This is a genomic window from Rothia mucilaginosa (assembly GCF_901875305.1).
Taxonomy (GTDB): Bacteria; Actinomycetota; Actinomycetes; order Actinomycetales; family Micrococcaceae; genus Rothia.
In genome coordinates this window covers 461,372-504,882 of sequence record NZ_CABFLY010000002.1, presented here as the reverse complement: position 1 = coordinate 504,882, position 43,511 = coordinate 461,372, and the positions used below count along the sequence as shown (strand labels likewise).

At 62.8% G+C, this 43,511-nt stretch carries 35 protein-coding genes and 1 pseudogene (1 of these 36 cut by a window edge); 34 read left to right on the top strand and 2 right to left on the bottom strand.

The genetic code is table 11. The features are described 5' to 3' along the window. A pseudogene (locus JX292_RS04165) lies at window positions 1-474 on the top strand (peptide ABC transporter ATPase); the annotation flags it as partial. 166 nt (window positions 475-640) lie between these two features. On the opposite strand, the gene JX292_RS04160 reads toward JX292_RS04165, so the two are convergent. Continuing rightward, window positions 641-1,909: a DUF349 domain-containing protein gene (locus JX292_RS04160; RefSeq protein WP_204861747.1), complete on the bottom strand. Its 1,269-nt coding sequence runs from the start codon at window positions 1,907-1,909 to the stop codon at window positions 641-643. A 497-nt stretch (window positions 1,910-2,406) separates the two neighbouring features. Between JX292_RS04160 and hisS the strand changes: the two genes are divergently transcribed. Then, the gene (gene hisS / locus JX292_RS04155; protein WP_204861745.1) at window positions 2,407-3,768 is read left to right on the top strand and encodes a histidine--tRNA ligase; all 1,362 of its coding nucleotides are present in this window, start codon (window positions 2,407-2,409) and stop codon (window positions 3,766-3,768) included. A 172-nt stretch (window positions 3,769-3,940) separates the two neighbouring features. Here hisS and JX292_RS09000 read toward each other — a convergent pair whose 3' ends face one another. Beyond that, window positions 3,941-4,402: an endonuclease domain-containing protein gene (locus JX292_RS09000; protein ID WP_239653628.1), complete on the bottom strand. Its 462-nt coding sequence runs from the start codon at window positions 4,400-4,402 to the stop codon at window positions 3,941-3,943. Window positions 4,403-5,293: 891 nt separating this feature from the next. On the opposite strand from JX292_RS09000, the gene aspS reads away from it, so the two are divergent. From aspS to JX292_RS03990, 32 genes are all read left to right on the top strand, one after another. Further along, a complete protein-coding gene (gene aspS, locus JX292_RS04145; protein ID WP_204861743.1) occupies window positions 5,294-7,066 on the top strand; it encodes an aspartate--tRNA ligase in 1,773 nt (590 codons plus the stop codon). Between the two features lie 220 nt (window positions 7,067-7,286). Beyond that, window positions 7,287-7,814 (top strand): adenylate kinase, encoded by a 528-nt coding sequence (locus JX292_RS04140; protein ID WP_204861742.1) that lies wholly within the window; start codon window positions 7,287-7,289, stop codon window positions 7,812-7,814. 104 nt (window positions 7,815-7,918) lie between these two features. After that, window positions 7,919-8,353, top strand: coding sequence for a D-aminoacyl-tRNA deacylase (gene dtd, locus JX292_RS04135; protein ID WP_204861741.1), 435 nt, complete (start codon window positions 7,919-7,921; stop codon window positions 8,351-8,353). A gap of 184 nt (window positions 8,354-8,537) precedes the next feature. Further along, window positions 8,538-10,121, top strand: a complete 1,584-nt coding sequence (locus JX292_RS04130; RefSeq protein ID WP_204861740.1) for a replication-associated recombination protein A — start codon at window positions 8,538-8,540, stop codon at window positions 10,119-10,121. Window positions 10,122-10,807: 686 nt separating this feature from the next. Beyond that, entirely contained in the window at window positions 10,808-11,440 is a 633-nt protein-coding gene (rpsD, locus tag JX292_RS04125) for a 30S ribosomal protein S4 (protein WP_204861738.1), read from the top strand. 298 nt (window positions 11,441-11,738) lie between these two features. Beyond that, entirely contained in the window at window positions 11,739-12,134 is a 396-nt protein-coding gene (locus tag JX292_RS04120) for a DUF948 domain-containing protein (protein WP_204861735.1), read from the top strand. Then, complete coding sequence (locus JX292_RS04115; protein ID WP_204861733.1) at window positions 12,134-12,616, top strand: peptide chain release factor 4; 483 nt, start codon at window positions 12,134-12,136, stop codon at window positions 12,614-12,616. Before JX292_RS04120 ends, JX292_RS04115 begins: the two co-directional genes overlap by 1 nt. A 164-nt stretch (window positions 12,617-12,780) precedes the next feature. Continuing rightward, complete coding sequence (gene alaS, locus JX292_RS04110; RefSeq protein ID WP_204861731.1) at window positions 12,781-15,468, top strand: alanine--tRNA ligase; 2,688 nt, start codon at window positions 12,781-12,783, stop codon at window positions 15,466-15,468. A gap of 2 nt (window positions 15,469-15,470) precedes the next feature. Continuing rightward, window positions 15,471-16,034 carry a Holliday junction resolvase RuvX gene (gene ruvX, locus JX292_RS04105; protein ID WP_204861730.1) on the top strand — a complete coding sequence of 188 codons (564 nt, stop codon included), beginning with the start codon at window positions 15,471-15,473 and terminating at the stop codon, window positions 16,032-16,034. Then, the gene (gene mltG / locus JX292_RS04100) at window positions 16,031-17,236 is read left to right on the top strand and encodes an endolytic transglycosylase MltG (RefSeq protein WP_204861729.1); all 1,206 of its coding nucleotides are present in this window, start codon (window positions 16,031-16,033) and stop codon (window positions 17,234-17,236) included. Before ruvX ends, mltG begins: the two co-directional genes overlap by 4 nt. 135 nt (window positions 17,237-17,371) lie before the next feature. Then, entirely contained in the window at window positions 17,372-18,325 is a 954-nt protein-coding gene (locus JX292_RS04095) for a shikimate dehydrogenase (protein ID WP_204861728.1), read from the top strand. A gap of 89 nt (window positions 18,326-18,414) precedes the next feature. Then, entirely contained in the window at window positions 18,415-19,632 is a 1,218-nt protein-coding gene (aroC, locus tag JX292_RS04090) for a chorismate synthase (protein ID WP_204861727.1), read from the top strand. Beyond that, window positions 19,632-21,053, top strand: coding sequence for a shikimate kinase (locus tag JX292_RS04085; RefSeq protein ID WP_204861723.1), 1,422 nt, complete (start codon window positions 19,632-19,634; stop codon window positions 21,051-21,053). The genes aroC and JX292_RS04085 overlap by 1 nt, the downstream gene beginning before the upstream one ends. A 36-nt stretch (window positions 21,054-21,089) precedes the next feature. Beyond that, entirely contained in the window at window positions 21,090-22,211 is a 1,122-nt protein-coding gene (gene aroB, locus JX292_RS04080; protein ID WP_204861722.1) for a 3-dehydroquinate synthase, read from the top strand. Between the two features lie 224 nt (window positions 22,212-22,435). Further along, window positions 22,436-22,999, top strand: coding sequence for an elongation factor P (efp, locus tag JX292_RS04075; protein ID WP_204861720.1), 564 nt, complete (start codon window positions 22,436-22,438; stop codon window positions 22,997-22,999). After that, window positions 22,999-23,409: a transcription antitermination factor NusB gene (gene nusB / locus JX292_RS04070; RefSeq protein WP_005505934.1), complete on the top strand. Its 411-nt coding sequence runs from the start codon at window positions 22,999-23,001 to the stop codon at window positions 23,407-23,409. Before efp ends, nusB begins: the two co-directional genes overlap by 1 nt. 455 nt (window positions 23,410-23,864) lie before the next feature. Beyond that, window positions 23,865-24,527 carry a bifunctional pyr operon transcriptional regulator/uracil phosphoribosyltransferase PyrR gene (gene pyrR / locus JX292_RS04065; protein WP_239653627.1) on the top strand — a complete coding sequence of 221 codons (663 nt, stop codon included), beginning with the start codon at window positions 23,865-23,867 and terminating at the stop codon, window positions 24,525-24,527. Beyond that, window positions 24,524-25,525 (top strand): aspartate carbamoyltransferase catalytic subunit, encoded by a 1,002-nt coding sequence (locus tag JX292_RS04060; RefSeq protein WP_204861718.1) that lies wholly within the window; start codon window positions 24,524-24,526, stop codon window positions 25,523-25,525. The genes pyrR and JX292_RS04060 overlap by 4 nt, the downstream gene beginning before the upstream one ends. 30 nt (window positions 25,526-25,555) lie before the next feature. Next, window positions 25,556-26,857 (top strand): dihydroorotase, encoded by a 1,302-nt coding sequence (locus tag JX292_RS04055; RefSeq protein WP_204861716.1) that lies wholly within the window; start codon window positions 25,556-25,558, stop codon window positions 26,855-26,857. Window positions 26,858-26,989: 132 nt separating this feature from the next. Then, window positions 26,990-27,529 carry a hypothetical protein gene (locus tag JX292_RS04050; RefSeq protein WP_204861714.1) on the top strand — a complete coding sequence of 180 codons (540 nt, stop codon included), beginning with the start codon at window positions 26,990-26,992 and terminating at the stop codon, window positions 27,527-27,529. A 194-nt stretch (window positions 27,530-27,723) separates the two neighbouring features. Then, window positions 27,724-28,911 (top strand): glutamine-hydrolyzing carbamoyl-phosphate synthase small subunit, encoded by a 1,188-nt coding sequence (gene carA / locus JX292_RS04045; protein ID WP_204861711.1) that lies wholly within the window; start codon window positions 27,724-27,726, stop codon window positions 28,909-28,911. Next, the gene (gene carB, locus JX292_RS04040; RefSeq protein ID WP_204861702.1) at window positions 28,912-32,238 is read left to right on the top strand and encodes a carbamoyl-phosphate synthase large subunit; all 3,327 of its coding nucleotides are present in this window, start codon (window positions 28,912-28,914) and stop codon (window positions 32,236-32,238) included. Continuing rightward, on the top strand, window positions 32,238-33,095 hold the full coding sequence (gene pyrF, locus JX292_RS04035) for an orotidine-5'-phosphate decarboxylase (RefSeq protein ID WP_204861695.1): 858 nt from the start codon (window positions 32,238-32,240) through the stop codon (window positions 33,093-33,095). The genes carB and pyrF overlap by 1 nt, the downstream gene beginning before the upstream one ends. A gap of 458 nt (window positions 33,096-33,553) precedes the next feature. Beyond that, window positions 33,554-33,934, top strand: a complete 381-nt coding sequence (gene mihF / locus JX292_RS04030; RefSeq protein WP_049334257.1) for an integration host factor, actinobacterial type — start codon at window positions 33,554-33,556, stop codon at window positions 33,932-33,934. 45 nt (window positions 33,935-33,979) lie between these two features. Further along, window positions 33,980-34,537 (top strand): guanylate kinase, encoded by a 558-nt coding sequence (gmk, locus tag JX292_RS04025; protein ID WP_049334256.1) that lies wholly within the window; start codon window positions 33,980-33,982, stop codon window positions 34,535-34,537. Window positions 34,538-34,749: 212 nt separating this feature from the next. After that, window positions 34,750-35,208, top strand: coding sequence for a DNA-directed RNA polymerase subunit omega (gene rpoZ, locus JX292_RS04020; protein ID WP_204861693.1), 459 nt, complete (start codon window positions 34,750-34,752; stop codon window positions 35,206-35,208). Between the two features lie 38 nt (window positions 35,209-35,246). Further along, the gene (locus JX292_RS04015; RefSeq protein ID WP_204861691.1) at window positions 35,247-36,683 is read left to right on the top strand and encodes a bifunctional phosphopantothenoylcysteine decarboxylase/phosphopantothenate synthase; all 1,437 of its coding nucleotides are present in this window, start codon (window positions 35,247-35,249) and stop codon (window positions 36,681-36,683) included. Between the two features lie 262 nt (window positions 36,684-36,945). After that, window positions 36,946-37,857, top strand: a complete 912-nt coding sequence (gene rapZ / locus JX292_RS04010; RefSeq protein ID WP_204861689.1) for an RNase adapter RapZ — start codon at window positions 36,946-36,948, stop codon at window positions 37,855-37,857. Between the two features lie 102 nt (window positions 37,858-37,959). Further along, window positions 37,960-39,012 (top strand): gluconeogenesis factor YvcK family protein, encoded by a 1,053-nt coding sequence (locus tag JX292_RS04005; RefSeq protein ID WP_204861687.1) that lies wholly within the window; start codon window positions 37,960-37,962, stop codon window positions 39,010-39,012. A gap of 116 nt (window positions 39,013-39,128) precedes the next feature. Beyond that, window positions 39,129-40,094, top strand: coding sequence for a DNA-binding protein WhiA (whiA, locus tag JX292_RS04000; RefSeq protein WP_204861684.1), 966 nt, complete (start codon window positions 39,129-39,131; stop codon window positions 40,092-40,094). Window positions 40,095-40,375: 281 nt separating this feature from the next. Next, a complete protein-coding gene (locus JX292_RS03995; RefSeq protein ID WP_204861682.1) occupies window positions 40,376-41,554 on the top strand; it encodes a ComEA family DNA-binding protein in 1,179 nt (392 codons plus the stop codon). Between the two features lie 203 nt (window positions 41,555-41,757). After that, a protein-coding gene (locus tag JX292_RS03990) for a ComEC/Rec2 family competence protein (protein ID WP_239653626.1) crosses the window boundary here: on the top strand, window positions 41,758-43,511 show its 5' portion. 100 nt of this gene lie beyond the right edge of the window; the window shows 1,754 of its 1,854 coding nt (coding positions 1-1,754); its start codon is at window positions 41,758-41,760; its stop codon lies beyond the right edge, outside the window.

The window sequence follows — 43,511 nt, the reverse complement described above, 5'->3', positions numbered from 1 at the left end:
ATCGAATCCTACCCCACCCAAATGACCATCCAATACGGCAACGGCGACGAGGATACTTTCTACACCATGGGTAAGCCGGTTAGCAGGGCACGCGGCGAAGAGTCACGCAAGACCGCCACCAGTTATGTGTATAAGCGTTCGGGTAACTTCCATGCCTACGCAACGGTGTCATACTCTGGTCGTTTCCGCGTGAACGGCGGCGATTGGCAGGCGTTGGATGTTGTGTTGACGAAGGAAACTGTCGACCCGCTACTGGTGCGTGTGTGGTGGGTTGATGTGGGCCGTGTGGCAGGTGACTGCAGCTACGACGACACCAGGTGGGGTTGCAAGAATGATCCCACTATGGGCAAGCCGGATAACCCGAACCCCAGGTTGCGCAAGGCCGATATTCGTACCGGTCAGCGTTGGCACCTGAACGATAGCGGTGACGGGGATACGGAGTATTCGTTGCACCGCGACTGGCCCGACATGTAAACCAGCTCCCTGTTGCGGGTCTTACGCTGAGAAGCCACATGTCTTTCGAGAAGCCACCATCGTTGTGGCTTTTCGAAACACATGTGGCTTCTCGGCGTTAATGAGGCCGGTGACCCGGGGCGTCAGCATCCAACAGCCAGCACCCCGGGCACCCGTCGGCTAAACCCTAGTTGCCGAAGCCCTGCAGGGTTGCTGCCCAGGCGCGGCGCGCCTCCAGAGCTTCCTTAGCCTTGGCAATCTTCTTGGAGTCGCCGCTCTTCTCGGCTGCGGCCAGCTCTGCTTCCAGCTCTGCGAGGGAGTCCTCAATCTGTGCGAGCAGGGAGTTTGCGCGGGCTGCCTTGGCGGGGTCGTTGCGCTTCCACTTAGCCTCTTCGGCGCCGTTGATTTCATCCTGAATGCGGCGTAGCTCGCCGTCAATGCGGCGCAGGTCGTTGCGCGGCACGCGGCCGGCCGCATCCCAGCGATCCAGAATCTTCTCGAAGGCGGCCTTCGCTGCCTCAATATCCTCGACGGGCAGGAGCGCACGTGCCTCTTCGAGCAGGCCCTCCTTGACCTTCAGGTTCTCGGCGTAGACGGCATCCTGCGCGGCCTCAGCCTCGTGGCGGGCGTTGAAGAACACGTCCTGAGCGGCACGGAAACGAGCCCACAGCTTGTCATCCTCACGGCGGTGGCCACGCGGAACCTGCTTCCAGGCGTGCATCAGGTCGCCGTAGGCGCGGGAAGTCTCAGACCAGTCAGTCGAGGTGGACAGCTCCTCGGCGCGAGCAATCAGCTCTTCCTTCGCACGCTTGATGCGTGCGTTACGGTCGTCCAGCTGCGAGAAGTGCGCGCGGCGGTTACGGTCGAAGGTGGTGCGGGCGGCACGGAAACGCTTCCACAGTTCGTCCTCCACGCTCTTGGCCAGGTGAATCTCGCGCTGAGCCTTCTTCCACGCTTCGAACAGCTCGTTCATACGGGTGTGCGAGTTCTTCCAGTGAATCTGCTCGGGGTCCTGGCCAGCAATCTGCTCGGCCTCGGCCACAATCTCTTCACGCACGGCCAAGGCACGTTCGCGGTTCTCGGTGCGGGCCTGCTGCTGCTTTTCGCTTAGTTCAGCAATCTGCTCAGCGAGGGTGATGAGGCGCTTCTGCAAGCCGGAGTAGTCGCCAACCATGTTGCGCACGCCAATCTGCGAACCGATGGAGGCGATACCCTTCTGCAGGTCCGCGGCAGGGGCGTTATTGGCCAGGCGCGACTCGAGCAGGGCGACCTGCGCCTCAACGTTTTCAAACTTACGGGCGAAGTAGCTGAGCGCTTCATCTTCGGAGGCGCCGGGCAGCTGACCTACGGCGTACTCTTCGCCATCGACAATGACGAAGACGTGGCCGTCCTCGGAGACGCGACCGAACTGGCGGGCCTTCTCGAGGTTTACAGTGTCGTCGGATTTGGTAGTCACCGCTATAACTCTTTCACTCGGGGGTGCCGGATGCGGGGAGCGCCTTCGCGCCGCCTCGCCGAGGCGTGGGCCGCGGCCATCCGCGGGGCACCCGTTGGGTTGTGCGTGTGCACCTCCTAAGCATAGCCGGTACGGGCCGCGCGTGAGTAGTGTCCGGTCGTGTTGTGTTCGTGGCGAACTGCCGCCGCGCATGCGAGCCGCGACTGTTTCGTTGAGCCGCTACCGTTATTGCTCCCGCCGCCGCGCACGCGAGTCGCCGGCATTGTTCACGCCGCATCACTCAGGTAGTACCATCTCGGCAACATCGCTTCGACCCCCATCCGCCGTCGTCACGTTCAGGCGTGCCGGGCGCGGGCGTTCCCGTCAACCCACGCCCCGCATCCGGCGAATACGGGAGCCCCCGCCGTGCGTGCGGGTGTTGGTATGATGATAGATATGCCCGGCACCGTAGAGCGCCGGGGTTTTGTTGTCGAGTTCTTTATCAAGGAGTAGAGCGCATGGCTCGCAAGGCGTCGCTGTCTGGTTTCCCCGAGTATCTTCCGGCTGAACGACTGGTTGAGAACCACGTTCTCGACACCCTGCGTGAGACTTTTGAGCTGCACGGTTTTTCCCCGATTGAGACTCGTTCGGTAGAGACCATTGAGCAGCTGCTGCGCAAGGGCGAAATCGACAAGGAAGTGTACGCCATCTCGCGCCTGCAGGAGGACGACTCCGCGAAGGCCAAGGAGAAGCTGGCCCTGCACTTTGACCTGACCGTGCCCTTCGCCCGCTACGTGGTGGAGAACGCCGGCTACCTGAACTTCCCGTTCTCGCGTTACCAGATTCAGAAGGTTTGGCGTGGCGAGCGCCCGCAGGAGGGCCGCGCCCGCGAGTTCACCCAGGCGGATATTGACGTGGTTGGCGACGGCGAGCTGCCGTTCCGTTACGACGTGACCCTCGCGCTGGTCGTTGTCGACGCGCTGTCGAAGCTGCCGATTCCCGATTTCAAGCTGCGCGTGAATAACCGCAAGCTGGCCGAGGGCTTCTACCTAGGCCTGGGCCTGACCGACACCGCGGCCGTGCTGCGTTCCATCGATAAGCTGGAGAAGATTGGTCCGGAGCGCGTGGCCGAGGAGCTTCAGTCCGAGGCTGGTGCGAGCGCGGATGCTGCCGCTGCCGCCCTGGAGCTGGCGCAGATCCGCACCGAGGACGCATCCTTCGTGGAGCAGGTGCGTGCGCTTGCCGCTAAGTATTCGGTGGAGCACGAGCTGCTGGATCAGGGTCTTGCTGAGCTGGCTGAGGTCATTGAGGAGGCGTCCCGCCGTGCGCCGGGTAAGGTGCTGGCTGACCTGTCGATTGCTCGCGGTCTGGACTACTACACCGGCACCGTGTACGAGACCGTGCTGGTCGGCCACGAGTCGCTGGGTTCGATTTGCTCGGGTGGTCGCTACGAGTCGCTGGCCTCGAACGGTAAGAAGACCTACCCTGGCGTTGGCCTGTCCATCGGCGTGACCCGAGTGGTGGCTCGCATCCTGTCGCAGGGCTTTGCGCAGGCAAGCCGTAAGGTGCCTTCGGCCGTGTTCGTGGCCCTGACGAATGATGAGGGCTGGTCCGCCGCGAACGATGTTGCGGATGCACTGCGTGCCCGCGGCATCGCCTGCGAGGTCTCAGCGAACGCCGCGAAGTTCGGCAAGCAGATTAAGTACGCCGAGAAGCGCGGTATTCCGTTCGTGTGGTTCATCTCTTCGGATGAGTCTGGTGCCCCGGTTCACGAGGTGAAGGATATCCGTTCGGGTGAGCAGGTGCCCGCCGATCCGAATTCGTGGATGCCGCCGGCTGAGGACCTGCACGTTCAGATTGTGCGTGCTGAGGGTCTGTAAATACCTGTAATACCCGTATTATCTGGCCGCTGTAATTTTAAGCCCGTATATCGGTGGGTGGTTTAGTAACCCGGTGGATGGGCTAGTCGCGTTTGGGATGGTTAAGACCCACCCCAAACGCGGCTAAACCACCCACAAACCGAAACCGCGACCCATTGAGAGGCGACCGGGTTCACCGCAGAAGCAACCTCCGCAGGTGCGCCACGACTTCCCGTTCTTTCTGGAAGATATCGGCCCAGGTTAGATGTACAACCGTCCAGCCGGCGCGGGTGAGCGCCCGGTCGCGGGCCGCCTCCTGCCGGTCTCGACCCGGGTAATCGACGTACTTCTGTTCGCCGTCAAACTCGAGAATGACCCGCAGCTCGGGCCAGGCGAAGTCCGTTCGGTAGCGTCGACCCTCGCACACAATCGGGTACTGGGTCACGGGGGAGGGCAGCTCGTGCTCCATCAGCAGGCACCGGGTGAGGCTTTCGCCGGCCGACTCGCTGGACGCATCCATTGCGCGAACAACGAGTGACCCATTCGAGCGGCCGCACCCCGTAAGGTGCGTGAGGGTGCCGGTAACTGCCTCGGGCGTCAGGAGCCCCTGTCGCATCACGGAGTCGGCCAGCACCACGGCGTTCCGAAAAGGCATGGTCCGCGCGCAGTCCTGCAGCGTGCGAGTCACGATTGTGACGGGAATGGGAGTACCCGGAATTGTGGTCACCTCACCGGAGTCAAGAGCGGATCTGTGCCGGCGGATTCGCCCCCGGTCCGAGGAACTTTTAGCGTTGCTGTACACGTTCAGCATTGTCGGAACGGCCATCAGGTCGAGCCCCCAGAGCACCGCGGCTGATTCGTGCGAGAAGGCCCCTCGGAGGCCGGCCTTGTGGGCGGCGATGCATCGCACACGAAGCCGATCGTCGTCTCGAAGGCCGGTAACGTCAGAGGCATAGATGTAGGCCCCTCGCTGGATGCGTTGCAGGGCCCCGGAGGCTATCAGTCTGTTGACTTCCCTCGCCCCAATTCCCCGCAGTTTAAGGATGCGCGTGGTCAGTACGAGGGAGTACAGTTCGGCGGTTCGTGGGGTGCGGGTGGTCGAGGTGTTCATACCCATCAGACTGTCACAGCGTGGCCGTTGCGCGTAGTGAAAATCAAAATCTGTGGATAATCCGGCTGACTGTGCGGGAAGACTGTTCATCCACAGGGGAGAGGTTCGTCTCGCCGGGTGGGGTCTGGGTGGTCTAGGGGGGGAGTCTAGTAACTCGGTGGGTGGTTTACTCACTTGACGGATAGGTTAGTCACCAGGCAGGTGGGTTAGTCGCATCTGCGGTGGGTCTTAACCACCCCAAATGCGAATAAACCACCCGTAAACCTAAACCGCCCCCACCACCCGCCTTAACCTCCTTCCACAAGAGAACCCACACCCCGACCTGCCCCAGACGGGATACAATGGATAAGGCGCACGCAGTGTGCGCATATCATCAACCGCGAGTACCCGGCTACTGTCTATAGTCGTGAGGTGCCCGCTATGAAAGGAATGTCTGTGCTTCGCACTCACACCAACGGCGAGCTGACCGCCGCAAACATTGGAGAGACTGTTACCCTGACCGGTTGGGTGGCTCGCCGCCGCGACCACGGTGGCGTCGCCTTCGTTGACCTGCGTGACCGCGAGGGCGTCACCCAGTGTGTTTTCCACGATGAGGCTGACTTTGAGCACCTGCGCAACGAGTACGTTCTGCGCGTGACCGGTAAGGTTTCTAAGCGCCCGGAGGGCAACGAGAACCCGAACCTGGCGACCGGCGAGATTGAGGTTGAGGTGTCCACCGTTGAGGTGCTGAACACCGCGGCCCCGCTGCCTTTCCAGATTGACGAGCACGTTGAGGTGGGTGAGGAGGCGCGCCTGCGCTACCGCTACCTGGATCTTCGCCGCCCGGAGCCGGCTCGCATCATGCGCCTGCGTTCGGACGCGAACCGTGCGGCACGCAACCTGCTGGCCGAAGACGGTTACATTGAGGTTGAGACCCCGACCCTGACCCGTTCCACCCCCGAGGGTGCACGTGACTTCCTGGTGCCGGCTCGTCTGGCTCCCGGTTCGTGGTACGCTCTGCCGCAGTCCCCGCAGCTGTTCAAGCAGCTGTTGCAGGTGGGCGGTATTGAGAAGTACTACCAGATTGCTCGCTGCTACCGTGACGAGGACTTCCGCGCGGACCGTCAGCCCGAGTTCACCCAGCTGGACATCGAGGCTTCGTTCGTTGATCAGGAAGACATCATTGACCTGGGTGAGCGCATCGTTGAGGCCGTGTGGAACCTGATTGATGTGAAGGTTCCCCGCCCGATTCAGCGCATGACCTACAAGGACGCGATGGAGAAGTACGGTTCGGACAAGCCCGACCTGCGTTTTGGTCTGGAGCTGACCGAGCTGACCGAGTACTTCAAGGACACCACTTTCCGCGTGTTCAAGGCCCCCTACGTGGGTGCCGTTGTGATGCCCGGCGGCGCTTCTCAGCCTCGCCGCACCCTGGATGCTTGGCAGGAATGGGCTAAGCAGCGCGGTGCTAAGGGTCTGGCTTACGTCCTCATTCAGGAGGATGGCGAGCTGACCGGTCCGGTGGCTAAGAACATTACTGACGCTGAGCGTGCTGGCCTGGCTGAGGCTACCGGCGCGAAGCCGGGCGACTGCATCTTCTTCGCTGCGGGTGAGGCTAAGGCTTCCCGTGCGCTACTGGGTGCTGCTCGTGTTGAGATTGGTCACCGTACCGGCCTGATTAAGGATGGCGAGTGGTCCTTCGTGTGGGTTGTTGATGCCCCCATGTTCGAGTCTGCTGCTGAGGCTACTGAGTCCGGTGACGTGGCTCTGGGCCACTCTGCGTGGACTGCTGTGCACCACGCGTTCACCTCCCCGAAGCCCGAGTTTCTGGATACCTTTGACACCGACCCGGGTTCGGCTCTGGCCTACGCTTACGACATTGTCTGCAACGGTAACGAGATTGGTGGCGGCTCGATCCGTATTCACCGCCGTGACGTGCAGGAACGCGTGTTTGGCGTGATGGGCATTGGCGAGGAAGAGGCTCAGGAGAAGTTCGGCTTCCTGCTGGATGCGTTCAAGTACGGCGCCCCGCCCATGGGTGGTATTGCGTTCGGTTGGGACCGTGTCGTGTCCCTGCTGGCCGGTGTTGACTCGATTCGCGAGGTTATCGCGTTCCCGAAGACCGGTAACGGCTACGACCCGCTGACTGCCGCACCTGCACCGATTACCCCTGAGCAGCGTAAGGAAGCTGGCGTTGACTTCAAGCCGAAGAAGAAGGACGAGGAATAATCTTCTTTAGCCTTTGGTCGTGCGCCCCGTGGGGGGTGTGAGACTGTGCGGCGTGAACCCGGCGGGGTGTTGAGCTTTGGGCTGTGAGGCTCGGGCTCGAGTCTTGCCGGGGTCGCCGTTGAGGGTGGGCTGTGTATTCTGCTGGTGCAGGGTCGCAGCCCATCTTTTGTATCAACTGGCGTGCGTGCCGATCTGTGTACTAGACAAAGGGGAGGGGAGCATGCGCATCCTGATTGCCGGCCCGAGCGGTAGCGGTAAGACGACGTTTGCGGCGCGGTTGGGGCGCATCCTGGGCATTCCGCATACGGAGATGGATTCGCTACACTGGGGGCCGAGCTGGACTCCGCGCCCCGGTTTTGAGGCGGACGTTCAGGCGCTTATTGAGCAGCCTGTGTGGATTACGGAGTGGCAGTATCCGCAGGTGCGTGGCCGCCTGCTGGAACGTGCGGATGTGGTGATTTACCTGCGCTATAGTCGCGCGGTGGTGATGTGGCGTGTGGTTCGCCGGACGGTGTGCCGTGCGGTGACGGGTCAGAAGCTGTGGGCGGATAATGTTGAGCCGCCGCTGTGGAATATTCTGCGCGACCCGGACAACATGATTCGGTACACGTGGAGGAGCTACCCGCACGTCGGGGAGTTGCTGGCGGAGGCTCGCGGGCAGCATCTGCAGAAGCGGTTTATTGAGTTTCGTACTCCGCAGGCGGCGAACCAGTTTTTGCGTGCCGTGCAGCTGCGCGGCACGCTCTGATGGCGGCTGGCTAAACCGGGGCGGCTACGTATCCAGCGCGCCCGCTATAAATATGTGAGATGTATGAGCCCGGTGAGAGCCGGCTCCAAGTTGAAAGGTGAACGATGCGAGTAGTTATTCAGCGCGTGACCCGCGCGGCGGTGCGCGTGGCGGGTGAGACGGTCGGCGCGATTGACCAGCCCGGCTACCTGGTGCTGGTCGGTATCACGCACGGTGACGGTGCGGCGCAGGTTGCGAAGCTTGCCGATAAGACCGCGAACCTGCGCCTGCTGGAGGGGGAGAGGTCCCTGCTGGATGAGGGCGCACCCGTGCTGGCGGTCAGCCAGTTCACCCTGTACGGGGATGCGAAGAAGGGCCGCCGCCCCTCCTGGTCTGCCGCCGCACCCGGTCCGGTGAGTGAGCCGCTGTTCAACGACTACGTGGAGGCGCTTCGTGAGCGTGGCCTGCACGTGGAGACCGGCGTGTTCGGTGCGGACATGCAGGTGGAGCTGGTCAACGACGGCCCGGTGACTCTGATCCTCGATAGTGAGACTCTCTAGGGCGGCGCTTTCGATAGGTTAGTGGATTGTCCCGAGGTTTATAGCCTTGCCCCGGGGTTTAAAACCCACGGCGAAGACACTAACCTATCGAAAACCCGCGTGGTGTCACGCCGCGAGCTAAATCCGCAGCTGTATATCCACACCCCGTACCCGCCTCCAGATTGTGAAACGATAGAGTAAGACTATGGCTGATTCCCTCTTTGATCTTGAGTTGCCCGATGACGGGGACCGCGTGAGCCTGATTGGCACGCCCTCCGAGGAGCCCGCCTCCTCGCGTGCCTCTGTGTCGCGTGCGCGCTCTGCCCGGTCGGCATCCCGCGCGCCCCTGGCGGTGCGTATGCGTCCGCGCACCATTGATGAGGTTCTCGGCCAGGAGCACCTGCTGACTCCGGGTGCGCCTCTGCGCGTGTTGGCGGGGGAGAACGCCGGCCCGGCTGGCCCGTCCTCGGTCATTCTCTACGGCCCTCCAGGCACCGGTAAAACCACGCTGGCGCATGTGATTGCGCGCGCGCCGGGTCGTAAGTTCGTGGAGCTTTCGGCGATTACTGCGGGTGTGAAGGATGTGCGCGCGGTCATGGATCAGGCGCTACTTGACCGCGATATGTACGGCATAACCACCGTGCTCTTCCTGGATGAGATTCATCGTTTCACGAAGGCTCAGCAGGATGCGCTCCTGCCCGGTGTGGAGAACCGCTGGGTGATTCTGGTGGCGGCTACGACGGAGAACCCGTCGTTCAGCATTATTTCGCCGTTGCTTTCGCGCTCGCTGCTGCTGCGGGTTCATTCGCTGGAGCAGTCCGATATTGAGCGTCTGATTGACCGTGCCCTGGCCGACCCGCGCGGTTTTGGCGGCGCGGCGGTGATTGACGCGGATGCGCGCGCCCACCTCGCGGCGGTTTCCGGAGGCGACGCTCGCCGCTCCCTGACCTCGCTGGAGGCGGCGGCTGCGATTGCGTTTAGTGAGGCTGAACAGGATTCGGCAGAGGTCGGCGGCTCGCACGGAGACAACCCTACAGAAACCGCAGAAACAACTGAGGGCGGCCCCGATACTGCCAACACCGTCGGTGCAGACGCCGCCGAAGACTCGGAAGACCCGGCAGGGGAGAAGGGCCCGGAACCCGCCGCGCCCGTGCGCATCACGCTGGCGCACGCCGTGGAGGCCGTGGACCGCGCCGCGATTCGTTACGATCGTTCGGGCGATCAGCATTATGACGTGGTGAGTGCGTTCATTAAGTCCATGCGCGGCTCCGATGCGGATGCCGCGGTGCATTACTTGGCGCGCATGCTGGAGGGCGGCGAGGATCCGCGTTTTGTGGCGCGTCGCATCATGATTCTGGCGAGTGAGGATATTGGTTTGGCTGATCCGCAGGCTTTGCAGGTGGCGACGGCTGCGGCGCAGTCGGTGGCGCTGGTGGGCATGCCGGAGGCGCGCATTATCCTGTCGCAGGCGGTGATTTATTGTGCGCTTGCGCCGAAGTCGAACGCGGCGTATAACGCGATTAACCGCGCCATTGCGGATGTGCGGGCGGGTGCTTCGGGGCAGGTTCCAGTGCATCTACGTGACGCCCATTATGCGGGGGCTAAGCAGTTTGGTCACGGTGACGGCTACATTTATGCGCACGATGCGCCGGGCCACGTGGCGGCGCAACAGTACCTGCCGGATACCCTGCGCGGCACGGTGTATTACGAGCCGACTCAGCATGGTTTTGAGCGTACGTTGACGGAGCGCCGCGAGCGTATCCGCAGGATTCTTGACGGTGGCAACTAGCCGCACGGAATAGCCGGGCTGACTAACGATGCCACTAACCGCGCCGGCCGGTTAGTCGCACAAACTATCCGCACGAACCGGCCGGCGCAAGCGGTGAGCGTATACAAAATGCGGTGCGCAGTACCTCGGTCGTACTGCGCACCGCATGAGAGTTTGAGTTGTGATAGACATCTTGACTGTCGGCCAATCCCGGAAGGGCGGAGGTCAAGCTTGTTATGTTCTTTAGTCTAGGCGATATGCGAGCTTGAAAGCAAGCTATTCCCATAGATTCACAGGTTAAAAATAACGAAATGATTACAATCCAACATCGCGGCGCCACAATTTTCCGGAGAGGGCGTGCCTAAATAGCTCTGACGGGTGCAAATATTCCTTGTTGGGTTTATGTGGGTAAGTATCAAAAACACACATGAACGGTAATGTGGGCTAAAAATTTTCCATAAGGCTGGTAAAGCCGGGGCGCATCCGGTAAGCTTGACGGGTCTGGCAATTGCTATGCCCGCATCCGTGTGGGCATGAGTAATGTAGCTGCGAGGTACTCTGCCTCGCGCTCTCCGCCTCACCGCCGTGCAGCAACGACCGAATCGGTCGCGCGCGGGCTACGGCGAGGTCACCCGAGGAGGCCAGTATCCAATAGACCGAGGCCCCCACCCTCACGGGTGCAGGAGCCTCACATAGAAAGGTAGATTGTGGCTAAGCACAACCGCACCCGCCATACCGTGCGTCAGTCCCGTGCCCTGGGCATTGCTCTGACCCCGAAGGCAGAAAAGTACCTCGAGCGTCGTCCTTACGGCCCCGGCCAGCACGGCCGTGCCCGCAAGAAGGCTGACTCCAACTACGCTACCCAGCTGAAGGAAAAGCAGCGTCTGCGCGCTCAGTACAACATCCGCGAGGCACAGATGCGCCGCGCATACCTCGAGGCAAAGCGCGTTGAGGGCCAGACCGGTAAGAACCTGGTCGAGCTGCTCGAGACCCGCCTCGATGCCCTGGTTCTGCGTGCAGGTTTCGCCCGCACCATTGCTCAGGCACGTCAGATGGTTGTTCACCGTCACATTCTGGTTGACGGTGTTCGCGTGGACCGCCCCTCGTTCCACGTCAAGCCCGGCCAGCTGATTCACGTTCACCCCAAGGCTGAGAAGACTGTTCCCTTCCAGGCTGCGGCTGCTGGCGAGAACCAGGCAGTTCTGCCCGAGGTTCCGGCATACCTGAACGTTGAGATTGAGAAGCTGCACGCAAAGCTTGAGCGTAAGCCCAAGCGCGAAGAGATCCCCGTGGTCTGCGACGAGCAGCTGGTCGTTGAGTACTACTCGCGTCTGGCATAATCTCGATTTTTCGAGAAGCAACCCGTTCCGTACCGTTTCGGTGGGGGACGGGTTGTTCCCGTTTAAGGGCTCGGCTTGGGGGATTGAGTCCCGGGATGCGGGCTTCGCGTCGGCTCTTTTGGGAACCTGTGAATTGTTCAATCCTGAGAGTTTCATGAGAGTTTAAGGGGCGCGAGAAGGAATTTTCGACTAGAATAAAGGATTGAACTGTGTATACAGTCCGGCCGATGCGCCATGGCGGCGTGCCGGTGAGTACGACTATTGATAAGCACCATGCGTTACGCGAAATGAGGTACAGATGACTGGCGGAGATATTGCAGGCCTGATTGCGGCGGGAGTTTTTGCGATTCTCGTGGCTCTGCTGGCCCTTCCCATTATTCGCCTGACCAAGGTGTTTGATGAGCTGATTGTGACGATTCGTTCACTCAACCAGAGCACCGCCCCGCTCATTGAAGAGGTGACCCGCACTGTGGTGACCACTAATGAGCAACTTGAGAAGGTTGACGACATCACCTCGAATGTTTCGGATGCTTCCGCGAACGTTTCGGCCCTGTCCTCGCTGGTGACCTCGACCGTGGGTCAGCCGCTGATTAAGGTGGCTTCTTTCTCCTACGGTGTGCGCCAGGCCTTCCGTGGCGGTAGCAAGTCCGGTCAGCATGGCGGCACCTCCTCGACCGCGGGTGGTGAGAACTAATGGGCCTGCTTCGATCCGTTCTTCTGCTCGGTGCTGGCGCCGCGGCGGGCTACCTCGCTTCCCGTCGAGCTTCCTCCAAGCCTGCACAGCGTACCCCCGGTAGTGCCCTGCTCCAACGCGAGCATGGCGAGCTGGCCCTCAACCCGGAGTCTCAGATGGCAAAATTCTTCGATTCGCCCCTCGGTAAGCCCCTGCAGCCCTACGCCCTGAAGGCCGTCGAGTTCGCCGCCCGCGTGCGCGAAGGTATGCAGGAGAAGGAGATGGAGCTCAACGCCAAGGTGGAGCGCCAGAAGCAGGACCTGCGCCCCGGCTCCCTGGACACCTGGGAGAGGAACATGAGCTCGACCGAGATTGAGGCCGCTAACCGCCGCATTGCCGAGCGTGAGCTCATTGAGGTGGAGTCGCAGATTGCCTCGTTGGAGAAAGCCCGCGAGCAGCGCATCGCCCGCGACCGCGAGCTCGGGGACGGCTTCTTCAACTAACTAGACTTAGGCCGAAAGGCCGCCGTCTGCTGGACTGTCCGACCGTTGCGCAGGGTGTTGCGAGGAGCCTTCAAAGGCCTCTCGATTAGCCATTTTGCGCGCGGAGAGGCACCATAGGTCAGTAGACTATTTAGAATTTCGTACAGATTATTCAAAGGAACGAGATGCTCTCACAGGAGATTTCCAAGCGCTGGATCGATTTCTTCGCTTCCCGCGGCCACACCGTGGTGCCTTCGGCATCGCTGATTTCGAACGAACCCGGCGCCATGTTCACCATTGCCGGTATGGTCCCGTTCATTCCCTACTTCCTGGGCCGTGAGACCCCTCCGTTCTCCCGTGCAACCAGCGTGCAGAAGTGCATCCGCACCCTGGATATCGAAGAGGTCGGTAAGACCGCTCGTCACGGTACCTTCTTCCAGATGGCCGGTAACTTCTCCTTCGGTGATTACTTCAAGGAGCAGGCGATTCCCTTCGCCTACGAGCTGCTGACCACCCCGCAGGATCAGGGTGGCTTCGGCCTGGATCCTGAGCGCCTGTGGGTCACCATTTACGAGGGTGACGATGAGGCCTTCGACATTTGGCACAACAAGGTGGGCTTCCCGGCTGAGCGTATTCAGCGCATGGGCATGAAGGAAAACTACTGGTCCACCGGCCAGCCCGGCCCTGCAGGTCCCGACTCCGAGATTTTCTACGACCGCGGCCCCGCCTACGGTAAGGAAGGCGGCCCTGCGGCTGACGACGACCGCTACATCGAAATCTGGAACCTCGTGTTCATGCAGTACCAGCGTGGCGAGGGCATCGGCAAGGATGATTTCGAGATTCTGGGTGACCTGCCCAAGAAGAACATCGATACCGGCCTGGGCGTTGAGCGCCTGGCTATGCTGTTGCAGGGTGTCGAGAACTTCTACGAGACCGACCAGGTGCGTCCCGTGCTGGATGCAGCCTCCAAGCTCTCCGGCAAGAAGTACCACGGCTCTGAGTCCGCTGAGGACGAGGGCTACGAGGACGACGTGCGTATGCGCGTGGTGGCCGACCACATCCGCTCTTCGCTCATGCTGATTGCCGATGGCGTAACCCCTTCGAACGAGGGTCGCGGCTACATTCTGCGCCGCCTGATGCGCCGCGCAATCCGCGCTATGCGCCTGCTGGGCGTGACTGAGCCTTGTCTGCCCGTGCTGCTCCCGGCTTCGCGTGATGCGATGAAGGGCGCTTTCCCGTATGTGGCCGACGACTTCGAGCGCATCTCCCGCATTGCGTACGCCGAGGAGAAGGCCTTCCTGCACACCATTGAGACCGGTACCGAGCGCCTGGAAGAGGCTGTGGCCGCAGCTAAGAAGGACGGCTCGAACTCCGTTTCCGGTGCTGAGGCCTTCGCACTGCACGACACCTACGGCTTCCCGATTGACCTGACCCTCGAGATGGCTGCTGAGGCCGGTGTGAAGGTTGACGAGAAGGCATTCCGTGAGCTGATGGCTGAGCAGCGTCACCGTGCGCAGGCTGACGCTAAGGCTAAGAAGGGTGCGTTTGCTGACCTCTCCGAGCTGCGTAGGCTCGTGGACGAGCGCGGCTCCATCTTCACCGGTTACACCGAGTTGCGCACCGAAACCAAGCTGCGCGCCATCCTGGTGGACGGCGTGTCCGTGCCTGTCGCTAAGGCTGGCGACAAGATCGAGGTTGTTCTGGACGAGACCCCGTTCTACGCCGAGGCCGGTGGCCAGGCAGCTGACACCGGTGTTATCACCGGCAACGGCTTCATCATTGACGTTCAGGACGTTCAGCAGCCCGTCAAGGGCCTGAGCGTTCACCGTGCCGTCGTACGTGAGGGTGAGGTTCACGTTGGTGCCGATGTTGTGGCACAGGTTGACGTGCAGCGCCGCCGCGACGGTGAGAAGGCACACTCGGGTACCCACATCATCCACGCCGCTCTGCACCAGGTGCTCGGCAAGGAGGCAACCCAGCGCGGTTCCTTCAACAAGGAAGGCTACCTGCGCTTCGACTTCGCGTGGGGCGAGGGCCTGTCCGAGTCCGCTAAGCACGAGGTGGAAGAGGTTGCTAACCTCGCCATCCGCGACAACCACGAGGTGATTACCCGCGTGATGCCGCTGGCCGAGGCGAAGGCTCTGGGTGCCATGAGCCTCTTCGGCGAGAAGTACGGCGACGTGGTGCGCGTGGTTGAGATTGGCGGCGACTTCTCCCGCGAGCTGTGCGGTGGTACCCACGTGGGCACCTCTGCCGAGATTGGTTCGCTGTCGCTGCTGACCGAGAGCTCCGTGGGCTCCGGCAACCGCCGTGTTGAGGCCTTGGTGGGTCTGAACTCATTCAACCACCTAGCCGCTGAGCGCACCCTGGTGAACCAGCTGACCGGCCTGATGAAGGTTCAGTCCTCCGCAGACCTGCCCGAGAAGATTAACCAGACCCTGGCTAAGCTGAAGGCCGCCGAGAAGGAGCTGGCTCAACTGCGTCGCGAGAAGCTGCAGGCCGAGGCCGGCAAGCTTCTGGAGAGCGCACAGACCATCGGCTCCGTGCGCGTTCTGGCCCACAACGCCGGCGAGCTGGACGCCAACGGCGTGCGCGAGCTGGCCCTGGACCTGCGTTCCCGCTTCGGTTCCGAGGCCGCTGTGGTGGCCGTGGCCGGTGTGTCCAACGGCCGTCCCGTGATTCTCGTGGCAACCACCGAGGGTGCTCGCTCCGCCGGCGTGAAGGCTGGCGCACTGGTCCGCGTGGCCGCAGGCGTGCTCGGCGGCGGCGGCGGCGGTAAGGACGACGTCGCTCAGGGCGGTGGCCAGGATGCATCCAAGATTGGTGCCGCTCTGGACGCCGTTCGCGACGCTATCGCGCAGGCTCAGGCCTAAACATGGCAGAATTCCAGCGCGGAGTGCGGATGGGTGTCGACGTGGGTAAGGCCCGCGTCGGCACCGCCCTCAGCGACCCTGACGGCATCCTCGCCACCCCGCTCAAGACGCTGCGTCGCGACGAGAAGAAGAACTCTGATCGTCGTGTTCTGCGCAAGCTGATTGAGGTGAACGAGGTGGTGGAGGTGTTCGTTGGCCTTCCGAAGACCATGCGCGGCGGGGAGTCCTCCTCGACCGAGATGGCTCGGGAGTACGCTCAGGCTCTGCGCTCCGAGCTGGATGCCGAACATAAGACACACATTAACATTTGGCTGGTGGATGAGCGACTCACCACCGTGAGCGCTCACCGTGCACTGCACGAGGCTGGGGTTTCCAGCCGAGATTTTAAGACTATGGTTGACCAGGTGGCGGCTGTGAATATTTTGCAGTACAGCCTGGATGCCCTCAAGGCAGGGCAATCTGTAGCCGGGTACAAGGTGAGCGATCCGGCCCACGAAGAAGACCGACCGTCCGAGTCAGAAGGGACCACGGTCGGGGCCGTCAACGAAACGGAGAACCTTCAGTGACCGAACAGAATAAACAGCCCGAGGAACACCCCGAGGAAAGCGGGCTGGACCTTTTCACGCCGACGAAAGCCGACGAAGAGAAGGGTATTACCGGCATTACTTTGGAGCACGAGGTCGTCTCTGTAGCGACTCTGCGTGCTCGTAAGCGCCGTCGCCGCGCTATCATGCTGAGCGCTATGTCGCTGTTCGTGGCGGCTCTGGTGATTATTTCCGTCGCTTTTATTGCGCGGTACGACCCGTTCAAGACGCGCGATTACTCTGGTGGAGGTAATGGCACAGCCGTGACGTTCACGATTCGCTCGGGTCAGTCTACTGTGCAGGTGGCGGACGAGCTGGAGGCCGCCGGTGTGATTGCTGATGCTGATAAATTTATCGAGGTGTACAGCAAGGAAAGCAAGGGCAAGTACCTGCAGCCTGGCACCTACGACTTGCAGCAACACATGAGCAGTTCCAGTGCCATCAACACCATTATTCAGGCGAACAGCAACGTGCTGTACTTGGCAATTCCGCAGGGTAAGCGCGTGACCGAGACCATCGATTTGATTGTTTCGGGTTCCGATGGCGCGTTCACCCGCAAGCAGGTTGAGGACGCAGTCAGCAACTACACCCAGTACGGCGTGCCGAGCAACTTCCCCTCGATTGAGGGTTGGCTGCATCCGGGTGAGTACCGCTTCCCGAAGGATACCGACATCAAGAAGGTCATTCAGACCATGGTTGATAAGACCAAGGCTGACCTGAAGGAAGCCGGTGTGAGCGGCGATCAGAAGACCTTCGAGGTGCTAACCATCGCCTCCATCGTGGAGCTTGAGGCTCAGCCGAAGGACTACGTGGCGGTTGCGGGTATCATCGAGAATCGTCTGAACAACCCGGATGGTGAGACCTCCGGTCTGATTCAGTCGGATGCGACCGTAACCTACGGTCTGGGTGTCCGCTCTTACCACCTGACTGAGGAGCAGAAGGCCGATAAGAGCAATAAGTACAACACTTATGCGAATAAGGGTTTGCCGAAGGGTCCGATTGGTTCCCCGCAGCTGGCGTCCATCAAGGCCGCTGCTGCTCCGGAGAAGAACCCGTACTACTACTGGGTGACCGTCGACCTGGATTCTGGCGAGACCAAGTACTCCCGCACTTACGCTGAGCACCAGCGTTACGTGGAAGAGTACAACCAGTGGTGCTCAAAGCACCCGAACCGTTGTAGCTAAGCTGTAGCTGATGCAGAGGGCGGGCGCCGTTCCCATGAGAGTTGGGCGGTGCCCGCCCTCTGGTGTACCCGCTAAAATGGGAGGTGGCCCCCGCGGCCGTCCGTGCCCCAGTGTTGAGAAAGAGAGCGAGAGTCCATGCCGACCGAATCCTACCGTGAGGCACCTTCCGTGCGCCGCGCCTACGTGCTGGGGCACCCGATTGATCATTCGCTCTCGCCAGCGCTGCATCGGGCCGCGTATGCGTACCTGGGGGAGGCAAACCTGGGGTACGACCGTCGCGACACCCTGCCTGAGGATTTGCCGACGATTATGCACCGTGTGCGTCACCCGAAGGGTACGGAGGATGCCCCGTACATTGCGGGCCTGTCGGTGACGATGCCGTTGAAGACCGCCGTCATCAAGTATTGCGATGAGCTGAGCGAGACCGCCCGCGTGACCGGTGCGGTGAACACGGTGTATCCGCGCGGTGAGAAGGTTCTGGGTGATAACACCGACGTAATCGGCATTGTGAGCGCATTGTTGCACGCGGGTCTGGAACCGGACCCCGAGCGTGACGAGCCCGCCGTGATTGGCGGGGGAGCGACCGCGATATCCGCTCTGACCGCCCTGCACAAGCTGGGGTACCGATGCGTGAGCGTGTACGCCCGCTCTCTGCACAAGCTGGGTGACCTGCAGGCCGTGGCCGAGCACCTGGGTGTGCAGCTGTCGACCGTGGCCCTGGCCGAGTTTCCTGCCAAGCAGAAGGCGCGCCGCCACAACCCCGTCATTTCAACCCTGCCGGCCCGTGCGGCGGATGACTGGGCCCCGCAGCTGACCGACCCTGCGGGAGCCCCCGGGGCCGCTGTGCGCTCGGTACTGCTGGATGTTGCGTACAACCCGTGGCCTTCGGTGCTGGCGAGCGCCTGGGAGGCGAGCGGGGGAGCCGTGGTGTCCGGTCTGGAGATGCTGCTTTACCAGGCTGTTGAGCAGGTTTTGCTCTTCACGGACCGTACCCTGCAGCCCGCCGAATTGCTGGGTCTGATCAATGAGATGTGCGAGGCGGTAGGTCTTCCGTCCCGTGAACACCTCCCGGCACCGCTCGCCGAGTAAAGCCCGCATTTTATACACTTTTTACATTGAAGAATTATGAATCCTTCCACCTGCGCTGCGCTGCGGGTGACACGAAAAGAGGTTAACCTATGGCCCTGCGTTGGCTCACTGCCGGAGAATCCCACGGCGAGGCGCTCGTTGGCATCATTGAGGGTGTTCCCGCCGGTGTGGAACTCACCAGCGACATGGTGCGTGACGCCCTGGCTCGCCGCCGTCTCGGCTACGGCCGCGGTGCCCGCATGAAGTTCGAGGAGGATCGTGTGCGCATCCTGGGTGGTGTGCGCCACGGCCTGACTCAGGGCGGCCCGGTCGCTATTGAGATTGCCAACACCGAGTGGCCCAAGTGGACCGACGTGATGAGCTCCGATCCGGTTGACCCCAAGCTGATTGAGCACCGCGCTCGTAACGCGGCGCTGACCCGCCCGCGTCCCGGCCACGCCGACTTTACCGGCATGCAGAAGTACAACTTCTCTGAGGCTCGCCCGGTGCTGGAGCGCGCCTCCGCACGTGAGACCGCGACCCGCGTGGCTCTTGGCGTGGTTGCCGCTCAGATTTTGAAGGCTCTGGGCGTTGAGTTGGTCTCGCACACCGTGGCTGTGGGTGGCGTGCACGCCCCCGAGGGTGCCCCCGTGCCTTCGCCCCGCAACGTTGACCAGCTGGACGCTGACCCGCTGCGCTGCTTCGACAAGGCAACCTCTGACGCGATGGTTCAGCGCGTGGACGAGGCGCACAAGGACGGTGAGACCCTCGGTGGTGTGGTTGAGGTGCTCGCGTACGGTATGCCTCCCGGACTGGGTTCGTACGTGCACTGGGACCGCCGCCTGGACGCGCGCCTTGCTGCAGCCCTGATGGGTATTCAGGCCATTAAGGGCGTTGAGGTTGGTGACGGTTTCGCCACCGCCGACCGCCCCGGCACTGCCGCTCACGACGAGATTTCTATCGGTGAGCACGGCGTTACCCGCGATACCAACCGTGCCGGTGGTATTGAGGGCGGCATGAGCATTGGCGACCTGCTGCGTGTGCGCGCGGCCATGAAACCCATTGCGACCGTGCCGAAGGCTCTGAAGACCATTGACACTTCCACCGGTGAGCAGGCTCGCGCCCACCACCAGCGTTCGGACGTGTGTGCTGTTCCCGCCGCCGGTGTGGTGGCGGAGGCTATGGTCGCCCTGGTGCTGGCTGAGGCGGCACTGGAGAAGTTCGGTGGCGACTCGATTGGTGAGACTCGCCGCAACATGGATTCCTACCTTGAGGCCATTCCGGCTTCGCTGGCGTGGGAGTCTAACGTGGCCGGTTGGGACGCGTAGTGCCCCTTCCGGCGGAGTCTGAGGGTCGCGGTTTCGGGGAGGTTTCTGTGGAGCAGGGTGTTCGCCCGGTCGCTTCGAGCCCCCTTGCGCGTATTGCTGCGGCTGCGCAGCGTGCGCGAGGGGGCGCTTCGCCGCGCCCGGAATCCGGCGTATCGGAAGCCGGTGTATCTACCGCAGCTGAGCAGGCTGTTGAGGCCACGTCGGCTGAGGATACCGCCCGTGAGGCTTCTTCCCGCCGGGCGTCTCGCGTGCCTACTCCGGCCGACCTGATGCGTTCGGGTGTTCGCCCCCGGCCCGCCGCCCCCGTGAGCGTGCGGGGCGTGCGTCTGTATGCTTCCTCGGCCTCCGAGGATGCTGACCCGGCCGCGGGCCTGGACGAGGACCTGCGCCTGAAGCTGCTGAGCGCCCTGCAGGGCATGGCTGAGGAAGAGCCTCGCGAGGAGCCCGCACAGGCGGAAGCACCCAAGTCTGCGGCCCCGAAGCCCATAGCTCCCAAGCCTACTGCTCCTAAACTGGCACCCCCGAAGCCGACCGTGCCGAAACCCGCCGCACCCAAGCCGTTGCGTCCGACCCCGGCGCTATTCGGCAAGGTGCAGGTTTCAGCGACCGAATCTGTGGCCGAGGAGATTGCGGCGGTGGACTCCGCCGAGGCCGCCGCCGAGGTTGAGGCGCGCGCCGCATCCGAGGCAGAGATGGACGCCGAGCTTGGCGCTCGCGAGGCAACCCAACGTGAGGCGATTCGAGTCGAGGTCAGTGATCTTGAATCTGGTGAGTTTGCACAGGCTGAGTTCGAGACTGTTGAGCTTGAAGTCATTGAGTTCGAGGAATCTGCCCGCATCCACCCGCAGCAGGTGCGCGAGATGCACGAGAACTTTGCCGAGCAGTCACGCCCCATCGTGCTGATAGGTCCCATGGCGGCGGGTAAGACTTACATTGGCACGCACCTGGCGCGTTTCTACGGCTACGAGTTCCTGGACGCCGACCAGCTCATCGTGGAACGCCACGGCGAGGTCTCCGAAATTTTCGAGATTTTCGGGGAGGCGCACTTCCGCGAGCTGGAACGCAAGACCATCGAAGAGGTGCTGACCTCCCCGGTGTACCGCAACACGGTGTTTTCGCTCGGTGGCGGCGCGCCCATGACCGACTCGGTTGCGGAGCTCCTCAAGGACGAATGCGTGGTGTACATCCTGGTTGACGCCGAGACCGTCACCCCGCGCATTACGGGCAATAAGACCCGCCCGCTGCTGCAGCCGAACCCGGTCGAGCGCTGGACCGATATTTTTGAGCGTCGCCGCACCCGCTACGAGGAGCTGGCGCACTTTACCCTGGACGCTCGCGGCGGCCGACCCATTACCGAGATGACCGCAGAGATTCAGGCGTACGTCACCGCCAGCCGCAAGGCGCGGGCGAACAACTCCTGACCCCTTCCTACCCACTCTCCTGTGAAAGGACACACGATGAGCACTCAGCCCACCTTCGGCGCTTCCGGCGAAGCGGATATCACCCGTATTCCGGTGACCGGCAGCTCCCCGCGCGAGAACTACGAGGTGCTGATTGGCCACAACCTGCTCGGCACCCTGCCCGAGATTCTGGGCAACCGCACGAAGAAGGTGCTCGTGATTCATCCGCGTGCCCTGCGTTCCACGGGTGAGCTGGTCATGGAGGACCTGCGCGCGATGGGTTACGAATCGTTCAGCGCTGAGATTCCCGACGCCGAGGAGGCCAAACACTACCAGGTGGCGGCGTTCTGCTGGCAGGTGCTCGGCCAGAACGACTTCACCCGTACTGACGCGATCGTGTCTGTGGGCGGCGGTGCTATTACCGACGTTGCCGGTTTCGTGGCGGCGACCTGGCTGCGCGGCGTGCGCGTGGTGCACATTCCGACCACCCTGCTCGGCATGGTGGACGCCGCCGTGGGCGGTAAGACCGGCATCAACACCGCCGAGGGTAAGAACCTGGTCGGCGCGTTCTGGCCGCCCGCCGCGGTGCTCTGCGAGATCGGCACCCTGCGCACCCTGCCTGAGCATGAGCTGCTGACCGGCATGGGTGAGGTCGTCAAGTGCGGCTTCATCGCAGACCCCGAAATTCTTGACCTGATTGAGGCGAACCCGAACGCCGTACGCGACTCGCAGTCCGCCGTGATGCGTGAACTCATTGAACGCAGCGTGCGCGTGAAGGCGGAGGTGGTCTCCGAGGACCTGCGTGAATCCGGCCGCCGCGAAATCCTGAACTACGGCCACACCCTCGCCCACGCCATCGAGCGCAACGAACGCTACCAGTGGCGTCACGGCGCGGCTGTTGCGGTGGGCATGGTCTACGCCGCCGAACTGGCGCTGGCAACCGGTCACGCCGACGAGGAGCTCGTGGCACGCACCCGCCGCATCCTCGAATCTCTGGGCCTGCCCACCTCCTACAAGGCAGACGCATGGCCCCAGCTGCTCGAAGCGATGCGCCGCGACAAGAAGGCACGCGGCAACCTGCTGCGCTTCATCATTCTTGACGGTTTGGCTCGCCCGCGCGTGTACGAGGTGCCGGACGAATCGATTCTGTACATGACCTACCAGGAGATTACCGAGTAGGTGATGAGTCCCGTATATTCACCGGATGCACACGGCACATGCCCGCCGCATATGGCAGTCAGCATGCGCCAGCCGGGCGGGGTGCCACAGAAACTGTGGTGCCCCTACTAGGCAAATTCGTGCACATCCGGTAGAATGTACGGGACATATTTTGCTCATTGAAAACTTAGCGCCGCGCCGGGTACCACTACGGCGTGGGCGTCGATGACACGAAGGAGAGCCCCATGGCATCCACTACCGATATTAAGAACGGCGCCGTCCTGAAGATTGACGGCAACCTCTGGTCCGTCGTTGAGTTCCAGCACGTGAAGCCCGGTAAGGGTGGCGCGTTCGTTCGCACCAAGCTGCGTAACGTTACCTCCGGTAAGGTCGTCGACCGTACCTTCAACGCTGGCGCTAAGATTGAGACCGCAACTGTTGACCGCTCCGACTACCAGTACCTGTACCAGGACGGCGACGACTACGTCTTCATGGACATGAAGACCTACGACCAGATTAACGTTCCCGCAACCGTTGTTGGCGACGCAGCAAACTACATGCTCGAGTCCCAGACCGCAACCATCGCTCTGCACGACGGCACCCCGCTGTACATCGAGCTGCCCGCATCCGTGGTCCTCGAAATCACCTACACCGAGCCCGGCCTGCAGGGTGACCGCTCCACCGGCGGCACCAAGCCCGCAACCGTTGAGACCGGCTACGAGATTCAGGTTCCCCTGTTCCTGGAGACCGGCACCAAGGTCAAGGTTGACACCCGCACCGGTGAGTACCTCGGTCGCGTGAACGACTAATGAATTCGCGTACGAAAGCCCGATTGCGCGCCCTCGAAGTGCTCTTCGAGGCGGATCAGCGCAACGAAGATTATATTGAGGTACTCCGCCGCCGCCGACTGTACACGGTAGCGCAGATTTCTGCTTACTCTGAGGAAATCATTCGTGGCGTCCGCGACCACGATGAAGAAATCCGCGAGTTTGTGGAGACTTACGCCCGTGACTGGTCCTTCGAGCGTATGCCCGCCGTGGACCGTGCCGTGCTACGTATTGGCACTTGGGAGCTTCTGTACAATGACGAAGTTCCGGATGCTGTCGCAATTTCTGAGGCTGTCGGTCTGGCGCGTGTGCTGTCCACGAATGAATCTCCGAAGTTCGTGAACGGTCTGCTGGATAAGCTCCGTCAGGTGAAGCCGACCCTGCTCGCGTAACACGTCCCGCCGCGGCCTGCCCGCCAGCCCGTAGCTGGTTGGTTCGCTGTTTGAGGATGCACCCGCAGGGGAGCGTACGTGAAACCCCCGCCGTACTGTAGTTCGCTACAGGACGGCGGGGGTTTTCTGTGTCTAGGTTGAGCTTGTTTTGTGCCTGGGTTTGGGATGTTGTGCCGGATGTTCTCGCTGGGTTTGGTAGCGACAGAGTTGAGGCTTCACCGGACAACGCAGGCGGGGGAGTGCCCCCTCTGCGGCGCTGAGCGCCTTGAGGACGGAGCCCCCGCCCCGCGTGCCCGGTATGCGCCTCGAGGATGGAGCCCGCCCCGCTCCATACCAGCTCCGTCCCCGCCATGAGCGGTCTCTCGCCGAACCTGAACGTAGCCTGTGAACTGTGGTACCCTACTAGAAGCACAAAACCTTTAAATCCGTCCCGTGAGGCGGGGAAGGAGACGGCTATGCCTGGGTCAACTGTGCCCACATCCGGCACCAATCAGGGGCAGAATCTCACTGAAGCCCCCCATTCGGCAACCCCTCAAAGCACCTTGCAGGACGCGACCACCGTCGGTCGCACCATCCTCAGCGAGGACGAAATTCGCCGCGCCCTCACCCGCATCGCCTACGAAATCATTGAAACCAACAAAGGTGTAGAAAACCTCGTACTCATCGGTATCCGCTCCCGCGGCGTGCCCCTCGCGGCACGACTCGCAACCCGCATCCAGGCGCTTGAACCGAACTTCACCGCAGAAGACCGCCTCGGCGCCCTGGACATCACCGCCTACCGCGACGACCAGCGCGATGCCCCCGAACCGCAAACAGCGGGGGAGAGCATCATACCCACCATCGGCATTGAAGGTAAAACCGTAGTCCTCGTTGACGACGTCCTCTACTCCGGCCGCACCGTACGCGCCGCCCTCGACGCCCTCAACGCCCACGGACGACCCTCCATGGTACGCCTAGCGGTCCTCGTAGACCGCGGACACCGACAACTACCCATCCGCGCTGATTATGTGGGTAAAAACCTGCCCACCAGTGCCACCGAAACCGTGCGCGTCGTACTGACCGAAACTGACAACGCAACAGACCGAGTCGATATTATCCAGCTGGGAGGGCTCTCATGAAGCATCTGCTCGACACCCGCGAACTAACCCGCGAAGAAGCCATCGAAATCCTTGACGTCGCCGACTACATGGCGCAGGTCAAAGCCGAAAACCGCACCCTCAACGTGCTCAACGGTAAGACCGTCGTCAACCTCTTCTTCGAGGACTCCACCCGAACCCGCCTCTCCTTCGAATCCGCTGAGAAGCGCCTGGGCGCGGCCGTCACGAACTTCTCCGCCTCGGGCTCCTCTCTCTCCAAGGGTGAGTCGCTCAAGGACACCGCGCAGACCCTCAAGGCAATTGCTGCGGATGCGTTCGTAATCCGCCACTCCGCCTCCGGCGCACCGCAGCGCCTCGCTGAAGCAGGCTGGACCGACATCCCCGTACTCAACGCGGGCGACGGCACCCACGCGCACCCCACCCAGGCGTTGCTCGACGCGGTCTCCCTGCGCCAGTACAAGGCAGAACGCGGCGGTCTGGACAGCCCCCGCGGCACCGACCTGTCCGGTATGCGCGTGCTCATCGTCGGTGACATCCTGCACTCGCGCGTGGCACGCTCCAACCTCTGGCTGCTACACACCCTCGGCGCGCAGGTCGTCTTCGTCGCACCGCCGACCCTGCTGCCGCTGAACACCGCCTCCTGGGTTGAAGAAGCAGGCCTGGAAATCTTCCACGACTTTGACGAAGCCATCGCCACCAACCCGGACGCCGTCATGTTGCTGCGCATCCAGAAGGAACGCATGCGCGCCGCGTACTTCCCCTCCGCCGAAGAGTACACCGAGCTGTGGGGTCTGACCGCCGAACGCTTCGCAACCCTGCAGGCGCAGCCTCAGCCGGTCGCAATCCTGCACCCGGGCCCCATGAACCGCGGCCTGGAAATCTGCACCGACGCCGCCGACGCCGCCAACTCCTGGGTTCTGCGCCAGGTCAGCAACGGCGTGGCGCTGCGCATGGCGGTGCTCTACCTGCTTCTGACCGACGGATCCAGCGCCAAGCTCTACGCCGGCGACGAATCCTAAACGACCTTCCTAACGAGAGGAACCAACACCATGAGCAAGTACCTGATTAAGGGCGCAAGCCTCTACGGCGAAAAGGTCGCCGACATCCTCATCGAGGACGGCGTGATTAGCCGCATCGCCGAGAACATCGACGCCGCAGACGCACAGGTTGTCGAGGCGGCAGGCCAGGTAGCGCTGCCCGGCCTGGTCGACATTCACACCCACCTGCGTCAGCCCGGCTACGAAGCATCCGAAACCGTCGAGACCGGCACCCGCGCAGCAGCTCTGGGCGGCTACACCGCAGTGTTCGCTATGGCAAACTCCATGCCCGTGGCAGACACCGCCGCAGTGGTAGAGCAGGTTGACCGCCTCGGCAAGGAATCCGGCTGGTGCCGCGTGCAGCCCATCGGCGCCGTGACCGTGGGTCTGAAGGGTGAGCGCCTCTCCGACATCGGCAGCATGGCGAACTCCACCGCGAACGTGCGCGTGTTCTCCGACGACGGCATGTGCGTGTACGACCCGGCCGTGATGCGCCGCGCCCTCGAGTACGTCAAGACTTTCGACGGCGTGATTGCGCAGCACGCGCAGGAGCCGCGCCTGACCGAAGGCGCCCAGATGAACGAAGGTAAGGTCTCCGCTGACCTGGGTCTGGCCGGTTGGCCTGCCGTCGCTGAAGAGGCAATCATTGCCCGCGACGTGCTGCTGGCTGAGCACCTGAACTCCAAGCTGCACATCTGCCACCTGTCCACCAAGGGCTCCATTGAGGTTGTGCGCTGGGCTAAGTCCCGCGGCGTGCAGGTCACCGCAGAGGCAACCCCGCACCACCTGCTACTCACCGACGAGACCGCCCGTAGCTACGACCCGGTGTTCAAGGTGAACCCGCCGCTGCGCACCGAAGAGGACGTTCTGGCCCTGCGCCAGGCGGTTGCCGACGGCATCATCGACGTGATCGGTACCGACCACGCACCGCACCCGGCAGAGACCAAGGAATGCGAGTGGGCGTGCGCCGCGAACGGCATGACCGGCCTGGAGCAGGCGCTGTCCATCATCCAGATGACCCTGGTTGACACCGGTATGATTACCTGGCGCGATGTGGCACGCATCCTCTCCGAGCAGCCCGCCAAGATTGGCCGCCTGGAGGCTGAGCAGGGCCGCCCGCTGGCCGAAGGCGAGCCGGCCAACATCGTGCTGGTCGACCCGAAGGCTACCCGCGTCATCAAGCCGGAGGAGCAGGCCACCAAGGGTAAGAACAACCCCTACCGTGGTATGGAGGTGCCCGGTTCGATTCGTGCAACCTTCTACGCTGGCCACCCGACCGTGCTGAACGGCGAGCTGGCAACCCCGCGCAAGTAACCCGCGAAGCGAACGTACGTGGTGACCGTGCCTGGCGGTGGCGGGTTCAGGCCCGCCACCGCCTCGCCGGGAGTACCGCCCCCTAACTCCACCAATCCAGACCCGAGACCCAAACCGAAAGAGAGAACCCACGTGGGAAAGCTCCTGACCGCCATCATCTGCATCGCCCTGGTTGCGCTATGCATCTACGGCATGTGGCACGGATGGCGCTCGCGCCTGGCACGCCAGGCGAACATGTTCGGTTCTCTCAAGGAAGTTCCCGAACGCTACGAGGGCATGACCGCTGACGCCGCTTTTGAGGGCGAGTACGTCAGCACCACCATTTTCGGTAACTGGCTGGACCGCGTCGGTTTCGATTCGCTCGGCTTCAAGAGCAAGTCCACCCTGCTGATTTACCCCGACAGCATTATCTTCACCCGTAACGGGGCGAAGGACCTGTGGATTCCGGCGAAGAAGCTTGCGGTCATTACCACTGACCGCGGTATGGCGGGCAAGGTTGTGGAGAAGGATGGCCTGGTCGTTATTGGCTGGACCCTGGACGGGCACCGCGTGCAGACTGGCTTCCGCACCCGCTACGCCGAGGACAAGCAGGCGGTACTGCAGGAGCTGCGCCGCATCGCCCCGAACGCGGTGGATGCGCCCGAAAAGTGGGCGGCAGCACCGGAAGCCTAACCGGTATCGGGAACCTTGCGGAGCACTCCCGCAAGGTACCCCGGACCAACATCCCCGGCGCACCCGCACACCCATAGATTTTGCCTGACGGCAGGCGAACAACCCGCCGAAGGCACCATAGACTACCCCGGAACCTGCACGGTAGAGGCCGTACAGGAAGCGGGGGAGAACACCAGAGAAAAGGAAAAGAGAGCATGACTGACATGACACGATCCGGCGCCCTGCGTACGGACCGCGCGCTGCTCGTCCTGGAGGACGGCACCGTCTACCGCGGCTACGGCTACGGCGCAACCGGCGCGTCCCTGGGCGAGGTAGTATTCTCCACCGGCATGACCGGCTACCAGGAGACCCTGACCGACCCTTCTTACGCGGGTCAGATTGTGGTTCAGACCGCTCCGCATATTGGCAACACCGGCGTGAACACCACCGACGCTGAATCCCGCAAGATTTGGGTTGCCGGCTACGTGGTTCGTGACGCCGCACGTGTGGCATCCAACTGGCGTTCCGAGCGCACCCTCGACGAAGAGCTCATTGAGCAGGGCATCGTCGGTATTCAGGGCATTGACACGCGCGCCCTGACCCGCCGCCTGCGTTCGAGCGGTTCGATGCGTGCGGGCGTGTTCTCCGGTGAGTACGCAGAACGGCCCGAGGCTGAACTGCTGGAGGAGGTGCGCGCCTCCGAGCCGATGGCTGGTCGTAAGCTTGCTGACTCCGTTTCAGTGGATACCGTATACACTGTTGAGCCGCACCAGTTCAACTGGTTCGCCCCTCCGGTTGCAACCATCGTCGCCCTGGACCTGGGTATTAAGTCGATGACCCCGCAGCGTTTCGCTGAGCGTGGTGTGCGCGTGCACGTGTTGCCCGCGAACGCAACCCTTGAGGACATCTACTCCCACAACCCCGACGGCGTGTTCTTCTCCAACGGCCCCGGTGACCCGGCAACCGCTGATGAACAGGTTGAGCTGCTGCAGGGCGTGCTGCGTAAGGGCACCCCGTTCTTCGGCATCTGCTTCGGTAACCAGTTGCTTGGCCGAGCTTTGGGCTTCGGCACCTACAAGCTGCCCTTCGGCCACCGCGGTATCAACCAGCCCGTTATGGATAAGACCACCGGCAAGGTTGAGATTACTGCGCATAATCACGGCTTCGCCGTGGACGCCCCCATTGGTGGCTATGTAACTGCACCCAATGCCGAGTTTGGTCAGGTCATGGTCTCGCACGTGGGTCTGAACGACAACGTGGTTGAGGGCCTGACCTGTAAGGACATCCCCGCGTTCTCCGTGCAGTACCACCCCGAGGCTGCTGCGGGCCCGCACGATTCCGCCTACCTCTTTGACCGTTTCATCGACCTGATGGTCGCAACCAAGACTGCAAAGGAAGCATAAATGCCTCGTCGTACTGACCTTAATAGCGTCCTCGTCATCGGTTCCGGCCCCATTGTCATTGGTCAGGCTGCGGAATTCGATTACTCCGGTACTCAGGCGTTGCGCGTCCTGAAGGATGAGGGTGTGCGTGTCATCCTCGTGAACTCGAACCCGGCAACTATCATGACTGACCCCGAGTTCGCGGACGCCACTTACATTGAACCTATCACCCCCGAGGTGATTGAGAAGATCATCGCTAAGGAAAAGCCGGATGCAATCCTGCCGACTCTGGGTGGTCAGACTGCACTGAACGCGGCTATTGAGCTGGGTGAGCGTGGCATCCTCGAGAAGTACAATGTTGAGCTGATTGGTGCAAACATTGAGGCGATTAACCTCGGTGAGGACCGTGAAGCATTCAAGGGCGTGGTGGAGCGTGCCGGTGGTGAGTCTGCCCGTTCGGTGATTGTTCACTCCATGCCGGAGGCGCTGGAAGCCGCTAAGGAGCTGGGCTACCCGATGGTGGTCCGCCCCTCCTTCACCATGGGTGGTCTCGGCTCGGGCATGGCGTACAACGAGGAAGACCTCCACCGTATTGCCGGCGCCGGTATTCAGTACTCGCCGACTAGCGAGGTCCTGCTGGAGGAGTCCATCCTCGGCTGGAAGGAATACGAGCTGGAGATGATGCGTGACACCAACGACAACGTCGTGGTCGTCTGCTCCATCGAAAACTTCGACCCCGTGGGCGTGCACACCGGTGACTCCATCACCGTGGCACCCGCACTGACCCTGACTGACCGTGAGTTCCAGAAGCTGCGCGATATTGCGATCAACGTGATTCGTGAGGTTGGCGTGGACACCGGTGGTTGTAACATTCAGTTCGCGATCGATCCGAAGACCGGCCGTGTGATTGTCATTGAGATGAACCCGCGTGTGTCTCGTTCCTCGGCGCTTGCGTCGAAGGCTACCGGCTTCCCGATTGCGAAGATTGCGACCAAGCTGTCCTTGGGCTACACCCTGGATGAGATCCCGAACGATATCACCCAGAAGACCCCGGCCTCCTTCGAGCCGACCCTCGACTATGTGGTTGTGAAGGTTCCGCGCTTCGCGTTTGAGAAGTTCCCGGCTGCTGACCCGACCCTGACCACCACCATGAAGAGTGTTGGTGAGGCTATGGCCCTGGGCCGTAACTTCACTGAGGCTCTGCAGAAGGCGATGCGTTCGCTGGAGCAGAAGGGTGCGTCCTTCTCGTTCAAGCCGCTGACCCTGTCTGAGGCTGAGCTGGTGGAGCTGATTGAGAAGACGAAGGTTCCGACCACTCAGCGTATCTACCAGGTTCAGCAGGCTCTGCTGGCTGGCGCTACCGTGGAGCAGCTGCACGAGGCTACCAAGATTGACCCGTGGTTCCTGGATCAGCTGGTGCTGCTGAATGAGGTTGCTGGCGTGGTTCACGCTAAGCGTGACCACCTTGACCCGGAGACCCTGAAGCTGGCTAAGCGCCACGGTTTCTCTGACGCTCAGATTGCTGAGATTATCGGCTCTTCTGAGGATGTTGTGCGCGGTGTTCGCCACGCTCTGGGTATCCGCCCGGTCTTCAAGACCGTGGACACCTGTGCTGCCGAGTTTGAGGCGTTCACTCCGTACCACTACTCCTCCTACGACATGGAGGATGAGGTTGCGCCTCACGAGAAGCCTTCGATTATGATTCTGGGTTCGGGCCCGAACCGTATCGGTCAGGGTATTGAGTTCGACTACTCGTGCGTGCACGCTTCCATGGTGTTGCGTTCGCTCGGTTACGAGACCGTCATGGTCAACTGCAACCCCGAGACCGTTTCGACCGACTATGACATCTCGACCCGCCTGTACTTCGAGCCGCTGACCCTTGAGGACGTGCTCGAGATCGTTGAGTCGGAGCGTCGTACCGGCGGCCTGATGGGCGTGTTCGTGCAGCTGGGTGGCCAGACCCCGCTGAAGCTGGCTCGTGCCCTGAAGGATGCGGGCGTGCCGATTCTGGGCACCACCCCCGAGGCCATCGACCTGGCCGAGGACCGCGGCGAGTTCTCCCGCGTGCTGGAGGAGGGCGGCCTGATTTCGCCCAAGAACGGCACCGCGTTCACCTTCGAGGGCGCTAAGCGCATCGCCGACGAGATCGGTTACCCGGTTCTGGTTCGCCCCTCGTACGTGCTGGGCGGCCGCGGCATGGAGATTGTCTACGACGAGGCGAACCTGGCCCGCTACCTGGAGAACGCTACCGAGGTTTCGCCCTCCCAGCCGGCTCTGATTGACAAGTTCCTTGAGGACGCCATCGAGATTGACGTTGACGCCCTGTTCGACGGCGAGGAGCTGTACCTGGGCGGCGTCATGGAGCACATTGAGGAAGCCGGTATTCACTCCGGTGACTCCTCCTGTACTCTGCCCCCGATTACCCTCGGCCCGGACATCGTGGCGAAGGTGAAGGACGCTACCGAGAAGATTGCTCGCGGCACCGGCGTGCGCGGCCTGATTAACATTCAGTTCGCGTACGTCTCCGAGAACCTGTACGTGATTGAGGCTAACCCGCGCGCATCCCGTACCGTTCCGTTCGTGTCGAAGGCTACCGGCGTGCAGCTGGCTAAGGCCGCCGTGCTGATTGGCCTGGGCAAGACCATTGCCGAGCTGAAGGCTGAGGGCTACCTGCCGCAGCACATGGACGGCGCATCCCTGCCGCAGGAGACCGCGATTGCTGTGAAGGCTGCGGTTCTGCCGTTCGCCCGCTTCCGCACTCCCGAGGGTGTGGTGGTCGATTCGCTGCTGAGCCCTGAGATGCGTTCGACCGGTGAGGTCATGGGTCTGGATCAGCACTTCGACACCGCGTTCGCGAAGGCCCAGGCCGGCGCAGGTTCGCCGATGCCGACCTCCGGTAAGGTCTTCATTTCGGTGGCTAACCACGACAAGCGTAACGTCATCATCTACGCGAAGATGCTGGAGTCGCTGGGCTTCGAGATTGTTTCGACCGGTGGTACCGCCGAGATTCTGCGCCGCAACGGCCTGAACTCGATTCTGGTGGCTTCGAAGTTTGCTGAGGCAAACGGCGAACACTCGATTGTGGATATGGTCCGCAACGGTGACATCGACCTGATTCTGAACACCCCCGCCGGTGGTGCCGCTCGTAGCGACGGCTACGAGATTCGTGCCGCCGCCGTGTCGGTCGGTTGCCCGGTGATGACCACCATCTCCGAGTTTGCCGCCGCCGTTCAGGCGATTACCGCTCTGCGCGAGCACAGCTGGGACATCATGAGCCTGCAGGAGCACGACGTTAAGCTGGCCGCCGCTGTGGAGGCTCGCCTGGCTTCCGAGGGTGGCGAGGCGTAATGTCCGCTTCCTTCGGTGATCGCCTGGCGAAGGCCATGGCCGAGCGCGGCCCGCTGTGCGTGGGTATTGACCCGCACCCGAACCTGCTGGAGCAGTGGGACCTGGAGGATTCCGCCGAGGGTCTGGCCGCCTTCACCGAGGCCGTATACGAGGGGTGTGCCCCCTTCGCGGCCGCGCTGAAGCCGCAGGTGGCGCTGTTTGAGCGTCACGGTTCGGCCGGCCTGGCCGTGCTGGAGGCGCTGTTCGCCCGCGCCGCTGCTGACGGCGTGCTGATTGTGGCTGACGCGAAGCGCGGCGACATCGGTTCGACCATGAAGGCGTATGCGGATGCGTGGCTCGGCTCGTCTTCGCCGCTGGGCACCGATTCGGTGACTTTGAGCCCGTACCTGGGTTTTGAGTCGTTGCGTCCGGCACTGGATTTGGCCGCGCAGAACGACCGCGGCACCTTTGTGCTGGCGCTGACCTCGAACCCCGAGGGTAAGAGCGTGCAGCACGTGGGCGCCTCGGAGTCCGAGGGCGCCGTGGCCAAGCGCATTATCGCTGCGGCGGTAGCCGAGAATGCGTCCCGCGAGTGGGAGCAGATGGGTCCGTGTGGCCTGGTGGTCGGCGCGACCGTCGGTCAGGCGCTCGTGGACCTGGGCATTGACCTGGGTTCCTTCAACGGCCCGATTCTGTCGCCTGGTTACGGTGCGCAGGGTGCCTCGGCGGCCGATCTGTACCGCGTGTTCGCGGGCGTGGAGTCGCAGGTGCTGGTGAACTCCAGCCGCGGTGTGCTCTCTGCCGGTCCGTCGGTTGAGGATCTGGCGCAGGCGGCTCAGGCCGCTCGCGACGATCTGCTGGCTGCTCGCGGCGCATAGTCCGCGCTCAGCGCATAGCTAAGCCTAGATGGGGTGCGCGCCCCGGCCGGTTCCTTCGGGAGCCTCGCCGGGGTGCGCGCCCCTTTTCTGCGCTCACCGCCGGGATACGCCCGCCGGACGGCCCGTTACGTGTGTCCCCGCGTGTGAGCGACCCGATTCTTGCCGGGCGGAGTGCCGTGGCGTTTTCAGGCCATTGCGGAGGGACTCGTGAGGGTGGGGGAGGGGCCGCGCATCCGGCAGTGTGACCAAACAGTATTGGCTTCGTCTGCGCGTGGCTTTTGATCGGGCGGTGACTCCGCTATGCTAGAAAGAGTGCTTCCGGAATTTACGTGCTGACGTGCGTAGACGCATTGTTGGTGCGTAGGAAGTGCCGCGAATGGAGCGGGGCCCCCCGAGACATTCGTGATACATTAGTTGATAAGTAAAATTCAATACTCGCAGAAATGGGGGATCCAACCATGCCGCTGACTCCGTTAACCGAGGATGCGCGCGCCTCCGCCCGCGAGAAGGCAGTACTTGCCCGAGCACACCGCCAGGAAATTAAGCGTGCACTGAGTGAACGCGAACTTTCCGTACGTCAGGTTCTCGATATGGTCGATTCCGACCCTGCACTGGCTAAAATGCCGGTGGGGCAGATGCTGCGCGCACTTCCGGGCATTGGTGCCGTTCGAGCAGAACGCATCATTGAAGAACTTCATATTGCGCCGACCCGCCGTCTGGGTGGTCTTGGCGTTCACCAGCGTCGCAAGATGGTGGAGTACTTCAACCGTAATTCGCGGTATCTCAACCGTGCACGTCGTAGGACTGCTGCTCAGTCTTCTGAATCTTCTCAGTCCTAAAGTGTTTGCGCCCCGCGCGTGCGGCGGCGCATCTGGAAGGAAGCTATGTCTCAGCCGACTTTGACCGTTCTGGCCGGCCCCACCGCCGTTGGTAAGGGTACGGTGTGCCAGTACATTCGCGAGAACTATCCGAAGGTGTGGTTCTCGGTGTCCGCAACTACTCGCGATCCTCGCCCCGGTGAGGTCGACGGTGTTCACTACTACTTCGTCTCTATGGACGAGTTTGATCAGATGATTGCCGACGGCCAGATGCTGGAGTACGCGGTGGTGCACGGTAAGAATAAGTACGGCACTCCACGCGCTAAGGTGCAGGAGGCTCTGGACGCTGGCCACCCGGTGATCCTTGAGATTGACCTGCAGGGTGCTCGCCAGATTCGTGAGACCATGCCTGACGCCCGCCTGATTTTCCTGGCCCCGCCGAGCTGGGATGAGCTGGTGTCGCGTCTGAAGGGCCGCGGTACCGAGAGCGAGCAGGAACAGGCTCGTCGTCTGGAAACCGCGAAGGTTGAGCTGGCTGCCGAGAAGGAATTCGACGTGACGGTGGTGAACGACAGCGTGGAGCGTGCGGCTCGGGAAATTGCCGAGCTGATTGGTGCCGCGTAGGTCTTCCGCCGTGAGGGGCGGGTCACGCAGAAATAGCGTGACCCGCCCTTTTGCGTCTTCTCCACTATCCGGTACGTGCTTTTTGGCCGCCGAGAGGGTAGAATGGTTCTTTAGTTTTGGCCGATCCCTTCCCATGCCCGCCCGAATCCGAGCGTGGGTGCCCCGCGAAGGGTGTTCGGTACGTACATCCATCAAGATCTTTGGAGTTTTTAGTGGCAAACGAAATCAAGGAACACGAGGACTACAACTTCGTTGACGGCGTTACTCCCGAGGGCATCGTGAGCCCCAGCGCAGACTCGCTGATCGAGAAGGCAGAGTCCAAGTACGGCCTGGTGATTTTCGGTGCCCGCCGCGCCCGCCAGATTAACGCGTACTACGCTAACCTGCAGGATTCCAAGAACCCTCACATCGGCCCGCTGGTTGATGCTGATTCGACTGAGAAGTCCCTGTCGGTTGCTATGCGCGAGATCATTACCGACCGCGTTGAGGCTGAGCACCAGCCCGGCACCAAGTTCAACGAGGACGGTTACCCGATCGCTGAAGAGCCGAACGCTCTGATTGACTTCAGCGTCACCGAGTACCCCGACGCTATCGAGGAAGAGTACATTCCTGCCGGTAGCGACGAGGTCATCGCGATTGAAGAGGTTATCCTCGACGACCACGCCGAGTAACGAGCCGACCGGCTAGTTTAAGGATTATCTGACGTACCATGCGCATTATCGTTGGTATGGGAGGGGGCATCGCCGCGTATAAGGCGGCGATGCTCCTTCGCCTTTTTGCGAAGAATGGTGACGAGGTCATCGCCATGCCCACCCTGAACGCGACCAAGTTCGTGGGGGTTCCCACCCTGGAGGCGCTGAGCGGCAACCCCGTTTCGACCGATGTGTTCGAGCGCGTGCCCGAGGTGAACCACGTGCGCCAGGCCGAGCAGGCCGATGCCGTGGTGATTGCTCCGGCCACCGCGGACCTGCTGGCCCGCCTGGCCGCTGGACGCGCGGACGATTTGCTGTCGGCGACCGTGCTGACCACGCACGCGCCCGTGATTCTGGCCCCGGCCATGCACACGCAGATGTGGGAGAACCCGGCGACCCGCGCGAATGTGCAGACCCTGCGTTCGTGGGGCTACCACGTGATTGAACCGGCGATTGGTCGTCTGACGGGCCCGGATTCCGGCCCCGGCCGCATGCCCGAGCCCGAGGACATCTTCCGCCTGGCGCAGGAGGTTATCGCGCGGTTCCCGAAGCGTTCCACGCACCCTGTGTATACGCCCGGCTACGCCCCGACCCAGCCCCTGTACGCCGATACGGAGCAAGAGCGCGCTGCCGCAGCACGCCTGGCGACCCTGGGCTCGGTGAGCATTGAGGGTATGAGCATCGACGGCAATGGAGGCCCCGAGGCCGTCGAGAGCGCGGCTCGGGAGGTGCCCGCCGCATCCGGTCCGCTGGCCGGACGCACCGTGGTGATTACCGCGGGCGGCACCCGCGAGCCCCTCGACCCCGTGCGCTACCTGGGCAACCGCTCGACCGGCAAGCAGGGCGTGGCCCTGGCCGAGGCTGCTCGCGACCTGGGTGCGCACGTGCACCTGATTGCCGCGAACATCGAGGTGCCCGCCCCCGAAGGCGTGCGGGTGACCCGCGTGGAGCGCGCCCTGCAGCTGCGCGAAGTCGTCCTGGAGGCGAGCGCATCCGCGGATGTTCTGGTGATGTCTGCGGCGGTGGCCGATTTCAGGCCCGCCGAGTTCGCCGAGTTCAAGATTAAGAAGAGCGCAGATTCCGAGGATGCGCCGGTCATCAACCTGGTGCGCAACCCCGATATTCTGCGTGAGGTTGTGGTACGTCGCGCTCAGGCTCGGGAGGGCGGCCAGACCTGCGTGGGCCCGCAGATTATTGTGGGCTTCGCCGCGGAGACCGGTTCGGCGGAAAAGACCCCGCTGGAGCTGGGCCGCGAGAAGATGCAGCGTAAGGGTGCCGACTTCCTGGCCGTGAACACGGTGGGCGTGAACCTAGGCTTCGGTACGGATGAGAATACGATTACTCTGCTCTCCACGTTGACTGAGGAGGAGCCGGTACTGATGGGCTCGAAGAAGGACATTTCGGTGCGCCTGCTGGAGTACGTGAGCGGCTTCTTCGATGAGGACTGCGCCTAGCTCGTGGCCGCCCCGGCGGTGCGCATCCGCAGCAAATTCGTAGCGCTCTTCATAAGGTTTTTCACAGTGCTTTTCATGAGCGGAACATTCGACCCGGCGCGAAGAACGCGCCGGGTCGTTTCGCCTTAACGCTCGGAGGGGTGGGAGAGTGGCGACTCTTTTTTGTCATGTCCTGAAATATGTGAGCATGGGCCCGGGCCGTCTAATCAAGGTCTTGTATCATGGCTTATAGAGTAGTTCGCGTCAAAGGGGAAGAGACACCATGGCAGACAATCAGCACCATGCCGCCGCACATTCCGTCCAGAGCGATGAGCGCCCGCAGATTCTGGTGATTACCGGCATCTCCGGTGCGGGCCGTAGCACCGTCGCTAACGTGCTCGAGGATGAGGGCTGGTACGTTATCGATAACATCCCCCCGCAGATGCTCGGTTCCCTGGCCGAGTTGGTGACTCGTGACGGCGCCCGCGTGCCGAAGGTGGCTCTTGGTATTGACGTGCGTGCCCGCGCGCTGTTCTCTGATTTGCCGGCCGCCATTGAGACGTTGCGCAAGTCCGATATTGACTTCTCCATGCTTTTCCTTGATGCCAAGGACGAGACCATTATTGCCCGTTACGAGGCTCAGCGCCGCCCGCACCCGCTGCAGGGTGAGGGTCGCGTGCTCGACGGCATCCGTGCCGAGCGTACTCTCTTCGAGGGCCTGCGCCTGGCCTCGGACCGCACGATTGATACGACCGGCATGAATGTTCACGAGCTGGCCCGCACCGTGCGCGAGATGTTCGCCGAGGGTGCGGATAAGAAGCTGAACCTGACCGTGATGAGCTTCGGCTTCAAGTACGGCGCTCCCTCCGACGCCAACTACATGGCCGATATGCGCTTTATTCCGAACCCGCACTGGGTGCCCGAGTTGCGCCCTCTGACCGGTCAGGACGCCCCCGTGCGCGACTACGTGCTGGAGCACGCCGGCACCGAGGAGTTCATCAGCAACTACCTGGCCGCCCTGCGTCCCGTGCTGGAGGGCTACCGCCGCGAAGGGAAGTACTACGCCACCATCGCGATTGGTTGCACCGGCGGTAAGCACCGCTCGGTGGCTGTGACCGAGGAGCTGGCCCGCCGCCTCTCTGCTTTCCCCGAGGTCAATGTGAACGTGCAGCACCGCGACAAGGGCCGCGAGTAACCTCGCCCCGCAGTACTGACCGACAACCCATAATCATCTACCGGTCGCCCTTCGCACACCGAGCGGAAGGCCGGCCGCTTCCGGGTATGTGAGATACAGACTATGAGCACTCATTCAACCAGTTACGACACTCAGGGGATTCCCCGCCTACCCGCGCTCCCGACCCAGGCTCTGCGCCTGCTGAAAACCACGCACCGTTCGCTGAAGGTGACGGCCATGGGTGGCGGTCACGGCCTGTACGGATCTCTTTCGGCTCTGCGCCACGTGACCCCCAACCTGACGGCTGTGGTGACCGTGGCGGATGACGGCGGTTCCTCGGGTCGTCTGCGTGAGGAGATGGGCATTCTCCCTCCCGGCGATTTGCGCATGGCTCTCTCGGCGCTGTGTGACGACACCGATTGGGGCCGCACCTGGCGCGACGTCATGCAGCACCGTTTTGCGGCGCCCGAGGGCTACGCGGGGGAGTTCCCCCTGAACTACCACGCGCTCGGTAATCTGCTTATTGCGACGCTCTGGCAGTTGCTGGACGATCCGGTAGCTGGCCTTGACTGGGCGGGCGCCCTGTTGAACGCCCGCGGTCGTGTGCTCCCCATGGCCCTGGATCCCATGGTGATTTACGGTACTGTGTTGCGCGAGCACTCCGGTGGCGGAATCGAGCGGGTCAAGGTGGTGGGGCAGGTGAACCTCTCCAAGGAGGAGCGTGTACACGATATCGGGCTGTCCCCGAAGAATGCGCGCCCCTGTCCGGAGGCGCTGGCCGCCATCGAGGAATCCGATTGGGTTGTGCTCGGCCCCGGTTCGTGGCGTACTTCGGTTCTGCCGCACCTGCTGCTGGAGGCCCAGCGCGAGGCGATTATTCGCACGGAGGCGCGCCGATGCGTGGTCATGAACCTCTCAGACGACAAGGAGACCGTGGGGTTCACACCGGCCACCCATCTGGAGCTTCTGCGTCAGTACGCATCCAAGTTGCACCTGGACGCTGTGATTGCTGACGCCGACATGCAGGCTGACCACCGCGCGGAGCTCGAACGTGAGGCCGCCTCGATGGGAGCTAAGGTCGTGTGGGCGCACCTGCGTTCCAGCTCTCAGCCAAATGTGCACGACCCGTTGAAGCTTGCCGCTGCGTACAACGAAACCTTCGAGCTGAGCGCTTAGAGGCTCTAGGATCTGGCGCCCGCAAGAAGCGGCGCCCAGAATTTTTAGCCGCACTTTACTAGACTGAACTTTTCCGGCCATCCGCGCCGACTACCCGCCCAGAAGGACACCAACCTATGGCATTGACCACCCTCGTCAAAGACGAACTCGCCAGCTATGAAGCGCCGAAAATCTCTGCCCGCAAGGCCGAGATTTCAACGATTCTGCGCTTCACCGGCGGTCTGCACATTGTCTCGGGGCGAATCGTGGTGGAATCTGAGGTAGATCACGAGCCCACCGCCCATCGCATGCGCCGCATCATTTCTGAGATTTACGGTCATGACTCCGAGCTCACCAGCGTCACCGGAGGCGGTCTGCGCCGCGGCGGCCGCTACGTGGTGCGCGTGGATCAGGGTGGCGAGGCTCTGGCCCGTCAGACCGGTCTGCTGGATGTGCGTGGTCGCCCCGTGCGCGGCCTGCCGCCGGCCGTGGTCAATGGCTCTCTGCAGGATGCTGAAGCCATCATGCGCGGCGCGTTCCTGGCTCATGGTTCTCTCACCGAGCCGGGCCGTTCTTCCGCCCTGGAGTTTACCTGCCCCGGCCCTGAGGCTGCTCTGGCCCTTGTGGGGGCGGCCCGTCGCCTCGACATCATTGCGAAGGCCCGCGAGGTGCGCGGTACCGACCGCGTGGTGGTGCGTGATGGCGAGACCATCGCGCAGTTGCTCGAGCGCATGGGTGCGACCGGAACCCTTACCACCTGGCGTGAGGCTCGCACCCGCAAGGAGGTGCGCGCGACCGCTAACCGTCTGGCCAATTTTGACGACGCTAACCTGCGCCGTAGCGCCCAGGCCGCCGTGGCGGCTAGCGCCCGCGTGGAGCGCGCCCTGGAGATTCTGGGTGATCAGGCCCCCGAGCACCTGCGTTATGCGGGTGAGTTGCGTGTGGTGAACAAGCATGCTTCCCTGGATGAGCTGGGTCGTCTGGCTGATCCGCCCATGACGAAGGACGCGATTGCTGGCCGTATTCGCCGTCTGCTGGTGATGGCTGATAAGCGTGCTGCCGAGCTGGGTATTCCCGGAACTGAGCTGCCGCGCGAGGACTAGGGTCGTGGCGGGCTAGGGTCTCCGGATGTTTGTACGGGGGCCGAGCTATTTTGTGGGTGCCGGACGCTTGTGCGGGCCTCCGAAAACCCGCGACCTAGCCGTTATGTTTTGACCCCTGTGTTACGTGTGCACGCCGTGCATATTTGAATAAATGAGTAGATTTTTTCAAAAAGAAGCCTGTGGATAGCATCTTTTCCCGTCGAGGACGGGGCGTTATCCACAGGTTTTTCTGTGCACCGGATTGGCCACGCGCACGGGCCTAGTGTGGGGGTATGACGAGCATGACCCCTAACCACCGCACTTCCTTTCAGCATCTTCCGTCGCGGGAAGCTCCCTCGGCCAAGCGTGCTTCCGCCGAGTTCACCGACGAACGAGTCCCAGTTGAATACGGGTACCACGTGACGGATTCACCTGGTGCCGCAACGCCGGCTGGTTTCCCGCCGCGCACCGCCCGCGAACTCATGAACGGCCTGTACCGCACGCCCGGGCGTGCCCCGGAACCCACGAATCCCGAAAACAGCGGGTCCGGTGGCGTTGCCCCCTCGGAGCACGCTGAGACTATCTCGGACTACGATCGGGAGGATACCGTGCGCCTGAGGGGCGCATCCCACGTCGAGGATAGCCTGGAGGCCCCCAAGGGTTCAGGGGTCGTGGAAGAACCAGAGCCTTTGGAGGAGTGGGACGACTGGGAGGAATGGGAAGAGGAGGATGCCCCCGGAACCACCCGCAGAACGCGCTGGGGCATCTCGCCGCGAGCCCTGGTGCTCGTGGCGCTCATCGTTCTGGCGGTCATCATCTGGGGAGTTTCGCAGTTCTCGGCGGCGCCCCGCAGCGAGCCGGTAGCCCAGACGTCCATCGCGGCTTCGGGTACAGCTTCGGACACAGCGCAGGGGAGTGGGCAGGCGGCGGAGAGCGCGCATCCGACGCCCCAGCCCAGTTCGGTGACCGAGGTGCGGGTGCACGTGGCCGGGGCCGTCAACAACCCCGGCGTGTACACCCTCCCAGCGAACGGCCGCGCCGTGGATGCCATCGCTGCCGCATCCGGTGCCGCCGCTGATGCCGACCTGGACCGAGTGAACCTCGCAGGCGAGCTGACCGACGGCATGCAGCTCTACGTTCCGCGCCGAGGGGAAACCGCCGCTCCGGCACCGATTCAACCCCACACCGGTACCGCGCAGGGCGCCTCTCAAGGAGGCGGCTCACAACCTCAACGCACCCTCACCCCCTCCGGAGGCACGGGCACCACCGGCACCTCAGCCGCGTCACAGGGCTCGGTCAACATCAACACCGCGACCGCCGAGCAGCTGCAGAGCCTGCCGCGCATCGGCCCGGCCATGGCCCAGCGCATCATCACCTGGCGTGAGGCCCACGGCGGTTTCCGTAGCGTGGATGAGCTGGATGCGGTGCCCGGCATCGGCCCGACCCTGCTTGAGACTCTGCGTCCGCTGGTGACGGTCTGATGGGTGTCACTCGCACGTCACGTATCCCGGTCCTCGGAGGCAGTCGGCTGCGTAGCCTTTGCGGTAGTCTTCGGCACGGCTGGGCGGTGCAGGCCGAAGGGTGGAAGGAGCGCCGGGGGAGCGAGGAGCTGAGGGCCCAGGGGAGCCTTATCCACCTGGACCTGCGTCTTATCCCGGCTACGCTCACCCTCTGGGGATTCACCGTGTTGGCCCTGAATCGTGGAACCTGGGCGGTGCTGCACCCGGTGGCGTGCGTTCTGATTGGGATGTTGGGGTGCCTGGCTATAGCCTTGCTGGCACCGGGCGGCGGGGTGGATTCGCGCCTCGCGAAGGCACGGGGGCCCTTCCTCTTCCGTCTTACGGGTCAGGGCGTGTTGGTTACCTGCGTTATCGTTGCGCAGGCGGTACTGCTGTGCGTCACGGGGGTGGATGCCTCCCGCGCCACCCTGCAGCAGGCACAGGGCCGGTCCATCCGTCTGAGTGGTGTTGTGGAACAGGTGCGTCCCGTCGATCCGCGCACCGCCCTGACGGTCATCAGGCTGGAGGAAGTGCAGGGCCGTTCCGTGCGGGTAGCGGTCAACGAGCGGGTGCGCGTGTACACGCGTGCGGCCTCCATCAAGGCTAGTCAAGACGCGAAGGGGTCCCCAGGCTCGGGGAGTCGGCAGGTGCAGCCCGGAACGAGGGTGACGGCCATCGGTACTGTGGAGTTTGGTGAAGGCCCGTTCACCGCGACGGCTCGCCTGCGCGGAACGCTCTTCGCGCAGAACAACAGCTTGACGGGCGGAAACCCCGGCGGCCCGGACCCTCGAGGCATACTGACCGACCTTAAGGAACGGCTACGAGCTCACGGCCGGGAGGTCCTCGGAGCAGACTCGGCGGCGATCGTTCTGGGCACGGCCTACGGTGACGACTCCCTGATGAGCGCCACAATCCGTGAGGAGTACAAGCTCGGCGGGCTCAGCCACCTGACGGCGGTTTCCGGGGCGAATATCGCCCTCATGTTTGCCGCCGCGTATCGTCTGGTGCTGCGCGTGCGGCCATACCGCATCGCCACCGGTTACCTGCGTTGCCGCTCCTGGGCCGAGCGGTTGAGGGGGCTGAAGGGACTGCAGGAGTTGCGGCACGGTATTGCCGAGCGGGGCGGGGCGCGCGACCGCCCGACGAGGCGTGGCGGCGCGGGGCCAAGGCACAGTAGCGCGGGGCAGCGGCGCGCAAGAATCGCCTCTACCGGTTTGGTACCGGGAGGCGACCTCCCTCCGCTCGTTCGAAGGCTGAGCCTTTTGAGCGTCCCGCGCCGGGTTGTGGTGCTCTGCGGCATCGCGGCGGTGCTCGCCTACGCCATGCTGTTGGACTCTGAGGGTTCGGTGATTCGTTCTCTCGCCATGGGTCTGCTCGGTGCCTACGCGATGCTACGCGGTTCGGGCCGCCAATCGCTCGCCGCATTGCAGGTTACCGTGCTGGTTTGTCTGCTCGCGGCACCCCATCGCGCTTTGGACGCCGGATTCGCCCTCTCCGTCACGGCCACCTCCGCGCTCATCCTGCTGGGTCCGCCCCTGGCGCGCCTTTTCATGCGGGCCCTACCGGGATTCTGGGCACATGCGCTTGCGACCCCAATCGTGGCCTCCCTGTGGTGTACCCCGCTGATTCTGGCGATGAGCGGTAAGGTTCCGCTCTACGCGGTCCCGGCCAACCTCGCGGCGGCACCCCTTGCCCCCGTGAGCATGCTCGCCGGTTTGGCCGCCCTGGGATTCCTCGCGATGGGCATAGAGCCCCTGGCCGACCTTTGCCTGCGCGTCGGAGGACTCGCAGCGGCGGGTATCGAACGCATCGCTGTCATTGCGGCCCAAGCCCCCGGAAATCCCTGGGAACCGGGGAGCAACCTTCCGGCGGTACTCCTGAGCATCGCGGTCGTCGCGGGGGCCAGTGCACTGCTGTGGTGGGCGGATGCGCGCCGCTA

Bases quoted from the DNA above. Each gene is read 5' to 3' on its own strand.
- dtd (WP_204861741.1), top strand. From the start codon at position 7,919: ATGCGAGTAGTTATTCAGCGCGTGACCCGCGCGGCGGTGCGCGTGGCG.
- hisS (WP_204861745.1), top strand. From the start codon at position 2,407: ATGGCTCGCAAGGCGTCGCTGTCTGGTTTCCCCGAGTATCTTCCGGCT.
- rapZ (WP_204861689.1), top strand. From the start codon at position 36,946: ATGGCAGACAATCAGCACCATGCCGCCGCACATTCCGTCCAGAGCGAT.
- JX292_RS04060 (WP_204861718.1), top strand. From the start codon at position 24,524: ATGAAGCATCTGCTCGACACCCGCGAACTAACCCGCGAAGAAGCCATC.
- JX292_RS04005 (WP_204861687.1), top strand. From the start codon at position 37,960: ATGAGCACTCATTCAACCAGTTACGACACTCAGGGGATTCCCCGCCTA.
- JX292_RS04120 (WP_204861735.1), top strand. From the start codon at position 11,739: ATGACTGGCGGAGATATTGCAGGCCTGATTGCGGCGGGAGTTTTTGCG.
- JX292_RS04055 (WP_204861716.1), top strand. From the start codon at position 25,556: ATGAGCAAGTACCTGATTAAGGGCGCAAGCCTCTACGGCGAAAAGGTC.
- JX292_RS09000 (WP_239653628.1), bottom strand. From the start codon at position 4,402: ATGCCTTTTCGGAACGCCGTGGTGCTGGCCGACTCCGTGATGCGACAG.
- JX292_RS04115 (WP_204861733.1), top strand. From the start codon at position 12,134: ATGGGCCTGCTTCGATCCGTTCTTCTGCTCGGTGCTGGCGCCGCGGCG.
- whiA (WP_204861684.1), top strand. From the start codon at position 39,129: ATGGCATTGACCACCCTCGTCAAAGACGAACTCGCCAGCTATGAAGCG.
- alaS (WP_204861731.1), top strand. From the start codon at position 12,781: ATGCTCTCACAGGAGATTTCCAAGCGCTGGATCGATTTCTTCGCTTCC.
- carA (WP_204861711.1), top strand. From the start codon at position 27,724: ATGACTGACATGACACGATCCGGCGCCCTGCGTACGGACCGCGCGCTG.
- carB (WP_204861702.1), top strand. From the start codon at position 28,912: ATGCCTCGTCGTACTGACCTTAATAGCGTCCTCGTCATCGGTTCCGGC.
- mihF (WP_049334257.1), top strand. From the start codon at position 33,554: ATGCCGCTGACTCCGTTAACCGAGGATGCGCGCGCCTCCGCCCGCGAG.
- gmk (WP_049334256.1), top strand. From the start codon at position 33,980: ATGTCTCAGCCGACTTTGACCGTTCTGGCCGGCCCCACCGCCGTTGGT.
- aroB (WP_204861722.1), top strand. From the start codon at position 21,090: ATGAGCACTCAGCCCACCTTCGGCGCTTCCGGCGAAGCGGATATCACC.
- JX292_RS04095 (WP_204861728.1), top strand. From the start codon at position 17,372: ATGCCGACCGAATCCTACCGTGAGGCACCTTCCGTGCGCCGCGCCTAC.
- pyrF (WP_204861695.1), top strand. From the start codon at position 32,238: ATGTCCGCTTCCTTCGGTGATCGCCTGGCGAAGGCCATGGCCGAGCGC.
- ruvX (WP_204861730.1), top strand. From the start codon at position 15,471: ATGGCAGAATTCCAGCGCGGAGTGCGGATGGGTGTCGACGTGGGTAAG.
- nusB (WP_005505934.1), top strand. From the start codon at position 22,999: ATGAATTCGCGTACGAAAGCCCGATTGCGCGCCCTCGAAGTGCTCTTC.
- pyrR (WP_239653627.1), top strand. From the start codon at position 23,865: ATGCCTGGGTCAACTGTGCCCACATCCGGCACCAATCAGGGGCAGAAT.
- aroC (WP_204861727.1), top strand. From the start codon at position 18,415: ATGGCCCTGCGTTGGCTCACTGCCGGAGAATCCCACGGCGAGGCGCTC.
- JX292_RS03995 (WP_204861682.1), top strand. From the start codon at position 40,376: ATGACCCCTAACCACCGCACTTCCTTTCAGCATCTTCCGTCGCGGGAA.
- JX292_RS04015 (WP_204861691.1), top strand. From the start codon at position 35,247: ATGCGCATTATCGTTGGTATGGGAGGGGGCATCGCCGCGTATAAGGCG.
- JX292_RS04130 (WP_204861740.1), top strand. From the start codon at position 8,538: ATGGCTGATTCCCTCTTTGATCTTGAGTTGCCCGATGACGGGGACCGC.
- efp (WP_204861720.1), top strand. From the start codon at position 22,436: ATGGCATCCACTACCGATATTAAGAACGGCGCCGTCCTGAAGATTGAC.
- JX292_RS04140 (WP_204861742.1), top strand. From the start codon at position 7,287: ATGCGCATCCTGATTGCCGGCCCGAGCGGTAGCGGTAAGACGACGTTT.